Source organism: Pseudomonas sp. NPDC087814 (assembly GCF_044742865.1).
In the GTDB taxonomy this organism is placed as follows: Bacteria; Pseudomonadota; Gammaproteobacteria; order Pseudomonadales; family Pseudomonadaceae; genus Aquipseudomonas.
In genome coordinates, this window is record NZ_JBIUVK010000003.1 from 1 (window position 1) to 57,671 (window position 57,671).

The following is a 57,671-nucleotide window of genomic DNA, read 5'->3' on the forward strand; positions in this document are numbered from 1 at the left end:
ACGATGACGCGGGCATTCTGAATGAACGCGGCGCTCTCAGGTTTTTCGCGAGCAAGCCCGCTCCCACAGAAAAGCAGATCTGCTTTCGCTCTGGTCTTTGCTTTTAACACTCAAGCCGGCCGGGAGGCCGCTGTGCTCTTGCTTTTGATTTTGATCTGACTGCCCCAATAAGCCCGAGGCCGAACGCAGGTATTGCGGAGCGGCGGCCCGCGGAGCAATGCCGTTTGGTGGACTTTGCCGCTTTTGCAAAGTGACTCGCTGTAAGAGCGAAACCATACGCCGCCGTTACCCAAATAACGGATATGTACCCAATCACTGAGCTGGCTTGCAGGCATGGCATCAGGTTTTTGCAGCCAACTCCCGCAGCACCTTGAGCAATGTGGTCTCACCCTTAACCACGTCCGCCTGCTCAAAGCAGATCCAACCTTCGTTAAACCCATCAATCATGCGCATGCGCGGCATTGGATTCTGCGCGCCTTGCTCACGAAACATCGGCTCCCACGCATCGCGAGGCACCACCTGTGCTGTCACACCACGACCAAGCACTTCGGTCAACGTGCGAGCGATGTCGTTCGGGCTGACCCATTGGCCTTCCAGCTCAACTACCCGACGCCCGCTCCAGTGTTGCTGCAACAATTGCGCAGCGAGGCGGCCGACGTCGGCGGTGGCGATCATCGGTACGGTCTTATCCAGCGGTTGCAGGAAGCTGTGGATCACTCCGTGTTCACGGGCCGTGATTACGTCGTAGGCGGTGTTTTCCATGAACCAGCCCGGACGCAAAAAGGTCACCGGCACGTTCAACGCGCTCAGCGCCTGTTCCATCAAGGTGCGTTGGGTCAGCAGGTTCAGGTGTTCGGCCTGGGCGCCAATGGTCGACAGGCAAACAACTTTCTGCGGGGCCGCCGCTTCAATGGCCTGAGCGACGGCGGCAATCACCTTGCGCGCCTCGGGAAAACCCGGCTCCGGGTCGAAATCCGAAGGCGGCAGGATGAACACGCCGGTGGCACCCTTGAATGCTTCAGTGAGGGCCGCAGCGTCGTCCATATTGGCGATGGCGACCTCGCAACCAAGGGCGGCCCATACGGCGCCTTTGCCCGCATCGCGAATGACTGCGCGCACGGGTTGACGATCGTTGAGGAGAAAGCGCGCGAGGGCGCCGCCGACTTTGCCTGTGATTCCGGTGATGACATACATGGTGTTTACGCCTGTTGTTCCAATGTGTGGATCAAGCATAAACACCGCCCTGGATTGACAGAATAGCGATCCCGTCACTGCATCAGTGACTCAGAATCATGAATCACTCAGTGGTGGCAATCGGCGCTTTACCGGGGTTTTCTTGACGATGGCGGTGTTGGTTTCGGCGTAAGCGTTGAGCTTATCCAGCAGTGTGTCGAGTTGGTCCATGGTGCGCACATGCAGGCGTGCGATGAAGCAGTCATCGCCGGTCACCTTGTCGCACTCGGTGAACTCGGGGATCGCCTGGATCTGGCGCTCCACCTCCTGCAGTTTCCCGGGCAAAGGGCGAATGCGCACGATGGCTTGCAGCAGATAGCCAAAATGCTTGGGGTCAATGTCCACGGTGTAGTTCTTCAACACGCCACGCTCTTCCAGGCGCCGCAGCCGCTCGCCGACGCTGGGGGAGGACAGGCCGGTGATACCCGCCAAGGCCTTGAGGGACAGGCGCGAATCGTCCATCAGCGCGGCGATCAGTTGCTGGTCAATGCTGTCAATCATGGTCGCTCCGAAAGCGATTGCTCAGGTTTGCCTAATAAGAATAGGCGAAATGAAAGGTTCGCCTTATTTAGAATATGGAGTCGCTACAGGCCAGATTGCCATAATTGAGCCTCACTTGAGGAGCTCAATCATGGACAAATCCATACGTCGCGGTTCATGGGAAATGGTCGCCGCCATGCTCATATCCGGCACCATCGGCTGGTTCGTGCTGGTGTCGGGAGTGCCAGTGGTCGAAGTGGTGTTCTGGCGCTGCGTGATCGGCGCGCTGACGTTGCTGGTGGTGTGCTGGCTGCTCGGCTATCTGCGCCTGGACTTGCTGGACTACACCAAACTCGGGCTGGCGATGCTCAGCGGCGTGGCGATCGTGGGGAATTGGTTGCTGCTGTTCGAGTCCTACGCCAGGGCATCCATTTCCATCAGTACAGCGGTGTATAACGTGCAGCCGTTCATGCTGGTGTTGCTGGCGGCAGTGTTCCTGGGCGAGAAAATCACCGTGCAGAAGCTCGCCTGGCTGAGCGTGGCGTTCGTGGGAATGCTGGCGATTGTCACTGCCCATGGCGATCAGTCAAATACCGGGGACGACTATCTGGTGGGCGTGGCATTGGCGATGGGCGCGGCGCTTTTGTACGCGATTGCCGCCCTGATCATCAAGCGCTTGAAGGAGGTGCCGCCGCATTTGATGGCGTTGATCCAGGTGACCACGGGCGCCTTGCTGCTGGCACCGCTGATGCAGTGGCACAGCCTGTCTGCATCGATGGATGCCTGGGCGGCATTGCTGACCCTGGGCGTTGTGCATACCGGCTTGATGTACGTGTTGCTGTACGGCGCGATCCAGAAGTTGCCGACGGCAATCACCGGGGCGCTGTCGTTTATCTACCCGATTGCGGCAATCTTTGTCGACTGGATTGCCTTTGGGCATCGCCTGGGCTGGTTGCAATGGCTGGGCGTGGCGGCGATTTTGCTGGCGGCGGCGGGATTGCAGCGGGGTTGGTGGTGGCGTTCGAAAACAGTGATGAGCGTCACGCCGTAGCATGACGCTCACCGGCGACTCAATGTGCGCCGCGCGGGATGGTCTTGAGCAGGTCATCCGGGCTGATATAACCCACCACGCTGCCCGGTTGCGGCAGGCCGAGGATGTGGCCCTTAATCTTGCCGATCACGTGCATCTCGCAAGGCTTGCAGTCGAACTTCAGCGTCAGTACTTCGTCGCCGTGGATCAACTGCATCGGCGCAACCTTGGTCTTCACCCCCGTCACACCCTTGGCCTGTTTGGGGCAGAGGTTGAACGAGAACCGCAGGCAGTGCTTGGTGATCATCACCGGCACTTCGCCGGTTTCTTCGTGGGCTTCGTACGCCGCGTCGATCAGTTGCACACCATGGCGGTGATAGAAGTCGCGGGCCTTCTGGTTGTAGACGTTGGCCAGGAACGACAGGTGCGATTCCGGATACACCGGCGGCGGCGTGGTTTCTGCCTTGCGGCCGCCCCGTGGATGGGCCTGGATACGCGCCTCGGTCAGCGCCTCGATCACTTCACGGCGCAGGGCCTTGAGCTGCGAGTTCGGGATGAAGAACGCCTGCGGCGCATCCAGCTCGATCGCAGTGGCGTGGTACTGGGTGGTGCCCAGTTGGCCCAGCAGGTCGCGCAGGGTTTCGAGCGCCTGTTCCGGCTTGTTGGCCACGCCAAACGGGCCGGGCAGGGCAACGCTGGCGCTGATGCCTTCTTCGCTGGTGACGGTCAGTTCCAGGCGGTCTTCCTGCAGGCGAGCCGCCCAGGACACACCAATACGGCGCTCGGCGGAAGTCTTCAGCAAAGCCTGCTGCCAGTTATGGTCCAGGTTGCGGTTCAACGGATGATTCGGGCGCAGTTGGTGCAAGCCTGCCGGCATTTCATTGGGTTCGACGCGGTAGCGATAGCGCTTCTCGCCGTCTTCTTCGAACTCACCTTTTGGCTCGGCGATGTTCGCGCGGAAACCTACCACTTCACGCTTGATCAGCACATTGAGGCCGTCGCCGTTGGACAGCGGCTCATGGGTGACCACTTGCAAGTCACGCTTGCCGGCTTTTTCCACCACACCCACCGGCAGGCCGGTAAAGGTTGGGGTGTCGAAGGCGCCGATGTCGACCTTGCGGTCGGTGACGAAGTAGTCGGTGCTGCCACGATGGAAGGTCTTTTCCGGGTCCGGCAGGAAGAAATGCGCGGTGCGGCCGCTGGAAGCGCGGGCCAGGTCCGGACGGTCTTCGAGAATCTCGTCCAGGCGCTGACGGTAATAGGCGGTGATGTTCTTCACATAGCCCATGTCCTTGTAGCGGCCTTCGATCTTGAACGAACGCACGCCGGCATCCACCAGGGCGCGCAGGTTGGCGCTCTGGTTGTTGTCTTTCATCGACAACAGGTGCTTTTCAAAGGCAACCACACGGCCCTGGTCATCTTTCAAGGTGTAGGGCAGGCGGCAGGCCTGGGAGCAATCGCCACGGTTGGCGCTGCGGCCATTCTGGGCGTGGGAGATGTTGCACTGGCCGGAGAAGGCCACGCACAACGCACCGTGGATAAAGAACTCGATGGCGGCATCGGTTTCATCGGCAATCGCACGGATTTCCTGCAGGTTCAGCTCACGGGCCAACACCAGCTGCGAAAAACCGGCCTGGTCGAGGAACTTGGCCCGGCCCAGGGTGCGGATGTCGGTCTGGGTGCTGGCATGCAGTTCGATGGGCGGGATATCCAGCTCCATCACCCCCAGGTCCTGGACGATCAGCGCGTCGACGCCGGCATCGTAGAGCTGGTGGATCAGCTTGCGCGCCGGCTCCAGCTCGTTGTCGTGCAGGATCGTGTTGATGGTGGTGAACACCCGCGCGTGGTAGCGCCGGGCGAACTCCACCAACTGCGCGATATCGCTCACGTCGTTGCAGGCGTTATGGCGCGCGCCGAAACTCGGGCCGCCGATGTACACGGCGTCGGCGCCATGCAAGATGGCCTCGCGGGCGATGGCAACATCGCGGGCAGGGCTGAGCAATTCCAGGTGATGCTTGGGCAAGGACATAGTTTTTTTAGTCAGGCTTGTCACGGAGGCGGGCATTGTAGCTGTGAAATGCCCGCCAGGCATCCCATCAACCCTTGGCGGCCATCGCCGTGACTTCAACCCGCATGCCTTCCACCGCCAGGGCGGCCACGCCAACCGCTGCGCGCACTGGCCAGGGCTTGGCGAAATAGCGTTTGTAGACTTCGTTGAAGGCGGCGCGGTCGGCCATGTCCGTCAGATAGATGGTCAGGTGCATGACCCGGTCAATCGAGCTGCCGGCGCGTTCCAGGGCCACTTTCAGGGCTTGCAGGGTGCATTCGCTTTGCAGGGTGATGTCGCCAAGCTCCAGGCTGCCGTCGGCGCGGGTAGGGATTTGCGTGGAGACGAGGATGCCGTTGAAGCCGATGACGTCGGAAGAGATGGAGTCCGGATCGAGGTCGGGGGTGAACGCGAGGTCGTGGTTGGCCATGAAGGTCTCGTTTTGCTGCAGAGTGAGGCCGCGCAGTTTAACGCCTCCCGCAGAACTGCCAACCCAAATAGCTGTTCAGCGTGCCAGCGACCTGTGTCGCTGGCACGTCCCGGGAAGGGCTTACAGGATGTTGAACGGGTAGTTGACGATCAGGCGCGTATCGTTGACGTCGCCGCCACTGCCCGACTCGGAACTGCCGGTGTGGTAGGCCTGGCGCAGGCGGAACGCGAGGTTTTTCGCCGGCCCGCTCTGCACCACGTACTTCACTTCCACGTCGGTTTCGTGCTCCTTGGCGCCGTTGCCGTAGGCGCCGAGGTAGGCACTGTTGGCCGGGGTGTGGCTGCCGTCAATGTCGGAACCGTTGATGTAGCGGCTCATAAAGCTAGGCCCCGGCACACCGTAGGTCGCCATGTTCAAGTTGTACCGCAGGGCCCAGGAGGCTTCGCCAGGGCCGTTGAAGTCGGACCATTGCACCGAGTTGGCCAGCAGGATCGAGTCGCCGGCCGCGGCGGCACCGTTGTCACCCGCGCCGATGTAGTCGAACGGCTCGTTGCCATCGATCTTCTGGAACGACAGCGTCAGCGTGTGGACCTGCAGGAACGAATAGGCCGCCGCCAGCGAGTACGCCGTGGTGTTGATCGTGCCTGCGTTGGCACTCCCGGTATCCAGTGTGCGGTACAGGTTGCCGTCCAGGGTCACGGATTGGCCATTGCTCAGCGGCATCACGTAATTGAGGTTGGTGTAGTACTGGCGTCACACGTCCTGCAACTCGCCGGCATACACCGTGGCGCTCAAGTCCGGGGTGAAGGTGTATTTGCCACCGACAAAACTGGCACTTTTGGTCGCCACGTTGGCGTAGGTGGCAAAGATATCGTGCTCATGGTTGGTGGTATCGCCGCTGTTGGTCGCGGTGAAGTGGCCGGCTTCAAGGTTCAGGCCGGCAATTTCGTTGCTGGTCAGGTCAAAGCCGGTGGCGGTCTGGTCAAGCAGCCCGACACCCCCGACGGCAAACACTGGCGCGGTGGGCTGCATTTCACCGTACTTGAGCTGCGTCTTGGAGATCCGCAGCTTTATCGCTCCCCCCAACGAGCCGTAGGCGTCCTGAGGGTCGCCGTTGCGATCAAGGGGCAGGTTGCCGGTGTTCGCGTATTTGCGCTGGGAGTCGAGTTTCAGCCCGCCGTAGGCATAGGCGTCGACGCCAAACCCGATGGTGCCCTGAGTGAAGCCGGAGATGTAATTGGCCATGACCCCTTGGGTCCAGTCGCGCTGGTCGGCCCGGCCTTCTTCCCGGTTACGGTTCAAGTAATAGTTGCGCGCGACCCCGGTGAGGCTACTGCCATCGACAAACCCCGTGGCGGCGGCCTGATCCGTTACTGTGTCTGCCAAGGCTACTTGGCTCAGGCTGGTAGATATGACCAGCGCTAATAGGTTCCACTGTTTAACCATGGTAATGACTTCCCCGGATTAATTAATCGCTAAAAGTTGCGTGCACAGGTGCACGACCTTATTTTTTATGGCGTATATAACTTTTCGGCAGGCGTTATTAAGGCTGGCGTTGAAGCCGGGTTTCGCGTCTTGTAGTTTTAGCCGGGCACCACCCTGGCGGGCATTGCTGGCCCGTGTGCGACGGGCGATTTTTAACCGAATTGTGTTAAAGAACCAGTGAAGGGATCTTAAACTCGATTAATTAATATTCACTTTTTCAGGCGGCAGGCTGGTGTAACTTTGAGCCTGTCTTAGCCGCTCTGCTTCGACAAAAACCTTTGGTTTGCCGCCGCAGGCTCTGCGGCGGATTTTTTATAAATACCCCATGTAAATTTATTTAGTGTTGGGTTTATAAAAAGTACGGCGAGTACTTTGTTTTCTATTAACTTCCACAACTAATTGCCGGCGCTTTTATTGGCGCGACAGCACGTGAACCGATCAACTCCCTCCGTTTTAATACTTTCTTAAAAAAATCGGTCTATGGTTCTGGCCCTTGCTCATCATCCCGTATGTGTGGATTGTGTTGCCCCATTCCAAGCAGCACACGAGGGCCTGCTGTGTATTTATTGTTGGTGGAAGACGACGCCATGCTGGCCGAAGCCATTTGCGATGGCGCACGGCAAAACAGCTGGAACATTGACCGCAGAACAATGAGCAGCTCCCGGGCAAGGACGCCAGCCCGCAACTACGCAGCGCCGGGCTGGCCGAAGCCGGGTTGTTGACGTACCAGGTGTGGGCGCGCCACGACCGTTTGCTGGCCGGTGCGCCGGGCGCTCCGTCGACGGCGTTGCAGGGGAGTTTCCTGGACGGCTTTTCGAGCCCGATGATCGATGGGCGCAAGTGGCGGGTCTATTCAATTTCCGACAGCAACCGGCAACTGACGGTCCAGGTCGGCTACCTGCACAGTGTGATCAGCGCGGACATGCGTCGAAAAGCCTTCGTGGCGCTATGTATCGCCTCATCGCTGCTGGCGCTGGTAGGGCTGTTGATGTGGCAGGTGTTGCGGCGTGCGCTACGGCCGGTACTGGTGATCGAAAATGCCCTGCGGGGCAGGCATCGTTTTGACCTTACGCCGTTGTGGGTGGGCGCGCTGCCCGTCGAGCTGCGCCCGCTGGTGGAGGGGTTCAATCACTTGCTGCGCCAACTCGACCAGGCACTGGAAGGTGAACGGCGTTTTATCGCCAATGCGGCCCATGAGTTACGCACGCCGCTCTCGGCCTTGCAGGCCCATGCGCAAATTGCCCTGCGGGCCACGACCCTGGCCTGAAAAGGACGCGACCTTGCACAAGCTGCTGGCCGTGGTGGCGCGCAGCTCGCGTTTGTCTGAGCAATTGCTGGACCTGGCGAGCCTGGAGGCGGTGCACAAACCCCATCGCACCCAGGTCGATTTGAGCGAACTCATCGGCTATGTCACCGATGAATTTGAGGTGCAGGCCGCGCAGGCGCAGCGCACGCTGCTGGTGGAGACCCAACCGTGCCTGATCGACTGCGATGTCGACGCCATGGGCATTTTGCTGCGCAACCTGATCGACAATGCCCTGCGCTACACCGCGCCAGGCGACCACGTAAAAATCAGTTGTGGCCCATCGCCCCAGGGGCCTTGCCTGCAAGTCGCCGATGACGGGCCGGGGGTGGCGGCCGCCGAGAGGGAGTCGATCTTCGAGCGCTTTTACCGCGTTCCCGGCAATGGCGGGCAGGGCAGCGGGATCGGCCTGTCGCTGGTGAAAAATATCGTTCAAGGGCACCACGCAAGCCTCATCACCAGCAGCGGCCTGGCCGGCAAGGGATTGTCCATCAGCGTGTATTTTCCTGGGGTTGTGCCGCCTCCAGCACCTGCGCCATAACCTGGGCCTGCCATTCAAAATAAGGGTTGTACGTGAGGCGGGCATGCACCTTGCCTGCTTCCCGATAGCCCCAATCGGAATACCACACAGCGGCCCCCGCCAGGCATTGGCGGTAGCCGTCGGCGTTCTGCCCGTTGGAACACATCGGCTGTTTGCCTTGTCGACCGTACTGGGGGTTGTCCGGCGAGAACAGCACACTCATATGGGAAAACTGGCTGATGTGTTCGGCGGGAAACTGATCACTGCGCACCAGCATCCTAGGGTGGCGCTGCCCGGCAACCAGGTCGCCATACCAGATCATCCGGGATGCCGGGTTCGGAAAGCGCTGACTGAACGTCTCCCGCACAAACCCCACATCCACCACCGAATCATGGGCGGCGCTGACGATCAGCACTGGCCGGTCATAGGTCTGCATCGCCAGCCTGCTGCGCACGACGGTACTGGTGAGGTAGAACTGGGCAAAGCCGTTGGTGGGTACGTTCTGGTAGCGCAACGGCGTCTGCTGGGGGGCAGGGCCGTCGGGCTGGCGCAACCAGGGCTTGACCCTGGACAGCCACGGTAACAACCAATCGAAGGGCAGGCGGGCCTTGAACGCGGGCGAAAACAGCAGCAGGCCAGCGATGGCCGGGTCGTCCATGGCGTATTCCAGCACCAGGTTGGCCCCGGTGGAGAGACCGCCCAGGTACACCTCGTCGGCGTCCTGGCGCAGCAACGCCACTTGCCGCGCCACGCTGTGTTGCCAGTCGGTGATATCGACGCCCAGCATGTCGGCGGGTTGAGTCCCGTGCCCGGGCAGCAACAGCGTGCGCACCCGATAACCCTGGCCGGCGAGTTGTGGTGCGATATCAATGAACGAGCCCGGTGAGTCCCCCAGGCCGTGAACCAGCAGAATCCCCTTGCCGTTGGGGTGTTCAGGCAGCCATTCGCGAGGGGCGTTCCAGGCCAGTTCCAGGGCATGGTCCGTGCCCTGGAAGCGTCGGTCACGTTCAAGCAGCAAGAGGGTTTGCTGGCGGTAGTTGGCAAAACTCGCCGGCACCGGCGATACAGGGCTGGCCGGCAGCTCGGCGCAGCCGGCGATGCAGGACAACAACAGCGTCCCGAGTGATTTCATGGGGCCTCCGTGGGCGTGAGCAAGCACCGTAAAGCCGCCGCAGGCAGGGCCCGCGACGGCCATGTCAGTCAAAAACGGTACATGTACCAAAGCCGTGCCGAACCGAGGGTGGATCGGTCCACGATCGGGCTGTCTTCAATCTCACTGCCCAGGCGTGTGGCGCTCAGGTCCAGATAGACGTGCTGGTTGGCCTCCAGCTGATAACCAACGCGTACCCCTGCCTCGATATTGACGGTGGCGTCACCGGTGTAGGCCCGACGCGTCGCCGTGGCTTCGCGGGCGCGTACACCGTAGTAGTAAGCGACGTAATCTTCATCCAGGTGCACCGCTGCCAGGCGCGGGGTGAAGTCGAAGCTTCCCGCGGTAAAGCGTCGCTCGACGGCCAGCCGGATGATTTGCCCGTCACTGTTGCCTGACGCATCGCCTGCCCATTGCGCGGAAAACTGCGCGACCGGGCTCTGCCAGATGGCCTTGCCCCCCAGCCAGATGCCGGGATCACGGTCACGCATGCCGTCCAGGTCCTCGGAATCGGAGGCGTCATAGCCTTCACCCAGCCCGTACCGGGCCTGCAAACGAAAGGACAGCGCGCTGTCGCTGGGAATCTTGAAGTCGATACCAGGGCCCATCACGCTGATCCAGCGATTTTCATAGGACACCGCCGGCAAGAGTTGGCTGTCGTTGTCATGGCCGCGGTAGGGGGAATTTGTCACGGCGGCCCCCAGGCCCAGTCCCCAGCCAAATGCCTTGTCGCTTTCTGGCGCCGCGAGGGTGATGCCGGGCAGCAGCGACAGGCTGGCCAGGCACAGTGTCCCGACAAACGAGGTCAACGCGTTCACGGGCGGCGATTTAGCTTCGATGGGAGACATAGGTGTGTTCTCAGAGGGAGGGCTGAGGCGGAGTATGTCGGGGAGGAATTAAGAAATTTTTAGGCGGATTAATCGCTTGTTAAGAGGTCACTCAAAAGAACAAATCCTTCGGCGACAGCCTCTCGCTGAACCGTGAACCGGGATTCCTGGCGTGTTGCTTGATGACCTGCTTCAACACACCGATGAAGGCAGTTGCAGCTTTGCTGCGCACGTTACCCCGGCGGCTGACCACGCCGAGGATCCTTGATTTGGAGCCTTTGAACGCACTCAACGGCGCAACCGCATCGGCAAAACACGCGGATTTGAGCAATAAGTCAGGCAATACAGTCAGCGAGTCCGTCTGCAACAGCACCGGCAGCAAAATCCCCGCCGAGTGCACGCTCACCACATGACTGGGCGGGGGTGACAGGCGAAACTCCCGGTTCAGATCGCTGATAAACGTGTTGTGCAGCGAAGGCGGGTAGTTCGCCAGCCACTTCATGGCATTCAGTTCATCAATGGAACTGGAGTGCCGTAGCGGATGGTCTTTACGCCCCACCACATGGGCCTGATAAGAAAACAGCGGTTCGATGGAGAACTCGTTTTCGGTAATGAAATTACTGGCCTGGATCACCGCGAAATCCAGATAGCCGTCCCGAAGCTGCGGCACCGAAATGCCGTGCAGCCCCTCGAACACCTCGAGGAATACGTGGGGGTACTCTTGCTGGTAGAGGCTCAGGCATTCCGGCAGAAAGCTGAAGTTGATAAACGGCGAGACGGCAATACGCAGGCGTTCGGCCTGCCCGCTGCGAATCAGGTTCAGGTCGGCCTTGGCCTTTTCAATCTCGCTGAGTATCAGGCGCGCGTGGTGCAGCAGGCTTTTGCCAGCCTCGGTAAAACGCACGCCGGTGTGGGTGCGCTCCAGCAATTCCACCCCTTGTTGCTGCTCCAGATCACGCAAGGTGCGGGTGATTGCGGCCTGGGTCAGGCCGACGGATTTGGCCGCGCTGCGGATGCTCCCGGTTTCGGCGACCGCCACCAAAGCGGTGAACTGGTTGGTTTTCATGCTGCCCCTGATGACAACTAAATGTTGTCATCGAGCCTAAAGGTTGTCTTTTCATTCTGTCAATACGGGTCAGAATCAAGCCCATATCGGGTCTGAGGAGACAACAAAAATGAAGATTCTGGCAGAGATCGAACAGATTCAGGACGAGATGATAGCCATCAGGCGCGCTATCCACGCTCATCCGGAATTGGGCTTCGAGGAGTTTGCAACCAGTGACCTGGTGGCGCAAAAACTTGAGGAATGGGGCTTCGAGGTGCATCGCGGCCTGGCCGGCACCGGCGTAGTAGGGCAATTGCGCAACGGTGACGGCGCGCGCATAGGCTTGCGGGCCGACATGGACGCGCTGCCGATTGCCGAGGAGACGGGCCTGGAATACGCTAGCACCCAGCCCGGCAAAATGCACGCCTGCGGCCATGATGGTCACACCGCCACACTGCTGGCAGCGGCCAAAGTCTTGGCCAACACCCGACGCTTCAGCGGCACCCTGAACGTGATCTTCCAGCCGGCGGAAGAAGGCTTGGGCGGCGCCCGTGAAATGGTCGAACAGGGTTTGTTTGAGCTGTTTCCGTGCGATGCGATCTTCGCCATGCACAATATGCCGGGCTTCCCCCAGGGCAAGCTGGGCTTTCTCGCCGGGCCGTTCATGGCCTCATCCGACACGGCGACGATCACCCTGAACGGCGTGGGAGGGCATGGAGCAGTGCCCCACAAGACAGTGGATCCGGTAGTGATCGCGGCTACTTTGACCTTGTGCCTGCAAAGTGTGGTATCGCGCAATATCGACCCACTGGACACCGCAATCGTCAGCGTTGGCTCTATTCATGCAGGTTCCGCTGCAAATGTGATCCCGGCATCCGCCAAGCTGCTGGTCAGCGTTCGGTCATTGCGAGCCGACACTCGCGACCTGCTGCAAACCCGCATTACTACCCTGGCGCAGCACATCGCACAGAGTTACGGCGGCAACGCAGACGTGCATTACAACCGGCGTTACCCGGTACTGGTCAATGATGAGGCGGAGACGGAACTGGCCCGCAGTGCAGCTCTGGAATGGTGCGGGGAAGACGGCCTGATCGAGAATATGCGCCCGCTCACAGGCAGCGAAGACTTCGCCTTTATGTTGGCGAAATGCCCGGGCTCCTACCTGATCATCGGCAATGGCGACAGTGCGGAGAACGTCATGTGTCACCATCCCAAATTCGACTTCAACGACCAGTGCCTTTTGGTCGGCGCGTCCTACTGGGTCAAGCTGGTGGAAAAAATGCTCAAGCACACTGCTGCTGTCAATTGAGGCCCGGACCCGATCATGGAAACTACTTCAACTGAAGCGTCCGCCGTGTCTGTGCGCACATCGGCACCGGCCCAGCCCGGCAGGAAAAACAACATCGCCGCCGTCACCATCGGCAATGGCCTGGAGTTCTACGACTTCACGGTCTACAGCTTTTTCGCCACGGTGATCGGCAAGCAGTTCTTTCCCATGGAAGGCTCAAACCAGCTGCTGCTGGCGTTCGCCACCTATGGCATCGGTTTTTTCATGCGCCCGTTGGGCAGCATTTTGCTCGGCCAGTATGCCGACCGGGTAGGGCGCAAGGCCGCGATGATATTGACCCTTTGGCTGATGGCCATCGGTTCGCTGATTTTTGTGCTGACGCCCACTTATGGCCAGATAGGTATCGCCGCGCCCTTGCTGATCGTGTTTGCCCGACTGCTGCAAGGCTTCGCGATTGGCGGCGAGGTCGGCGCGTCGACGACTTACCTGATGGAAAAAGCCGACAGCCACGAACGAGGTTACTTCACCAGTTGGCAATTCTTCAGCCAAGGCCTGAGCGTGTTGCTCGGTGCAGTGGTGGGCCTGAGCGTGAACTACACCCTGACCGAGGAACAAGTCATGGCCTGGGGCTGGCGTCTGCCATTTGTGATCGGGCTGCTGGTGATCCCGGTGGGCTCGTATATGCGCCGGCACCTGCAGGAAAGTGACCAGGTGAAGCACGACGTCAGCCATCGCTTGAGCTGGGGCGAGCATAAACGTGCGTTGGCCGCCGGAATCCTGATCGCCATCGGCGGCACTTCGGGCTCCTATGTAATCCTGCATTACCTCTCGAATTTTGCCGTGGCGCAGTTACACCTGCCGCTGTCTGCCGGGATCTGGACCGGCTGCGCAGCGGGTGCCGTGCAAGTGGCGCTGGCGGTGGCTTCCGGCCGAGCCTGTGATCGCTGGGGGCGCAAGCGCATGATTTTCTGGTCGCGGCTGGCCTTGTTGCTGTTGATCTACCCGGCGTTCGTGCTGTTGCAGCACTCGCCTACTTTGCCCGCGCTGGTGATTGTAGCGAGTACCCTGGCGGCGTTGCTGGTGTGCAATACCGTGCCTTCGCTGGTGTTGCTTGCGGAAATTTTCCCCGCTCAGGTCCGGGCGACAGGCCTCTCGGTGACCTACGCCCTGGCCAGCATCATTTTCGGCGGCTTTGCGCAGTTCTTCTGCACGCTGCTGATCTCACTTACCGGCAACCCCAGCGCCCCGGCGTTCTACCTGATTGTGTGCGGGCTGGTTTCCCTGCTGGGCCTGGCGCTTGTCAAAGAACCCACTCAACGTTAACCCAGAAGTAACGGAGCTTTTCATGACTACCTCAATAACGCGGTACGGGCGCGTATGCCCTGGTTTTTTCCGACTGTCGACGCTGGCAGCGGCGGTGTTGTGTTCAACCCTGGCGGGGCCGTCCATGGCCAGGGAAACCGATGAGGCCCGGGTGGATGCCCTGCTGAAAAAGATGACCCTTGACGACAAGTTCAACCTGATCCGCGGCATGACCGAAGCGGATGCTACCAACCAGGGTCAGGCCGGCTACCTGCCGGGCGTACCGCGCCTCGGCGTGCCGGCCCTGCGCATGGCAGACGGGCCACCCGGTATCCTGACCCGCAAGGCCTCGATCATTCCCACCTCGACCATGGGCCTTGCCGCCACCTTCAGCAAACAGGATGCCTTTGATAACGGCACGGTGATTGGCGAGGAAGCAAAGCGCCTGGGCATCGACGTGGCGCTGGAGCCCTTCATCAACATGTTCCGCGACTCGGGCTTTCGGCGCGGCTGGAACACCTATGGCGAAGACCCGCTCCTGACCGGCAGCATGGGCGCTGAATTGATCAAGGGCATCCAGGGCCAGGGCGTGATGGCGCAAGCCAAGCACCTGGTCGGCTACGACATGACCGGCTTTGACGTGAGCATCCCCGAGCAAGCCCTGCACGAGGTGTACCTGGCTCCGTTCCAGGACGCCGTTGACGCCGGCGTAGCGTCAATCATGTGCTCCTACAACAAGCTCAACGGCGAATTCGCCTGCGGCAACGAACAATTGCTGGAACAGGTGCTGCGCAAGCAGATGGGCTTCAAGGGCTTTGTCACCTCTGACTGGGGCGGCGTGCACAGTGCGCAATACATCAAGCGGGGCATGGACATGGAGATGCCCGGGCGCATCGATGAACAGCACCCATTCTGGGACATCATGCGTTCCTACTACGACGACACCGAGCAGCAACAGCCTGCGCTGCACACGTCCATGGGCAGCATGAAAAAGGTCTTCGCTCGGCCCATGCCGGAGGAGTGGATGGTCGGCCAGCGGCCAAACGTGCTGCTGGGGCAATTCCCCAACGACGAGAAGCCGAGCAACCTGTTTGAAGCCCTGCGGGATAAAACCGTCAGGGAACAGGACATCGACACGGCCGCCAGGCGCGTGCTCGGGCAGATGGAGCGTTTCGGCCTGTTGGACAAGGGCAGCCACCAGCCACAGTCGACCCCGATGGTTGCCGGGTTGTCCGCCATCGTGCGCCGCACCAGTGAGCATTCGGCGGTGCTGCTGAAAAACCAGGACAACGTACTGCCGCTATCGAAGGACGACCTCACGGGCATAGCGATGATCGGCCCGGGCGCTGTCCAGCCCGTTGCGCTGGGAGTTTCAGCCGAGCACGCGATCGGCATGCCGCAGCTACAAGTCGGGCCGGCCACTGCACTAAAGGCAATCGAACCGAATGCCGCGATTAGCGTGACGGTGGCCAATGACATGACCGGCGTCGTGATTCCGGCAGACCGGGTTTCGTTCGATGGCAAGCCAGGTTGGGTTAGAGTCGAGGAGGGGCAGAACCAGCGTGACCAACAACTGCAGTTCACTGGCGCGAATGCCCTGGCGGCAAACACCTTGCCAAGCTGGAAAACCCACCTGACCATCGATCAGGAAGGCGACTACAACCTCAACCTGCACATGCTTGGCGCCGGTGCCGTGCTGAAGGTCGACGGGAAAATCATCGGTGAAAGCAGCTCGTTGAAAAACGCCCTGCACGGTGATGTGGTGCATCCGGGGCAGGATGCCCTGATGCCAACCACCGATGGCCTCAACAACGTGCGGCGGATGGTCAAGCTCAGCCGTGGCGAACATCTGATTGAAGTCAGCACCTATAACGACACGTCTGGTGAACCGGTTCAAGTACGCCTGGCGTGGGTCACGCCTGCCATGCGCGAAGCCAACCGGGCGCAGGCGCTGGCTGCTGCCCGCAGCGCGAAGAAGGTCGTATTTTTTGCCTGGGCGCGTACCGACCCACAGTTTGGTTTGCCGGGCGACCAGGACAAACTGATCGAAGAAATCGCCGCGATCAATCCCAATCTCGTAGTGGTGCTCAACACCAGCAGCCCGGTCGCGATGCCATGGCTGGACAAGGTCAAGGGCCTGGTGCAGATGTGGTGGACAGGTGATGAAGGCGGCCCTGCGACTGCGAACATCCTCACCGGCCGCAGCAACCCTGCAGGCCGCCTGCCGTTTACCTGGGCCCGCAGCCTGCAGGACTATCCCGCCACCGATCCCAAGTACCCCGAGCGTGGCCAGCAACTGGATGGCGTGGTCAGTTACACCGAGGGCGTCAATATCGGCTACCGCTGGTTTGAGTCGCAGCATAAGGCACCGCTGTTCCCATTCGGTTATGGGTTGTCCTATAGCCGCTTCGATTACAGCGCGCTGCAAACCTATCGCCTGGGCAATGGCGACCTCAAGGTTGATTTCAAACTGACCAACAGTGGTGGCGTTGCGGGGGATGAAGTACCGCAGCTGTACCTGAGTGCACCGCAACACAAGGTCGAAGGTGCCGAGTTCGCGCCGCAGACCCTGGTCGGGTTTGATCGGGTCAGCCTCAAGGCCGGGGAGACTCGGGCGGTGTCCATCACCGTGCCGCTGCGCAAGCTCCAGTATTGGGCGGTGAAGACCCAATCCTGGGAGCTGCCGCGAGGCCAGCGCACCTTGAAACTCGCCAGTGCGTCGGACAACGTGAGGGCCAGCCACGTCGTCTCGTTCTGACCGTTACACCCCATAAAAATAAAAATATCCAGGCTTTAGCGTCACCTACCTCTTGAACGTCTGCGCCATTGCCTGGTGGCGCAGCGGGAGCTTTCACCGATGAATTTCTCTGTTCGTCCAACTGGACAAGGCTTTTGCGTGCGTCATCGTTTTATCCTGGCGTGCTTCCTGGCGCTGTGCAGCGTGCAGCCAGCCATGGCCATCGATCTGATCAAGACCGACAGCGATCGGTTGGAGCTGCACGCCCAGGGCATTTTCGCGTCAAACGACAAGGTCTACATCCAGGGCCGTCACACCGGCAGCATCGGCCACCGCATCAACATGATCTACACCCACCAGCTCGACTCGCAGTGGGCCGTGGGCATGCGTCAGGAATGGGCCTACGACCCGTTCTACTACGACGGCACCGCCGCCCAGACCAAGCGTTTCCAGTATGTGTTCGTGCGCAATGCGCGCTGGGGGCAACTGAGCTACGGTCAGCAAAAGTCCCTGACCTTCGACATGGTGGGTTCGATCACCGACTGGTATTTGGGCTACGGCACTAAAGGGCAGGGCACGTTCAATGGGTATGGCGGCAACCAGTTGCTGGGCTTCTCCCGGCCGAACAAAACCCTGTATTACCGGGTAAGAAGCGACGATTTCGAATTTGGCGTGATGTATGGCCTGGGCACCGGCCCGGTACACAACTCCGTCAACCCCAGCAGCGTGGGCGCCGGCAAATTCGTCGACAGCTCCCGCAATGCGCTGTACCAGGTGGGTACTGTCTGGCGCCCGGCGGATCATTGGTCATTGCGCCTGGCCTACGGCTACACCGAAATGAGCGAGCGTTCACTGGACGGCCACGCTCAACTCAACACTCGGCACCCGAATGTCGAAGGCTGGTTGTCGGGGGTGACCTACACCAATGCGCCCTGGTATCACGCGGTGGTTTACGGCGAGTACCGCAACCTGAATGCATCAGCGCCCACCGCCAGTGGTTATCGCGAGGCTAAGGCACTGGAGTCTTACAGCAGCTATTCGTTTCCGGAAATGGGCGAGCTGGGATTCTTCAAGGCGTATGGCGGGATCAACCTGTTCTCGGACAAGAACAGCTCAGGGCGCAGCGGCTACTCGGTGGCCGGTTTTGCCCTGATCACCTTGCATGACACTTTGGCGATTGGCCTGGAGAGGAAGTTCGATATGGCCAGGAACAAGCAAGGCGACTATACGGGGCAGGATGAGTATGAGTTGGTCGCCAAGTACTACTTTTAACAATTTACCTGCCCCTGGTCGCACAACTGCTGTGCGACTTGGGGGGTTAATCCACTGCCGTACAGTGCCTATAGTTCTGTCACCGTCGCAACGCCCCACGGGGCATGCGAAATCCAGTCGTAGATTGAGGTGATCATAATGAATAGCGAATTCAAGCCTGACGTGGCCGATACCCAACTGCAGCACCTGCTCGATGCCGAATACTTTGAATACAGCAAGGCTGCCAATCCCATCAGCGCCAACCTGATCACGCGCATTCCCTATCACAGCTTCCCGGCCTCGCTGTACGACAGTGGGCCCTCTCGGGTAGTGCCGCTGGACCTCAGCGATGCCTTGGGTTGCGAAGGTCCGGCCACCGGTCCGGGGCTGTGTGCGAACTTCATTCGCCTGAACGCCGGCGATACGCTGGAACTGCACCCCAACGCCACCTCACAGGTGTTTTATGTCATCGCCGGGCAGGGCAGTGTGGTTCAGGGCGCGCACCGCATCGACTGGACCAAAGGCTGCTTCATTGCGCTGCCAGGTCTGCAGCAAGCGCAGTTCAGCGCATCAGAGGATGCGCGCCTGTATTACGTCCACGATGAGCCGCTGTTGCGTTACCTGGGCGTGACCCGCAGTGCCGATCGCTTCGTGCCGACGCTGTATCCCGCGGAGCTGGCCAACGCAAAACTGCGGGAAGCGGCCGATGATCCCCGCGCCCAGGACCGTAGCCGTATCAGCATCCTGCTGGGCAATCGCAACTTCCCGCAGACCCGTACCGTGACGCATGTGCTGTGGGCGATGTATGGGATTCTGCCCGCCGGCTCGATTCAGAAGCCCCACCGACACCAGTCGATTGCGCTGGATTTCATCATTGATTGCCCCAAGGGCTGCTATTCGCTCGTGGGCACCGAACTGGACGCCGATGGGCAGATCCGCAACCCGGTGCGGGTCGACTGGTCGCCGGGCCTGGCGTTCGTGACGCCGCCAGGTTACTGGCATGCCCACTTCAATGAGTCCGACACGGAAGCCTTCCTGATTCCGATCCAGGACGCCGGGCTGCAAACCTATCTGCGGTCGCTGGATATCCGCTTCAGTTGAAACGTTTCCAGTGCGGTGATTCGCCCATCTGCTCGACGATAAAGTCGATGAAGCACCGCACTTTGGAAGACACGATGCGCTTGGGTGGATACACGAACCACACCGCCGATTCACGGCCTGCGATGCGGATATCCCACTCAGGCAACCACACCAGCAACTCGCCGGTTTGAATGGGTTTGGCTACCAGCCAGTCGGGCAGCAAGGCAAATCCCAGGCCCTGTTGTGCGGCGATCAATTGTGCGTCCAGGTCGTTGATCCGGATGCTGTCTTTATGCACCAGCGGTGACACCTCACGCCCGTTGGCAAATGCGCTGTCAGCCGCTCCCAGGATCGCCGGCATGGCAGCCAGGTCGGCAGGGTTGACCGGCGCCGGATACTCCCGGCAAAACGCCGGGCTGGCCACCAGCCGGTAGCGCTCATCGCAGATCTTGCGTGCCTTCAACGTGGAATCCGCCAGGGTGCCAATGCGGATCGCCAGGTCCGCGCCGGCATGAATCAGGTTGACGTGGCTGTCGTCCAGCACCAGTTCCAGCTTGATCTGCGGGTAGCGGGCCAGGAAGGCATTCAAGGTGGGAAGGATATGGTGGCGGGCAAAGGCGGGCGGCAGGTTGAGCTTGAGCACGCCCCGTGGCTGTTCGTTCAGCGCGGAGGTGGCCGCCTTGGCTTGTTCCAGCTCGTCCAGCACCCGGCGGGCGTGCGTCAGGAATGTCTGGCCACCCTCGGTCAGGTGCAGCGTACGGGTAGATCGGTTGAACAAGGCGATGCCGAGGTCCTGCTCAAGGTCCTTCACGTAGCGTGAAACCGTGGAAGCCTTGATGCCAAGCCGGTCGGCGGCACGGGAGAAGTTATTGCCCTCGGCGGCTTCGACAAAGGCGGTTAACGCAGCGAAGTAATCCAAGGGCGGCCTCGACTTGACGGTGGGTTGCCTGGCGCTACAGCGGCGTCAGCACGTTCATCACGGTGTCCAGCGCCACCCGGGTATCGTCCAGTTGCACCAGGGAGGCATGCCGCGCGCCGAGGGCGTCACGGTTCTTGATCGCGGTGAGGATCGCTTTGTGCCGGGGCAGGCTGAGGCCCTGGATGTCGGGGCGACGGTTGGTGATGTTGATGGACTCGCGAAGTGGCAGCGACAGCATGTTGCACATGTAGGCCAGCAAGTCGTTGCGGGTCGCATCGGCAATTGCGCGGTGGAAGTCCAGGTCGGCCTGTAACAGCGCGTCGTGGGTATTGGCGGTTTCCATGCCGAGGTAGGCTTTTTCGATGGTGGCGATGTCGGCGTCGGTGGCGGTGGTCGCGGCCATCGCGGCGATTTCCGGCTCGAGGATCCGGCGTACACCGGCCAGGGTGTTGAAAAACTCGCTGTGGGGTGTCGACTGCATCAGCCAGGTCAGCACGTCCGGGTCCAGCAAGTGCCACTGCACCCGAGGGCGCACCACAGCGCCGACCTTGGGCTTGGAAATCACCAGGCCCTTGGCGCTCAGCACCCGAGTCGCCTCACGCAATACCGAGCGGCTGACCTTGTACTCCTCGCACAAGGTGGCCTCCATGGGCAACCGTTCTTCCGGCTTGAAGCGCCCGGAAACGATGTGCATGCCCAAGTCCTGGACGATTTGGGCGTGCATGCTCTTGCGCGGCTTGGTCGGCTGCTGATCCATAACAGGGAGGCTACTCTGGCGAAATACGCGGCATCATAGCATTGCTCCCGTCCCAATTAGTGGGAATGACGCGGCACTTCGGCGCCACGGCAGCCCACCAGGAAGTCGAAGTCGCAGCCCTGGTCTGCCTGTAATACGTGGTCGATGTACAGCTGCCGGTAACCCCCGACAATCAGCTGCTCGGGCGGCGCAAGGTCGGCCATGCGGGCCGCCAGTTCGGCGTCCGGAATGTCCAGGTGCAGGCGGCCATTGGCGCAATCGAGTTCGATCCAGTCGCCTTCCTTGACCGTGGCCAACGGGCCGCCGGCCGCCGCTTCCGGTGCCACGTGCAACACCACGGTGCCGTAGGCCGTGCCGCTCATGCGCGCATCGGAAATGCGCACCATGTCGGTCACGCCCTGGGCCAGCAGTTTGGCCGGCAAGCCCATGTTGCCGACTTCCGCCATGCCCGGATAACCCTTGGGCCCGCAGTTTTTCATCACCAGGATCGAGTTGGCATCCACGTCCAGTTCCGGGTCGTTGATCCGTGCCTTGTACATGTCGAAGTTCTCGAACACCACGGCACGCCCGCGATGCTGCATCAGTTCGGCACTGGCAGCCGAGGGCTTGAGGACTGCACCCAGTGGTGCGAGGTTGCCCCGCAGCACACAAATGCCGCCGTCGGCGCGGATCGGGTTGTCGAGGGTGCGGATCACTTCGTCCTGGCCGTAGATCGGTGCTTCGCGGGTGTTTTCGCCGAGGGACTTGCCGTTGACGGTCAAGGCATTCGGGTGCGGGATCAGGTTGGCCTCACCGAGGCGGCGCAGCACCGCCGGCAGGCCGCCAGCGTAGTAGAACTCCTCCATCAGGAAGCGCCCGGACGGCTGCAGGTCGACGATGGTCGGCATGCCACGGCCCATGCGGGTCCAGTCGTCCAGGTCGAGCTCGACGCCGATACGCCCGGCGATGGCTTTCAGGTGAATCACCGCGTTGGTCGAGCCGCCGATGGCTGCGTTGACGCGAATCGCGTTTTCGAAAGCCTCCTTGGTCAGGATCTTCGACAGCTTCAGGTCTTCACGCACCATCTCCACCGCACGCATGCCGGACATGTGCGCCAGTACATAACGCCGCGCATCCACCGCGGGAATCGCCGCGTTGTGGGGCAGGGAAGTGCCGAGTGCTTCGGCCATGCAGGCCATGGTCGAGGCGGTGCCCATGGTGTTGCAGGTGCCCGCCGAGCGGGACATGCCGCCTTCGGCCGCGAGGAAATCGTCGAGGGTAATGGTGCCCGCCTTGACCTGTTCGCTGAGCTGCCACACCACGGTGCCCGAGCCGATGTCCTGGCCCTTGTGCTTGCCGTTGAGCATCGGCCCGCCGGTGACGACGATCGCCGGCACGTCGCAACTGGCGGCGCCCATCAGCAGCGCCGGGGTGGTCTTGTCACAGCCGGTCAGCAGCACCACGCCGTCGATGGGGTTGCCGCGAATGGCTTCCTCCACGTCCATGCTGGCCAGGTTACGGGTGAGCATCGCGGTGGGGCGCAGGTTCGATTCGCCGTTGGAGAACACCGGGAATTCCACCGGAAAGCCACCGGCTTCGATCACGCCGCGTTTCACATGCTCGGCAATCTGGCGGAAGTGCGCATTGCAGGGCGTCAGCTCCGACCAGGTATTGCAGATCCCGATGATCGGTTTGCCGTGAAACTGATGATCGGCAATCCCCTGGTTTTTCATCCAGCTGCGGTACATGAAGCCGTTTTTATCGGCGGTACCAAACCAGCTGGCGGAGCGCAGGACGGGCTTTTTCTCGGACATGGCTGACTCTCTTATTGTAAGACTATATTGATCCATTCTCGGCTTAACATAGGCGTAAATTCGGGTGTTTGGAAGTGTTGTTGATTAAATAGTATTACTATATAGTCCGATTCAACGAGGCCTGGCCCTGGCGGTTTTCCGCGAGAGGCGACCCGAAACGCTCTATAAAAATAACAATCGGAGACCGCTCACATGAGCCAGGAACAGCGGCTGATACGTCGCATCACGCTGAAACTGATTCCCTTCCTGATCTTGCTGTACCTGATTGCCTACGTGGATCGCTCGGCCGTGGGCTTCGCCAAATTGCACATGGGCGCGGATGTCGGCATCGGCGATGCGGCGTATGGGCTGGGAGCAGGGCTGTTCTTTATTGGCTACTTCCTGCTGGAAATCCCCAGCAACCTGATGCTCGACCGTTTCGGCGCGCGGCGCTGGTTCGCACGAATCATGGTGACCTGGGGCGCGATTACCATCGGCATGGCATTCGTCCAGGGCCCCCACAGTTTCTATGTGATGCGCTTTCTGCTGGGCGCCGCCGAAGCCGGGTTCTTCCCGGGTGTCCTCTACTACATCACCCAATGGTTCCCGGTGAGGCACCGCGGCAAGATCCTCGGGCTGTTCATCCTGTCCCAACCCATCGCGATGATGATCACCGGCCCCGTGGCGGGCGGCTTGCTCGGCATGGACGGGATACTCGGCCTGCACGGCTGGCAGTGGTTGTTCATCGTCATCGGCACCCCAGCGATCCTGCTGACCTGGCCGGTGCTGCGCTACCTGCCGGATGGGCCGCAACAGGTGAAATGGATGGACCAGGCGGAGAAGGCCTGGCTCACCGGCGAGCTGGCCAAAGACCTGCAAGCCTACGGCCAGACCCGGCACGGCAACCCGCTGCATGCGCTGAAGGACAAACGCGTGTTGCTGCTGGCGCTGTTCTACCTGCCGGTGACCTTGAGCATTTATGGGCTGGGCCTGTGGCTGCCGACCTTGATCAAGCAGTTTGGCGGCAGCGACCTGACCACCGGATTCGTGTCGGCAGTGCCCTACATCTTCGGGATCATCGGTTTGCTGATCGTCCCGCGCAGTTCCGATCGCCTGAATGATCGCTACGGTCATCTTGCCGTGCTCTACGTGTTGGGCGCCATCGGCCTGTTCCTCAGCGCCTGGCTGACAGTGCCGCTGTGGCAACTGGCAGCGCTGTGCCTGGTGGCGTTTGCGCTGTTCTCTTGCACGGCGGTGTTCTGGACCTTGCCGGGACGTTTCTTTGCCGGCGCGAGTGCAGCGGCGGGCATCGCCTTGATCAACTCGGTGGGCAACCTCGGCGGCTACATCGGGCCGTTCGTGATCGGCGCCCTCAAGGAGTACACCGGCAACCTTGCGTCGGGCTTGTACTTCCTGGCGTGCGTGATGCTGTTCGGGGTGGTGTTGACCGGGGTGGTCTATCGGTTGCTGGAGCGCAGGCACGTGCTGCCGCCCGATCAGTTCGCCGCCAGCGCCCGTGGCGCCACGCGTACTTAATTGGCAATCAGGAGAACACTCATGGGGTTAGTGCAGTTTGAATTGAACAACGGCGAACGCCGAGTGGGCGTGGTCGACGGCGATCAGGTACGCGAGGTGCGGGCCGCCCGCACGGTACGCGACCTGGCACTCGCCGCCATCGAGGCTGGCGTCACCCTGCAACAGCACATAGACCACCTCGGCCTGGCCGAGAGCCACGACTACGCCAGACTGCTGGCCGCGCAGAAGATCTTGCCACCGCTGGATCACCCGGACCCGGCCCACACGCTGGTCAGCGGTACCGGCCTGACCCACCTGGGCAGTGCGTCGGCGCGGGACAAGATGCACCAGAACGCCAGTGACGAAAGCGCGATGACCGACAGCATGCGCATCTTCAAATGGGGCGTGGAGGGCGGCAAACCGGCTGCTGGCCAGGCCGGTGTGCAGCCGGAATGGTTCTACAAGGGCGACGGCAGCATCGTGGTGCGTCCGGGCCAGCCATTCCCGTGGCCGGCGTTTGCCGAAGACGCCGGCGAAGAGCCGGAAATCGCCGGGCTGTATGTGATTGGTCACGACGGCAAGCCGTATCGCCTGGGCTACGCGGTGGGCAACGAGTTTTCCGACCACGTGATGGAGCGCAAGAATTACCTGTACCTGGCCCACTCCAAGCTGCGCAGTTGCAGCTATGGTCCCGAGTTGCGCCTGGGTGAACTGCCCCGGCACCTGGCGGGCACCAGCCGTATCGTGCGCAATGGCGAGGTGTTGTGGCAGCACGAATTCCTCAGTGGCGAAGCCAACATGTGCCACAGCCTCGAAAACCTTGAATACCACCATTTCAAATACACCCAGTTCCTGCGCCCAGGTGACGTGCATATCCATTTCTTCGGCACCGCCACCTTGTCGTTTGCCGACGGCATTCGTACCCAGCCAGGCGATGTGTTTGAAATCAGCCAGGCCGAATTCGGCGCGCCATTGATCAACGGAATTGCCGTGGCCAACAGCGGCGTGGCACCTGGCGGCATAGGCACCCTTTGAAGGAGACAGGCATGACCCGGATTTGTGGCCACAACTACATCGGCGGCCAGCGCAGCGCTGCCGGCAGCATCACCCTGCAGAGCATCGACGCCACCAGTGGCGAGGCATTGCCCTTTGATTTCTACCAGGCCACCGCGCAGGAGGTCGACGCCGCGGCCAACGCCGCCGCTCAGGCTTACCCGGCTTATCGCAGCCTGAGCGCGCAGCATCGTGCGTCGTTCCTGGAGGCGATAGCCGATGAACTGGACGCCCTGGGCGATGACTTTGTCGCCCTGGTCTGCCGCGAAACGGCGTTGCCCGCCGGGCGTATCCAGGGTGAGCGCGGTCGTACCAGCGGCCAGATGCGGTTGTTCGCCAAGGTACTGCGGCGCGGTGATTTCTACGGCGCGCGGATCGACCAGGCGCTGCCGGATCGTCAGCCCTTGCCGCGCCCGGATCTGCGCCAATACCGCATCGGCCTGGGGCCGGTCGCGGTGTTTGGGGCGAGCAATTTCCCCCTGGCCTTTTCCACTGCCGGTGGCGACACCGCCGCCGCGCTGGCGGCCGGTTGCCCGGTGGTGTTCAAGGCCCACAGCGGCCACATGGCCACCGCCGAGCGGGTCGCCGATGCGATCATGCGGGCGGCCGAGCGCACAGGTATGCCCGGCGGCGTGTTCAACATGATCTTCGGCGGCGGTGTGGGGGAAGCGCTGGTCAAGCACCCGGCGATCCAGGCCGTGGGTTTCACCGGCTCGCTCAAAGGCGGCCGGGCGTTGTGCGATATGGCGGCGGCACGCCCGCAACCGATCCCGGTGTTCGCCGAGATGTCCAGCATCAACCCGGTGATCGTCTTGCCCCAGGCCCTGCAAACCCGGGCAGACACCATCGCCCGCGACCTGGTCGCCTCGGTGGTGCAGGGGTGCGGCCAGTTCTGCACGAACCCGGGGCTGGTGATCGGGATTGCCTCGCCAGCGTTCACAGGCTTCACCCAACAGGTCGCCCAACTGATCGGCGGCCAGCCCGCGCAAACCATGCTCAATGCCGGCACCTTGAACAGCTACGGCAAAGGCCTGCACACGCTGCTGGCCCATCCTGGCATCGAGCACCTGGCGGGCCAGACGCAAACCGGCAATCAGGCGCAGCCACAGCTATTCAAAGCGGACGCCAGCCTGCTGATCAACGGCGATGAAGTGCTGCAGGAGGAAGTGTTCGGCCCCACCACGGTGTTCGTGGAAGTCGCCGACCAGGCCCAACTCGCTGCGGCGTTGCACGGCCTGCACGGCCAATTGACCGCGACGATCATCGGCGAGCCGGCGGATTTCACCCAGTTCGGCGAGTTGACGCCGCTGCTGGAGCAAAAGGTTGGCCGCATCATGCTCAACGGCTACCCCACGGGCGTCGAGGTGTGTGACGCGATGGTCCATGGCGGGCCGTATCCGGCGACTTCGGATGCCCGTGGCACTTCCGTGGGCACCCTGGCGATCGAGCGTTTCCTGCGACCTGTGTGCTTTCAGAATTACCCTGATAGCCTGCTCCCCGACGCGCTGAAGAATGCCAACCCGTTGCGCATTCAGCGTCTGGTAGATGGGCAGCCGTCGCGCAACGCGCTGTAACCGGTACCACCTGAAAACAACAAGAAAGCAGGAGGTTTCATGTCGTGGACCGCAGTCACACCGCACCGGGCTCGGCTGGGCGAAGGGCCGTTCTGGGATGTACCGGGCCAGGCCTTGTATTGGGTGGACATCATCGGCCAGCAGGCCTTGCGCCTGCAGGGCGGGCAATTGCACACCTGGCAATTGCCTGAGCCGGTCTCGGCGTTTATTCCGTGCGCCAGCGGCGATGCACTGGTGACCCTGAGCAGCGGCGTGTATCGTCTCGACCTCGATTCGACGCCGAGCGATCCGCGCCTGACCTTGCTTTGCGTCGCCGATCCGCAAGCGGGCAACCGTGCCAACGAAGCCCGCTGCGACGCCCAGGGCCGGCTGTGGCTGGGCACCATGCAGAACAACATCGGCGAGCACGGTGAAGACTTGCCGGTGCTGCGACGTTCCGGCGGCCTGTTCCGGGTCGATACCGACGGGCAGGTCACGCCGTTGCTGCAAGGCTTGGGCATTCCCAACACCTTGCTCTGGAACGACGCCGCCACCCACGTGCATTTCGGCGACAGCCTGGACGGCACGCTCTATCAATATCCGATTAATGAACAGGGCCAGCTCGCACCTGCGCAAGTCTGGTTCGGGCCTCACTCCCGGGGTGGCCCGGACGGCTCGGCCATGGACGCCGAAGGCTATATCTGGAACGCCCGCTGGGACGGCAGCTGCCTGCTGCGGCTGACGCCGGACGGTGAAGTTGACCGGGTCATCGAATTGCCGGTCAGCCGTCCCACCAGTTGCGTGTTCGCAGGCCCCGACCTCAAGACCTTGTACATCACCAGTGCCGCCAGCCCGCTGGATCACCCGCTGGACGGTGCGGTGCTGGCCATTGAGGTCGATGTGCCGGGGAAAACCTGCCACCGCTTTGCAGGATAACCAACAGGCTGTTTAACGCACTCAAAAACAACAACAAGGAGTCACCCTATGAATCGTCGTCGTGGTATCCGTTCCCTGTGCTGCGCCGCTGTGGCGGTGTCCGCCGTCGGCCTGAGCAGCCTGTTGCTGGCGGCCGAGCCGGTGAAGATCGGCTTTCTGGTCAAGCAGGCGGAAGAGCCCTGGTTCCAGACCGAATGGGCCTTCGCCGAAAAGGCCGGCAAGGACAAGGGCTTCGAGGTGATCAAGATCGCCGTGCCCGACGGCGAGAAAACCCTCTCGGCCATCGACAGCCTGGCGGCCAACGGTGCCAAGGGTTTTGTGATTTGCCCGCCGGACGTGTCCCTCGGCCCGGCGATCATGGCCAAGGCCAAAGCCAACGGCTTGAAAGTGATCGCCGTGGATGACCGTTTTGTGGACGCCAAGGGCAACTTCATGGAAGACGTGCCTTACCTGGGCATGGCCGCGTTTGAAGTGGGCGAGAAGCAGGGCAGTGCCATGGCCACTGAAGCGAAAAAACGTGGCTGGGACTGGAAGGACACCTATGCGGTGATCAACACCTACAACGAACTCGATACCGGTAAAAAGCGCACTGATGGCTCGGTCAAATCCCTGAAGGCTGCGGGTATTCCGGATGACCACATCCTGTACGCAGCCCTCAAGACCCTCGACGTCCCCGGCAGCATGGACGCCACCAACTCGGCGCTGGTCAAGCTGCCCGGCGGCGCGAAAAACCTGATCATCGGCGGCATGAATGACAACACCGTGCTTGGCGGCGTGCGCGCCACCGAAAGCGCCGGGTTTGCGGCGGCGAATGTCATCGGCATCGGCATCAACGGCACCGATGCCATTGGCGAATTGAAGAAAGCCAACAGCGGCTTCTTCGGCTCGATGCTGCCCAGCCCGCACATCGAGGGCTACAACACCGCGAGCATGATGTTCGAGTGGGTCACTACGGGTAAGGAGCCGCCGAAGTACACGGCCATGGATGAGGTGACGCTGATCACCCGCGAGAACTTCAAGCAGGAGCTGGAAAAGATCGGTTTGTGGAACTGATGGCCGCTGACGTTTCCCGGCAGCCCTGCTAACGCCGGTACTGTGGGAGCTGTCGAGCTTTGGCGAGGCTGCGATAGCGGTGGGTCAGGCACCTTGGATATTGATAGTGCCGCCGTCATCGCAGCCTCGCCAAAGCTCGACAGCTCCCACAGGTTTAGTCAGCAGAGAATTTCAGCACGGTATTCTGCGTGTAGGTCTGGCCAGGATCGAGACGGGTAGAGGGGAAGCTCGGCTGGTTGGGGCCGTCGGGAAAATGCTGGGTTTCCAGGGTGAACGCACTCCAGTGGGCGTAAGGCTTGCCACCCTTGCCCTTGATCGTCCCGTCGAGGAAGTTGCCGGTATAGAACTGCACGCCAGGCTCGCTGGTATACAGCTGCAAGCGGCGACCGGACTGCGGGTCACGAACGTCGGCGGCCAGTTTGCCGATATCACCTTTGGCATCCAGCACCCAGTTGAAGTCAAAGCCGCCTTGTTTAGGTTCGGCGAATTTCAGCTGGGGATGATCGTCCTTGATGTGCTGGCCGATGGCAGTGGGCTTGAGAAAGTCCATCGGCGTGCCGGCGACCGGGGCCAGTTCGCCGGTGGGAATCAGGGTGCTGTTGACCGGGGTGTAATGGCTGGCATGCAGGGTGGCGACCTGCTTGAGCACATCACCGCTGCCGGCGCCGGCGAGGTTGAAGTAACTGTGGTTGGTGAGGTTGAGCACCGTGGGTTTGTCGGTGGTGGCCTTGTAGTCGATGTGCAGTTCGTTCTTGTCGTTGAGGCTATAGGTGACATCGACTTTCAGGTTGCCGGGGAAACCCATCTCGCCGTCCTTTGACAGGTAGCTCAGGGTCACGCCCACCGAATCGTCCTGCTTGACCGGCTGGGCTTTCCACACATGCTTGTCGAAACCTTGCGGGCCGCCGTGCAGCGAGTTCGGCCCGTCGTTGAGGGGCACTTGATAGCGTTTGCCGTCCAGTTCAAAGCTGCCCTTGTCCAGGCGATTGCCAAAACGGCCGATGGTCGCGCCGAAGAACGCAGTACCGGCCTGGTAGCCCTGGACGTCATCGAAGCCCAGCACCACGTCGGCGAACTGGCCGTGTTTGTCGGGTACTTTCAGCGACTGCAAAACCGCGCCATAGGTGATGACCGTGGCTTGTACGCCATGACTGTTACGCAATACATACTGCTCGACGGCGGTGCCGTCATTGGTTTTGCCGAAGGGTTTGTGTTCGCTGGACAAGCCAGCCGCCTGAGCGCCCAGGCTGGCCACCGCCAGGGAGAGGCCAAGGCCGGTAAGCAGGAATCGGGATTGCCGCATGACTGAGCTACCTTTATTGTTGTTGATTAAATAGTTCTACTATTTATTCGGCTGCAGGGCTGATTTATAGCCAATATCGCAAAACATGCAATATAAAATAAGACTAAATACAGCGGAGTGACTGCCCCATGAACACTGAAAAACAGCCCGGCGCGCAGGCGATGTACCCGGACCTGCGGGATAAAACCGTGCTGATCTCCGGCGGTGCTTCCGGGATAGGCGAGGCCATGGTGCGTGCCTTCGCACGCCAGGGGGCCAAGGTAGCCTTCGTGGACCGGGCGCAAGGGCAGGGCGACCGATTGGCGGCGATATTGTCGGCCGAGGGCCATGCCGTCGAATTCGCCCATTGCGATATCACCGACGAGATCGCGTACAAGGCCGCGATAGCGTGCCTGGCGCAGAGCCTCGGGCCGATCGACGTGCTGGTGAATAATGCCGCCAATGACGTTCGGCACACCCTGGATGAAATCGACTCGGAGCGGTTCGACCAACTGATTTCGGTCAACCTGAAGCACGGGTTTTTCGCGGCCCGGGCCGTGGTGCCGATGATGAAGGCCGCAGGCGGCGGGTCGATCATCAACCTGGGTTCCATCGGCTGGATGATGGCTTCCAGCGGCTACCCGGTATATGCCGCCAGCAAAGCCGCCGCCCACGGCATGACCCGGGCCCTGGCGCGGGAGCTTGGGCCCAGCCGTATCAGGGTCAATACGCTGGTGCCGGGCTGGGTGATGACCGAGAAACAACTGGCGATGTGGGTGGATGACGCGGCCCGGGAGTTGATCGCCCGCAGCCAGTGCCTGCCGGGCAGTGTGGAGCCGGAACATATCGCCAATATGGCGCTGTTCCTGGCCTCTGATGTATCGGCGATGTGTACCGCACAGAACTTCATTGTGGACGGTGGATGGGTCTAGGCCGGGGAAGGGTCGCCATCCCGGATGCAACGAATCGCCGCCCGGGGCCTCATACAGTAACGAACGGTGGTTCATATGCAGCCACCGCAACCGACTACTTCATGGGTGCAGGTGATTGATTTATGACGGACGCCGATAAGAAACATGTGGCCTGGCTGGTGGAACAATCGATGCTGCATGCCGCCAAGCAGCGCGCCAGGCTTTATTCGGGGCAAGGCCGGTTGTGGCAACAGCCATATGCCCATACCCGGCCCCGTGATGCTTCAGCCCTGGCATCGGTGTGGTTCACGGCCTATCCGGCGTCCATCGTCACCCGTGAGAACGGCAGCGTACTGGAGGCCCTGGGCGATGAAACCTTGTGGCACGCGCTGTCGAAAATCGGCATCCAGGGCATCCATAACGGCCCGTTGAAACGCTCGGGCGGTCTATCCGGTACCGAGCACACTCCCACCATTGACGGCAATTTTGACCGCATCAGCTTCGACATCGACCCGCAACTGGGCACCGAAGCCCAGCTTCAGGCGCTGGCCCGCATCGCCGCGGCGCACAACGCGGTGATCATTGACGATGTGATCCCGTCCCACACCGGCAAGGGCGCGGACTTCCGCCTGGCCGAGATGGCCTACGAAGACTATCCCGGGCTCTACCACATGGTGGAGATCCGCGAAGAAGACTGGCCGCTGCTGCCCGACATCAGCGAGGGCCGCGATGCGCAGAACCTCAGCCCACAGCAGGTCGACGTACTCAGGGACAAGCACTACATCGTCGGCCAGTTGCAACGGGTGATCTTCTTCGAGCCCGGGGTCAAGGAAACCGACTGGAGCGCGACCGATGTGGTCATCGGCGTGGACGGCAAGCCCCGGCGCTGGGTGTACCTGCATTACTTCAAGGAAGGGCAGCCGTCGCTGAACTGGCTGGACCCGACCTTCGCCGCGCAGCAGATGATCATCGGCGACGCCCTGCACGCCATCGACGTGATGGGGGCGAAGATCCTGCGCCTGGACGCCAACGGTTTCCTTGGCGTGGAACGAAAACTGGAAGGTAACGCCTGGTCTGAAAGCCATCCGCTGTCCATCACCGGCAACCAGATCCTGGGCGGCGCGATTCGCAAGGCGGGCGGTTTCAGCTTCCAGGAATTGAACCTGACGGTGGACGACATCGCCGCCATGTCCCACGGCGGCGCAGACCTGTCCTACGACTTCATCACGCGCCCGGCTTACCAGCACGCGTTATTGATGGGCGACACCGAATTCCTGCGCCTGATGCTGCGGGAGATGCACACCCTGGGCATCGACCCCGGCTCGCTGATCCACGCCTTGCAGAACCATGACGAGCTGACCCTGGAACTGGTGCACTTCTGGACGTTGCACGCCCATGACACCTACCTCTATCAGGGGCAGACCTTTCCCGGCGGCATCCTGCGCGAGCATATCCGCGAGCAGATGTACGAACGCCTGGCTGGCGAACACGCGCCGTATAACCTGAAGTTCGTGACCAACGGCGTGTCCTGCACCACCGCCAGCATCATTACGGCGGCGCTGGGCATTCGCGACCTTGAGGCGATTACCCCGGCGGATATCCAGCAGATCCGCCAGATTCACCTGCTGCTGGTGATGTACAACGCGATGCAACCGGGGGTGTTTGCACTGTCCGGCTGGGACCTGGTGGGCGCATTGCCGTTACCGGCGCAGGAGGTGGCCCACTTGATGCTGGATGGCGACACACGCTGGATCCATCGAGGCGCCTATGACCTGGTGGACCTGAATCCGGATGCGGAGCAATCCGCCGGGCAGATGCCGCGCCCGAAAACCTTGTATGGCAGCCTGATCAGCCAGTTGGCCGACCCGGATTCGTTTGCCTCGCAACTGCAAAGAATCCTCGCGGTGCGCCGAGCCTACGACATCGCCGCCAGCCGCCAGATCCTGGTGCCGGATGTGCAGCACCCGGGGCTGTTGATCATGGTGCACGAGCTGCCGGCGGGCAAAGGTACTCAGATCACGGCGCTGAACTTCGGCTCGACGCCGATTACTGAAACCCTGCACCTGCCCGATATTGCGCCCGGGCCGGTGGTGGACATCATCAATGAGCGGGTGGAGGGCGATCTGACACCCGAGGGTGATTTCACCATCACGCTGGATGCGTATGAAGGCTTGGCGCTGCGGGTAGTGATCTGACCCACTGATCCACTGCAGGAGCGAGCCAGCTCGCTCCTACACGGGGACCGGCTGTTCCGCCTCCTGATGGTGCGTGGAGCCAATGAACATATACATCGCCGGCACCATGAACAGCGTCAGCACGGTACCGATCGACAACCCGGCGAAGATCACCAGGCCCATGTCATGCCGTCCCGCAGCCCCGGCACCGGAGGCCCACACCAGCGGCACCACGCCCAGCACCATGGCGGCGGTGGTCATCAGGATCGGCCGCAGACGCACGCCGGCGGCTTCTTCTATGGCCTCGCGCTTGCTGTGACCGGCGCGCTGCAACTCGTTGGCAAACTGCACGATCAGGATCCCGTGCTTGGTGATCAACCCCAGCAACGTCACCAGCCCCACCTGGGTGTACACGTTGATCGAGGCAAACCCCATGGTGATAAACGCCAACGCGCCGAAGAGTGCAGGGGGCACCGAGAACAGGATCACCACCGGGTCGCGGAAACTCTCGAACTGAAACGCCAGGGCCAGGTACACGATCAGGATCGAAAACATCAGCAGGCCGAAGAACCCGCCGGATTCCTGCATGAACTGGCGTGATTCGCCGGAGAAGTCCGAGGTGTAACCCGACGGCGCAATATTGGTCAGAATGGTGTTCAGTTTCGCCAGCAGTTCGCCCTGGGCCACGCCGCTGACGCCCGACAGGGTCGCCGAGTTGAGTTGCTGGAAGTGGTTGATGGATTCCGGCTGGGTCGAGGTTTCGATATGCGCCACGGTGCGCGCCTGGATCATGCTGCCGGATGGCGTGCGAATGTAGTAATCGAGAATCTGGTCCGGGTTGAGGCGATCAACCTGCAACACCTGGGGAATGACTTTGTACGAGCGCCCGGCAGTGGAGAAGTAGTTCACGTAGTTGCCGCCCAGTGCCGCGGACAGCGCCGCACCGACGTCGGCCTGGGTCATGCCCAGTGCGGCGATTTTTTCCCGGTCCACCACCAGCTTGGCTTGTGGCTTGTCGAGTTTCAGGTCCATGTCGGAGAAATAGAACAGCTGTTGTTTTTGGGCCTCGGCCACCACGGCCTGGGCGACTTCGTTGAGGTTTTCCACCGAGTCGGTGGTGGTGATCACGAACTGCACCGGCAAGCCCTGGGCGCCCGGCAGCGACGGCAGGGGGAAGGCGGCGATGGTGGCGCTCGGCACCTGGTTCCATTTCTGCTGGAGTTCCAATATCAGTTGGGCCTGGGAGCGCGAGCGGTCGCCCCAGTTTTTCAGCAGCACACCGCCCAGGCCCTGGTTGAGGATAGGCAACCCGGTCAGCTGGAACATCTGCGCGTATTCCGGCTCTTTGTTGGCGATCTGGAAGGCCTGGTCGGCGATGCGCTCCATCTGCTGCGGCGAGGCAGTGGGCGGGCCCTTGATCTGCATGAACACCAGCCCCTGGTCCTCGGTGGGCGACAGTTCGCTTTTGGCGGTCATGCCGCTGGCGGCCACCAGCAGGAACAGCACAAAACCAAACGTCACCAGCACCGGCCATACGTTCAGGCCGCCCGAGAGTACGCGGTGGTAACGGCCCCGCAACCAGTCAAAGTACTGATCGAGCTTGCGGGCGAAACGACCTTCTTCCTGCCCGGTCTTGAACAGCCGGGAGGTCATCATCGGCGAAAGCGTCAACGCCACCACGGCCGACACAGTCACGGCACCCGCCAGCGAGAAACAGAACTCCTTGAACAGCGCACCGGTAAGGCCGCTGCGCAGCCCGATGGGCACGTAGGCCGCGATCAGCACCACGGTCATCGCGATGATCGGCCCACCCAGTTCCCGCGCGGCAACCAGCGCAGCCTCCAGCACGCCTTTGCCTTCTTCCTTGATATGCCGGTCGACGTTTTCCACCACGATAATCGCGTCGTCCACCACCAGGCCGATCGCCAATACCAGGGCAAGCAGGGTCAGCAGGTTTATCGAGTACCCCAGCAGGTACATGATGAAGAAGGTCCCGACCAGCGACAGCGGGATCGCCACCAGCGGCACGATCACCGCGCGGAACGAGCCGAGGAACAGGTAGATCACCACCGACACAATGATCATCGCCTCGACCAAGGTCTTCACCACCTCATAGATCGAGGTGTTGATGAACTCCGTGGAGTCATACACGATCTCGCCGCGTACCCCGGTGGGCAACTGGGATTGCAGCTCGGGGAAGGCCTCGCGCACGCTGTCGGCCACCGTCAGGATATTGGCAGTCGGCGCCGTCTTGATGCCGATGAACACCGAGCGCTTGCCGGAAAACGCCACGCTGCTGTCGTAGCTTTCGGCGCCGAGGGTGACGGTGGCCACGTCCTCCAGGTACACCAGTGCATCGCCTTTCTGCTTGACCACCAGCCGCTTGAATTCATCCACCGTGTGCAAGTCGGTCCCGGCCGTCAGGTCGACCGTCACCGTTTGCCCACGGGTGGAACCGACGGCAGACAGGTAGTTGTTGTTGGCCAGGGCGGTGGACACGTCCTGGGCTGTCACGTTATGCGCCGCCAGTTTGTTCGGGTCCATCCAGGCGCGCAGGGCGAACTGGCGCCCGCCGAGGATTTCTGCGGTTTGCACGCCCTGGATTGAGTCCAGCTTGGGCTTGACCACCCGCACCAGGTAGTCGGTGATGTTGTTGGTGGGCAGGGTGTCGCTGTAGAAACCCAGGTACATGGCGTCTGTGGTCTGCCCGACCGCCACCGTCAGCACCGGTTCCTGGGACTGCGCCGGCAGTTGGTTCTTGACCGAGTTGACCTGGGTGTTGATCTCGGTGAGGGCCTTGCTCGCGTCGTAATTCAGCCGCAGCGTGGCGGTAATCGTCGAGACACCGGTGATGCTGGTTGAAGACAGGTAGTCAATGCCCTGGGCCTGGGCGATGGCCGATTCAAGCGGCTGGGTGATAAAGCCGGCAACGGTGGAGGCGTCCGCGCCGTAGTAGGCGGTGGTGATGGTGACCACGGTATTTTCGGTGCGTGGCCATTGGTTCACCGGCAATTCGAAGATCGAGCGCAGCCCCAGGATCAGGATGAACAGCGAGACGACAATCGCCCAAACCGGCCGCTGGATAAAGGTATCGGTAAGCTTCATGGGACACCTTTAGTGTTCTTGGGGAGTCGGCGCAGGATCGTTCAGCGGCGCGGCGCTGTTATCGACCTTCACCGGCGAGCCATTCTTGAGCTTCATCTGGCCGCTGGTGATCAGCAGATCGCCTTCCTTCACACCCGACAGGATCGCCACCTGATCGCCCCGGGTCGGCCCGGTCTTGATGAAAGTCTGTTGCGCGGTGAGGACTTCCTCACCCTTGTCGTTCTTGCTCGATGTGGCAATGAATACTGTGGTGCCGTAAGGGTTGTAGGTCACCGATGTCTGCGGAACGGTGAGGTAGCGCTGCGTCGCACCGGAGTTGACCACGGCGCGGGCAAACATCCCGGGCACCAGGTTCTGCTTGGGGTTGTCGACGGTGGCTTCCACGGTGACATTGCGCGTGGTGGCGTCGAACTGGGTGTCGATGGTGCTGATCTTGCCGGTGAAGGTTTGATTCGACAGTCCGTCGGCCGTTACCGAAACCCCTTGGCCGATGGCGATGGCCTCCATTTGAGTCTGGGGCACCGTGAAGTCGATGTAGATCGGATCGAAGGTTTGCAGCGTGGCGATCTTGTCGCCGGGGTTGAGGTATTGGCCAGGGTTGACGCTGGTGATGCCGATGCGCCCGGCAAACGGTGCGCGGATGGTTTTTTTCGCCACCAGCGCGCGCTGTTGTTCGGCGGCGGCGAGCTTGGCTTTGAGGTCGGCGGTGTCAGTGTCCACTTGTGCCTGGGAGATGGCGTTAACCGCCAGTTGCGCCTTGTCACGCTTGAGGACGATCACCGCCAGGTCGGCCGTGGCCTCAAGGGAATGCAATTGCGCGATGTCCGAGTCGGCATTCAGCTGGACGAGCAGCGCCTGGGCCGCCACTTCTTGCCCGGGCGTGAAGCCGATGGTGCGCACGATGCCGCCCACTTCAGTGGTCACATCCACCCCCCTGACCGCTTTCATTGAGCCCACGGCGCTGACATTCGGTTGCCAGTCGCTGAACGGCACCTTCATGGCCGTGACCACGGAGGCGGGCAGGGGCATTTTCGACTGGGCGATCAGCGCCGAAATCTGCACGAACTTCACCCCGGCAATGATCGCCACAATCACCAGCACCACCACGATCATGATGATCATCGGCCGCCACAGTCGGCGCTTGCGCGGTGCGCCGGGCTCGGTGGGCAGGGGAGAGGCGGTTATGACGTCAGCCATGGATGTTCTCGCTGTTTCAAGAGTTCAGTTCAGTTGAACCGTGCCGAATCGGCAGGCGCTGCCTCGTTCCTGGCCGGCATGATCTCGTTCCACGAAGGCAGGCCGAACCGATCAGGCCGGCCCTTGGTGGCAGGGTCCACATCGGCACGGTTCCACCATCCGCCACCCAATGCCTGGAAGAGCGCGGTGGTGTCGCTGTAGCGGGAGGCCTGCGCCCTGACCCGGGCCAGCACGGTGTTCTGGTAGGTTTGCTGGGCCGTGAGCAGGTTGATGTACGCCACGGCACCGAGTTTGAACTGCGCCTGCACCAGGTCCAGGTTGGCTTGGGCAGAGCGCTCGGCCACCACCTGCTGGTTGAGCGCATCGGCATCCGCCTCCAGCGCCCGCAGTGCGTTGGCCACGTCCTGGAACGCGCCGATCACCGTGCCACGGTAGCGGGCTGCCGATTCGTCATAGGCGGCCACGGCAGCGCGTTTGCGATGTTCGAGTGCGCCGGCATCAAAGATCGGTTGGGTGATCGACCCGGCTAGGCTCCAGACCCCACTGCCCGCCGAAAACAATTTGGTCCCGCTGGCCACCGTGGAGCCCACCGACCCGGTAATGCTGAACTGGGGCAACTGATTGGCGACGGCCACGCCGATATTGGCACTGGCCTGATGCAGTTGCGCCTGCGCGGAACGCACATCGGGCCGCTGGCCAACGATGGCCGAAGGCAGGCTGAGCGGCAGTTCTTCGGGCAGGTGCAGGGAGGCGAGGTTGAAGCGCTCGTCCCGGTCCTGGTTGGGAAACCGGCCGAGGTAGGCCATCAACTGGTTGCGGGTCTGGGCGAACTGCTTTTGCAGGGGCGGCAAGGTGGCACGGGTTTGCGCCAGCGCGGTCTGCTGTGTGAGCACGTCGGTGTCACCGATCGCACCCAGCCGGCGCTGCGCCTGCAGGACGTCGAGCTGATCACTCTGTAGCCGAATGATGGTTTCGGTGGCGGCGATCTGGTCGCGTATAGAGGCCAGGCTGACTGCGGTGTTCACCACATTGGAGGTCAACGTGAGGTAGGTCGCCTCCAACTGGAAGCGCTCGTACTCGGCCTGGGCCGAGGTGGATTCAATTTGCCGGCGCGTGCCGCCGAATACATCCGGGGCATAGGACACGCTCAGCGACGCCGAGCTCACCGTGAGAATCGGCGACTCCGGCAGGCCCGAGGTGACGCCCGATACTTTCTCGCGGGCCTTCTGCACGTTGCCGCTCACCGAGGGAAACAGCGACGCCTGGTCGGCATAGACCAGCTCGTTGGCCTGGCGCAATGCCGCCTGCGCGGCGGTGACATCCGGGTTGGCGCGCAAGGCTTCTTCCACCAGCGCGTTCAATTCCGGCGAGCGGAACAGCGTCCACCATTGCCCGGGAATATCCATCCCGGCGATCAGCCGCTGTGCCGCACCGCCGGTGTCGATATCGGCCTTGGCGGTGGAGGTGAGTTTTTCTCGTGAATAATCGGCGTTCGCCGGCACCTCAGGACGCGCGAAATCGGGCCCGACGGTGCATCCGGCGAGGGCGATGCACAGCAGGCTCAAGGGAGCCAGAAGGTGGGGTGGTCGAAAAAGGGCGCGGCTGTGCGCCACTGGTTGCGGTGCCGATGCAAGCTGCCGAGGCTGCTCTTTCATATTTACTCTGATTAATCAGTTGGTTAACTGCTTTATTTGTTGAGCAATGAGTGCGCGGGCATCGGGCCATACGGCTGAAAAAATGGCGCGAGAGTCGCCGAATTCAAATCAGTGTAGGTGGTGCAGGCGGGTACGCAATGTCCGTGCGCGCCGACCCCCCCAAAAAATGCATTTAACGCATTAATATCGAATTAGGTTATGCGTTATAAGTATTTTACATGCGGCCGTCAGCCCCTCATCGTAGCCCTCCCTACGAACACTGCCGAGACCGCACGCGCGGATCGACTTTCAATGCTTGAGAAGGCATCTGGAGACGAACGTGCGTTACCTGACAAAACTGGCGGCCGGGTTGGCCGCCACGCTGCTGTGCCTGACCGCGAACGCGCAAACGCTGGTGGTCGGAGACCAAAGCTACAACGCCCAGGCCGTGATGGAAGCGGCGGGGGTGCTGGATGATCTGCCCTACACCCTTGAATGGAAGCAATTCACTGCCGGGTCTCCGGTGGCGGAAGCCCTCAATACCAACAGCCTCGACATCGGCCTGCTCGGCGATGCGCCCGTGCTGTTCCTCGGTGCACTCGGCGCACCGATCAAGGTGATTGCCATCAGCCGGCAAAACCTCGAGGGCGTGGCCATCCTGGTGAAAAAGGATTCCTCGATCCACAGCCTTGCGGACCTCAAAGGCAAGCGCGCCGCCATCTGGAAAGGCTCCTGGAGCCAGCAACTGCTGCTGACCGCACTGGATAAGGCCGGCGTGCCGAAAGACGCCCTGGAGTTGCGTTACCTCAGTGCACTGGATGCTTCCCACGCACTGGAAGGCGGTTCGGTCGACGTCATCGCCACCTGGGAACCCTACGTCACCCAACAGGAACGCCAGGGCGCACGGGTATTGGCGACCGCAGACGGGCTGATCCCGGCCCAGAGTTTCGTCGCCGCCAGCACCAGGGCCGTCGATAACAAGCGTGCGCAAATCAGCGATTTTCTCCAACGCCTGAAGAAAGCCCGTGACTGGACGCGCCAAAGCCCGGCCAACGCCGACGCGTATGCAGATGCCTGGGCCAAGCGCACCCGCGCAGATGCCGACATTGCCCGCGCCTGGTTTGCCCGGGCACGCACGACGGTCGAACCGGTGACAGCCCAGTCGCCTGTAGAAGCACAAAAGACCGTGGACTTTTTCGCAAGCCAGGGACTGGTCAAGTCTTACCCGGCAGCCAAGCTGTTCGACGACTCCTTCGCGGCGTCCTTGCAACCAGCCGTCGCCAGAACCCAGCCCTGAACGTTTCCAGGAATACGTAGGACATGACTAAAAGACAGCTCAAACTCGGCGCCCTGACCATGGGCTGCGGCGGGCCCGGCCGCCACAATCTGTGGCTCGACCCGCAATTGCCGGCCGATGCCAGCGTCAACGTCGACTGGTACATCGACATTGCACGCCAGGCCGAGGCGGCATTGTTCGACTTGATGTTCATCGTCGACAGCCAATTCATCACACCGGGTTCGCCATCCCACTACCTGAACCGGCTGGAGCCGCTGACGCTGTTATCGGCACTTGCCGTAAGCACCCGGCACCTGGGCCTGGTCGGTACGCTGACGACCTCTTACAACTCGCCCTATAACGTCGCGCGGCGCCTGGCCTCACTCGACCTGATCAGCAAAGGCCGCGCCGGCTGGAACGTGGTCACCAGCGGCGACGCCGGTACCGCCGGCAACTACAGCCGCGACGAACATTATGACTACGACACCCGCTATGGCCGGGCGGCCGAACACGTCCAGGTCGTGCAGGGCCTGTGGAACTCCTATGAGGAAGAGGCCTTCGTGCGTGACCGCGCCACCGGTCGGTTTCTCGACCCCGCCAAACTCCACAGCCTGAATCACAAGGGCGAGCACTTTTCCGTGGTCGGGCCGCTGAATATCCAGCGCTCACCCCAGGGCCAACCGGTGATCTTCCAGGCTGGCGATTCGGACAAGGCCGCGACCTCGGCGCAGCCACGGCCGATGTGATCTTTACCCATGCGGCCAGCATCGAGCAGGGCCAGGCTTTTTATCGGGATATCAAGGGCAGGGCGCTGCAACATGGCCGTGACCCGAAGCAATTGCTGGTGATGCCCGGCGCCGAGATTTATGTAGGCGATACCGATGAACAGGCGCGTGAAATCGAGCGGCACTACCATCAGGCCGACCACAGTTTCGAGCTGGCGCTGAAGGAGTTCGGACGCAATTTCGGCTGGCATGATTTCAGCCAGTACGACCTTGATGCGCCGTTCCCGCAGGAGAGCCTGGAGGCGGCACGCAGCAGCTTTTTTACCGCGGCCAAACGCATTGCCGATCAGGCACGGGAGAAAGGTTTTACATTGCGCCAGGCGGTGGAGTTCGGGCGGCAACTGCGCCCGGGAGCGTTTGTCGGATCGGCGGATACCGTCGCTCGGAAAATGGCTGACTGGCTTGAAGCCCGCGCGGTGGATGGTTTCAATATCTACATCGGCCATCCGGAGCAGTTCAAGCGCTTCACGCACGAGGTCATCCCGTTGTTGCAGGAGCGCGGCGTCTATCGCACGGCTTATGAAGGTACGACCTTGCGGGAAAGCCTGGGATTGAAGATTCCACGGTTTGCGCGCAACGGCGGCGGTTGACTCAAAAAAACTGTCCAGATGAATAAATTGGTGGGCCGGGGATTTTTTTAGACATACTGAGGGCTCAAGCCACTCATTTGTCCCGAGACTTTCCTGATGCCATCCCATCCTGCACAAGGGCCTTTCAATCAGGACGACCGGTATCGACTGCTCGTCGACGCAGTGGTCGACTATGCCATCTATATGCTTGATACGAACGGCTTGATTCGCAGTTGGAACTCCGGGGCGAGGAAGATCAAGCAGTACGAACAGAGTGAAGTGCTGGGCAGGCATTTTTCGCTGTTCTACACCCCGGAAGACCTGGCCTCGGACTTGCCGGGCCGGGCACTCAAGAGCGCCGAGCAGTCAGGGCGCTTCGAGGGCGAAGGTTGGCGCATCCGCAAGGATGGAACTCGTCTCTGGGCACTGGTGATCATCGACCCGATACGCGCCGACGACGGCACGTTGATTGGCTTCGCCAAGGTCACACGGGACCTGACCGAGCGTAAGGCCGCGGAACAGGCGCTGCGCCAGAGCGAGCAGCAATTCAGCCTGCTGGTGCAAGGCGTCACCGACTACGCGCTGTATATGCTGGACCCCAATGGCGTGATCACCACCTGGAACGCCGGCGCCCAGCGCATCAAGGGTTATCAGCCGGCAGAAGTCATCGGCAGGCATTACTCCATGTTCTTCCAGCGTGAGGACGTAGACCACAACGTCCCGCAGCGCGCCCTTGAAACGGTGCTCAGGGAAGGTCGTTACGAAGGGCAGGGCTGGCGCCTGCGCAAGGACGGCACGGGATTCCTCGCCCATGTGGTTATCGACCCGATCAAGAATGAACTGGGTGAGCTGGTGGGGTTTGCGAAGATCACCCGGGACGTTACCGAAAGCGTGCAGGCTCAACAGGAGATCAAGGAAACCCGAGAGGCGTTATTCCAATCCCAGAAAATGGAGTCCCTGGGCCAGCTCACCGGCGGCATCGCCCATGACTTCAACAACCTCCTGATGGTGATTCTGGGGAGTCTTGAACTCGCCAAGAAGCGTGTCCCGCAGGACTCGAGAACCTGCGCCTTACTGAATAATGCCATCGCGGGCGCCCAGCGGGGCGCAACGCTGACTCAGCGGATGCTGGCCTTTGCCCGTCGCCAGGAGCTTGATCCTCAGCCTGTGGATGTGGGCGATCTGATCCGCAACATGTCAGACCTGCTGTCCCGCATGTTGGGCGCAGGCATCAACGTCGACACACAGTTCCCCTTGATCCTGCGGCCGGTATTGGTCGACATGAGCCAACTGGAAATGGCTGTGATGAACCTGGTGATCAACGCTCGGGACGCAATGGAAGGTCGGGGCAGGATCCTGATTTCAGCGCGGGAGGATGCGTTTCCCGACGGGGCGAATGACTCGCAAAGGCTGATTTGCATCTCTGTCATCGACACCGGCCCCGGGATGAATGACGCGACCTTGCAACGGGCCATGGAGCCGTTCTTCACCACCAAGGGAGCGGGAAAAGGCACCGGGCTTGGGCTTTCGATGGTGCATGGCCTGGCGGCACAGTCACAGGGCCACTTTGTGCTGAAGAGCCAGGTAGGAGAGGGCACAACCGCAGAGCTCTGGTTACCGGTGGCGGTGACCGACACCACACAGTCTGCGGCGCTGGCATCAACTGCAGATACACCCGATGCAGCCCATCAGCAAAGCCTCGAGATTCTGCTGGTAGATGACGACCCGCTGGTGCTGATCAGCACCGGGGCGATGCTTGAAGACCTGGGCCATCATGTTGTGTCGGCAGGAGATGGGCATGCTGCGTTGGCGTTCCTGGCGCAAGGCGCGTGCTTTGACCTGGTCGTGACAGACATGGCAATGCCGGACATGACCGGGATCGAGCTTGCCGGCAACATCGAGTCGTTGTATCCCAACCTTCCCATCATTCTTTCCTCAGGCTTTGCGGAAATCTCCCTGGACCTCAAGACCACATTGACGCGATTACCCAAGCCATTCGATCAATCTGCACTGGCCAGGGTGATCGCCGAAACCATGCGCAGCCGGATCGACAAGCCGTGTTGAGCGAGGCGGCTGGCCGTCCGTTGTTTGTTTCCATGGATGGGCCCAAGGGCACCGGCAAAACCACATTGCTGGAAGCCGTTACAAAAGCACTGAGGGCTGACAACAGAATGGTGATCCGGCTTTGCGAGAGAAAAAGCGATCCCTTCAGAAGTGAAACAATGACCCTCGTTAACAGACTCGCCAGGCATCCCGGCCTGGATCTGGAGTGGGAGGTTTGTGAACGCTTCGCTGATAGCCGCGCGTGGATTTCCCGGCACGTGCTGGCTAGACAGCCTCCAGGCAGCATCGTCCTGATCGACCGCTGGTACCCGTCTGATGCCGCGTTTCGCCGGGAAGTCCCGCTGGCAGAAATCCTGCAGTTGAACATTGATCGAAACGTGCAAGTGCCGGACCTGCATATCGGGGTCGTCACCGACCCTGATATCTCATGGGCACGGGCCGCGGCACGCCGGCGTGGGCTGAGCAGTACCGTGATCCACACGCTGGCAGAACATGTCGCCTGTACCCGGGCGTTCGAGCGAGCGGTTGCGGATCACGGCTGGGTGTTATGCCGGAATGAAGGAACCATCGAGGGCGCGACACGGCAGGTGGTTGCCGAAATTTATAACGTCCTTGAGTCCTTCCAGTGTGAATGACCCCACCAATACGGTCGGCTATCGAGCCCTGTTCAGGCACTTGCCCCGTTGAACATGCTGACCAGGCTATAGGGTGCATCGTCACCAAACAGCAACTCATGCAGTTCATTCCCCTCGGCAGCCATTTGCGCGCTGCGCGGGAACATAGCCTGTTCGTATTCGCCCAGGGCGGCTTCGACGTCATCAGGGTATGAGGCGATGGCCTTGCCGAGTTCGGCACCATCGTACATGGCCAGGTTGGCACCTTCGCCATTCGGGGCCGCAAGGTGTGCGGCATCACCGATCAGCGTTACGCCCGGCGCCCGCTCCCAGCGGTGCTCAACCGGCAGCATAAAGAGCGGGCGCCATACCAGTTCGGTGTCACTGTCGGTGATCAGCGCCGTGAGGGCAGGGGACCAGCCTGCGAATTCCTGCGCGATCCGTGCCGCCGCCGTTGGCGTGTCGGTGAAATCGATGGCGGCAAACCAGCTTTGGGATTCGGTGAGCACTACGTAGGTGTGCAGCGTGGCGCTCGTCTCACGGTGCGCCTGGATCCCTTTTCCCGGTTGAAGTGCGAACATCGCACCGCCACCTACCGCCCTGGAGGTGGCCGGGTGCCGGGCGTCGCTGTCATACAGGTAGGTTTCGATCAACGAGCGGCCCATGTACTCGGGGGCAGCGTCGCTGAGCAGCGGCCGGACCTTTGACCAGGCTCCGTCCGCGCCAACCAGCAGGTGGGTGGCAACGCAAGTACCGTCGGCGAAGGTCACTTCGTGGCGACCCTCGCCGAGGGCGCGCACGCTCTTGACCTTGTGGCCCCAGCGCACAGTACCGGCGGGCAGTGAATCGAGGAGCATCTTGCGCAGCTCGCCACGCATGACCTCGGGACGGCCGCCTGTGCCGTCGTCGGGTTGATCCAACAGAGTGGCACCCTGCCAATCAAGCACCCGAGTCGCCTCGCGACCTTTCAGGATAAGCGCGCGGAACTCGTCCGTCAGGCCCGCGGCCTGCAAGGCCAGTTGGCCGTTGTAGTCGTGGATATCGAGCATCCCGCCTTGGGCGCGTGCGGTTGCCGACGGCTCTGCTTCATAGACGGTGGCGGCAATACCGTGGACGTACAGCACGCGGGCCAGGATGAGACCGCCCAGGCCAGCACCGATGATTGTGACGGGGGTGTGCATAGGGTACCTGTTGAATGTGAGAAATCTTCCGGACTGTTTTTACGCTATTTTGTGGAAAAAATGGCCTGGTTCAAGGGCTTTACTTTCCGCAGGCGATTGAATATAAAGTTTGCTTCGGCGCACAACCGTTGTTGCGCCCCATGATGTTGACAGGAGGAAGCTATGTCACCGTTAAACGTGATGAAGTTCTAAACGATCAAACCGTCACCCCCTCGCTTGAAAACCTCGAAACACGCTGGTCTCAGCATTGGCAGCTCGAAGGCACGTATGCCTTTGACCACAGCGCCCAACGCGACGCTGTATTCTCCATCGACACGCCGCCACCGACAGCCTCAGGTTCGTTGCATGTTGGCCATGTCTTCAGCTACACCCACACCGATATCATCGCCCGGTTCCAGCGGATGCGCGGCAAGGCTGTGTTCTACCCCATGGGTTGGGACGACAATGGCTTGCCGACCGAACGCAGGGTCGAGAATTTCTACGGCGTACGTTGCGACGCGTTGGCCGCTTACCAGCCTGGCTTCAAACCCTCCGAGTCAATTCCATTAAAACGGGCTGACTTTGCCGTCATCAGTCGGCGCAACTTTATCGAGTTGTGCCATGAGCTGACGGCCATCGATGAGCAAGCGTTCCGTGCACTGTTCGTGCAACTGGGCTTGTCCGTTGATTGGAGTCTTTCATACGCCACCATTGATGAACGCTCCCAACGAGCCAGTCAGCGCGCGTTACTGCGTAACTACCAGCGTGGCGAACTGTATAGCCAGGAGGCTCCGTGCCTCTGGGATGTGACGTTCCAGACGGCCGTAGCCCAGGCAGAGCTTGAGGAGCGCGAGGTTGCGGGTGCGTATCACGAACTCGGCTTCGACGCGGCTGAAGGTGCCGAACTGAAGATTGCTACGACTCGACCTGAGTTGCTGATGGCATGCGTGGCGCTGGTGGCTCACCCGGACGACGCTCGTTATCAGGCGAGGTTCGGGCAGACCGTGCGTGCGCCGATTTTTGACCTGGACGTTCCGCTGCTGGCCCACCCTTTGGGTGACCCCGGCAAGGGCACCGGGTTGGCGATGGTCTGCACCTTTGGCGATCTAACCGATGTGATTTGGTGGCGGGAGTTGCAGCTGCCCACACGGTCAGTCCTGGGAAAGGACGGGCGCCTGTTACTTGAGACGCCCTCCTGGTTGACGACTCCGCGCAGCCAACAGGTCTACGCAGGCCTGGCCGGCCGTACCCTGTCCCAGGTTCGTACGCAGCTCGTTTCGATGTTGCGTGACTGCGGCGCCATGCGAGATGAACCACGACCGATTAAACACGCGGTAAAGTTCTTCGAGAAAGGCGACCGGCCTTTGGAAATTCTCGCGACGCGGCAATGGTACTTGCGCAATGGCGGACGCGACGCGAACCTGAGGGACGTGTTGCTCGACGCTGGCCAGGCGTTGGACTGGCATCCGCCGCACATGCTCAGGCGTTACGAGCATTGGGTAGGGGGGTTGAATGGAGACTGGCTAATCAGTCGCCAACGTACGTTCGGCGTGCCGATTCCGTTCTGGTATCGCCTGGACGCACAAGGCGAAGCCGAGCATGGCGCTCCGATTATCGCCAGTGAGGCAAGCCTGCCTGTTGATCCGGGCCTGGATACGCCACCGGGCTATCGATCCGAACAACGTGGTCAACCCAACGGGTTTATCGGTGAACAAGACATCATGGACACCTGGGCCACCAGTTCCCTGACGCCTCAGATTGCCGGCGGCTGGGGAGAGGACGATGGGTTGTTTGCCAAAATATACCCGATGGACCTCAGGCCCCAAGGTCACGACATAATCCGAACCTGGCTGTTCTCGACACTGGTACGCAGCCATTTTGAACACGGTTGCGCGCCATGGCGCAACGTCGCGCTTTCCGGGTGGATCCTTGATCCTGATCGCAAGAAAATGTCCAAGTCCAAGGGGAATGTGGTCACCCCTCAAGCCTTGCTCGACCAGTATGGAAGTGACGGCGTGCGCTATTGGGCGGCCTCGGCGCGGCTCGGCAGTGACACAGCCTTTGAAGAGCAGCAGATGAAAATCGGCCGCCGCCTGGCCGTCAAGCTGTTCAATCTTTCGAGGTTGGTTCAAGGCTTTGCGAAGGATGACACCGGGGATATCGACCAACCGCTGGATCAAGCCATGCTTGAACGCTTGGGTGGCGTAGTCCAGGACGCTACCGTTGCGCTGGAGGCATACGACTACAGCGGGGCGTTGTCGCGTATCGAAGGATTCTTCTGGTGGTTTTGCGATGACTACGTCGAATTGGTCAAGCGTCGTGCCTATCGACCCGACGGCTACTCGGCGCGTAATGCATTGGCACATGCGCTGAGCGTGCAGCAGCGACTGTTTGCGCCATTTCTACCCTTTGTGTGTGAGGAGGTCTGGCAATCCTGGAATTGCGGCTCAGTGCACAAGGCGCCCTGGCCGCAAGGGGACGCTTGCCCTGACGCGGCTGTTGAACAGTTATTGATGAGCCTGAGCAGCGTGCTGTCTGCGATTCGCAAAGCAAAGTCTGACGCCAGCCAATCCATGAAGGCTCCGGTAGCACGTGTTGAGCTGGTCGACAGCGCCGCGCAGCTTGAACTGATAAAAGGCGTCAGCCAAGACCTGATAGAGGCGGGGCAGGTCGAGGCCTTGGTGTTTATAGAGGGCGCGGAGCGGCAGGTCGATGTCTGGCTGACGTAACGTGGAGTGGTGCCGACCGCCTCAGTGACACCCACTGGGGCGGGCCGGACCACGCATCAGCCTGCGTCAATCGAGCCACATCGGGACAATTGAGAGTACGAGTAGAAGCGAATAGGAATAGGCAAGCCTCATAGATGATCCGGCATAGGTCGCCAGCGGTGGCTTGGCTACCATTAGCACTCAGTAACCGAGAGGAATTTCCATGAGCACTCGCAAAACCCTGTTCATCACCGGCATCAGCAGCGGCTTTGGCAAAGCCCTCGCGACCGAGGCACTGGCTGCAGGCCACCGTGTCATTGGTACCGTTCGCAACGAAGCCGCGCTGCAAACGTTCGAGGCATTATCAGCGGAGCGTGCTCATGGCGTGATCCTGGATGTCACCGACTTTGAGCGGATCGACAGCGTCGTTGCCGAGATCGAGACCCGCTACGGCCCGGTGGATGTCCTGGTGAACAACGCAGGTTACGGCCATGAGGGCATTTTCGAAGAGTCGCCGCTGGAAGAAATGCGTCGTCAGTTCGACGTCAACGTGTTCGGCGCCGTTGCCGTGACCAAGGCGTTTGTGCCGTACTTCCGCCAGCGCCGCAGCGGGCACATCATCAACATCACGTCCATGGGCGGCACCATCACGATGCCGGGTATCGCCTACTACTGCGCCAGCAAGTTCGCGCTGGAAGGCATCTCCGACACCCTGAGCAAAGAACTCAAGCCATTCAACATTTTTGTCACCGCTGTGGCGCCAGGCTCATTTCGCACCGATTGGGCCGGCCGCTCGATGCAGCGTACGCCCCGCAGCATCGCCGACTACGATGCCAGCTTTGATCCGGTACGCCAGGCGCGCGAAGCGAAAAGCGGCCACCAGTTGGGGGACCCGCAAAAAGCTGCGCAAGCCATGCTGCAGTTGATCGCCAGCGACAACCCACCGGCCCACCTGCTGCTCGGCAGCGATGCGATAGGCTTTGTGCGCGAAAAGCTGACGCAATCCCTGCGTGACATCGACCAATGGGAAGCACTGACACGCTCTACGGATGGTCACGCTTCGTGAAACCGCAAGAGGGGCCTATGAATCATTTTGCAGCGCGAACCCGGCGCATGGTCCAACTGATGGAGCAGTTGGCCCCCCTGGAGGGCTACAACCTGAGCGCACTGGAAGACATACGCTTCCTGCGCTCCAATCGCCCGCTGACCCGCACGCCAGTGCTCTACGAGCCTGGCATCGTCATCCTGTGCCAGGGGCGCAAGCTCGGCTATCTGGGCGATGAGGTCTACCTTTACGACGCCCAGCACTACCTGGTGGTGTCTGTGCCAGTGCCTTTCACCATGGAGACCGACGCCAGCGAAGAGGAACCGATGCTGGCGGTATACATGCGCCTGGATTTCAAACTCGCTGGCGAACTGATCCTGGAAATTGACGAAAAATCCGGTCCGACCCACGAACGTCCCAAAGGCATGTATTCCTCGCCGATGGACGAGATGTTGCGCGAGTCCACACTGCGCTTTCTCGAAGCGATGAGCCATCCGGTCGACGGCCCGATCCTCGGCCCCTCGCTGGTGCGCGAGATTTACTACCGGATCATCGCAGGTGAACAAGGAGGGTCCATGCGGGCGGCCCTTGGCAAGCAAGGCCATTTCGCAAAGGTGACCCGCGCCATTCGCAAGATACACAGCTGTTACCAGGAGCGGCTGGACGTCGAGTGCCTGGCCCAGGAGGCGAGTATGAGCGTACCCAGCTTTCATCTGCACTTTCGAACAGTCACCGACTCCTCACCCATGCAGTACCTGAAATCGACTCGTCTGCACCAGGCAAGGTTGTTGATGCTCCGCGACGACATGTCGGCCTCATCTGCGGCTTTTAACGTGGGCTATGAAAGCGCATCGCAGTTCAGCCGAGAGTTCAAGCGCTACTTCGGCCGCACACCCCATGCTGAAGTCGAATGGATGAAAGCAACCTATTCGCTGCCAGCGCCGGCGCAGCCTTCTGTCTATGTGTCTTCGCACTGACCTGACAGCCAGGGCGCTGCCCCGTATCTGATTTTTCTGCATATGCCAATTTGACAGGCTATTGTTATTTTTTATTCTTTCCTAACCTATGCTCCCCTCATGCAAAGTCCGCCTCCAGCGATGGCTTTCCATTGCTCATCAACCGCCAGGCTGAATGGCCTTTATTCGCATGGAGCATGCAATGGGTGTGAATCAGAACCCACATTTCGGTCTGATTGGGCAGATGTTCAAAAGTGACTACAGTTGGCTTTGCACGCGGGTAAGCCGGGCGATGGGTTGCGCCCATGGGGCTCAGGACATTGCATCGGAGACCTTCCTGCGGGTACTGGCATTGCCCGACCCTTCGCAAATCCGCGAGCCGCGGGCGTTGCTGACCACCATCGCGCGGCGCCTGATGTATGAGGGCTGGCGTCGCCAGGACCTGGAACGTGCCTACCTGGAAGCATTGGCCCAGGCGCCGATGATGGTGCACCCGTCGCCCGAGGAGCGTTTGCTGTTGATCGAGACGCTGCTGGAAGTCGACCGCTTGCTCGACGGTTTGTCGGCCAAGGCCAAGGCGGCGTTTTTGTATCACCAGCTGGACGGTTTGACCTATGCGCAGATCGCCGAGCGCCTGCAGGTCTCGGTCAGCCGGGTTCAGCAGTACATGGCCGATGCGTTCAAGCGCTGCTACCTGGCGATGACACAGCCATGAGCCACAGCGCGCCGGATGAGGCGATCATCGACGAGGCAGCACAGTGGATGGCGTTGCTGCAATCCGGGCACGCCAGCGCTCAGGAGCACCAGGCGTTCCGTCGCTGGAGTGAGGGCGACCCACGGCGTGCCGAAATCTTCAACATGATGGGCGGCGTTCCGGCCGTGCTGAACAATGACGAACTGCGCCGCATGCCCCGCGACAGCCTGTTGCACACCCTCAACGCACCGTCGGGCCGCCGGCGCTTCTTGCGCAATACCCTGGCGCTGGTTGGCGTTGTGTCGTTTGGAAGTCTGATCACGCGGCTGTCCGACACCTGGTTGCCGTTGGGCGCTTTGCGCACCGGTACGGGCGAGCGCCTGAACCTCACGCTGGAGGATGGCAGTGCATTGACCCTGGATGCGCGCAGCAAGGTGCTGACGCATTTCGATGCTCGGCAACGGCTGTTGCAGTTGCTCGACGGCAAGTTGCTGGTGGACGTTTTCAAGGACAGTCTCAGACCGTTTATCGTCGAGACCGAACACGGCCGCATGCGCGCGTTGGGTACGCGGTTTCTGGTACAGCAGGGCGAGGATCGAACCCAAATCACGATGCTGCATTCCCAAGTGGAAATCACCACGCGCGACGGCGCTGTGCAGGTGATCAGTGCCGGCCAGAAAGCCACGTTCAATGCCCACGGCATCCTCGACCTGGAAACCGCCAGCGGCGGCGAGGCCTCGTGGACCCAAGGCTTGCTGGAAGTGCGTGACCGCTCATTGGGTGAAGTGGTGCAAGCCCTGCGTGACTACCGGCGCGGCATCATCCGCGTCAGCCCCGAGGCGGCGAGCCTGAGGCTGAGCGGGATTTTCCCGCTGGACGACAGCCAGGGCGCCCTGCAATTGCTGGCCAAATCCCTGCCGGTGCAGATCGATTATCACAGCCCTTATTGGGTCAGTATCGAGCGCCGATAAAAATAATTTTCCCAGCCCTATAAAACCCCCGCCACTGTTGCACAACCCAATACAGGCCAGGGTGTATCTGCCTGGGAGTGTTGTTTCGGGCCGTTATAAACCCATGCTTTTTTAGCCTAACGGCCGCCTATAAAAAACCCCGATCTGTTGTTCAACCCATCAACGGCATATCAATGATGGGAACCTCAACCATGCAACTCAAACCTCTCAGTCGCGCATCTCTGGCGGCACTGTCTCTGACGATTGGCCTGACCTTGGCGGGACATGGCACGGCGGTGCTGGCACAGCCGCTGTCTGCGATATCGACCACCCAGACTTTTGATTTTGATATCGCCAGCGGCCCCCTCGACCAAGCGCTGTTGACCCTGTCACGCAGCAGCGGGCAGATCATTTCCTTCCAGCAAGACCTTGTGCAAGGCCTGACCAGCGCGCCGGTGCGGGGCACCTTCACCACCGAGCAAGCGCTGCGACAGGCACTGCGCGGTGCAGCCCTTGACGCCGTGCCCAGTGGCGACGGCGGTTGGACCCTGCGCCGGGCGGCCAAGCCACCTGCAGCGGCGGTCAAGGCTGCGCCCACGGCGGCGAAAGTCCCGGGTGATGTGGCGTTGGAAAAGGTCGTGGTCACGGGGTCACGCATTGCCCGTGCCCAGGTTGAAGGGCCGTCGCCGGTCACGGTCATCACCGCTGACGAAGTCACCCGCAGGGGCTACAAAAACGTCTACGACGCCATCGCTTCGCAAACCCAGAACACCGGCATGACCCAGGGCGAAGACTACGGCAACACCTTCCAGCCGGCCGCCAGTGCCCTCAACCTGCGAGGGCTGGGGCCGAACCACACGCTGGTGCTGATCAACGGCAGGCGCGTGGCCGACTACCCCACGGCGTACGATGGCGCGGTCAACTTCACCAACCTTGCGAACATCCCGGCGGTGATGATCGAGCGTATCGAGATCCTCAGCAGCGGCGCCTCGGCGGTGTATGGCTCCGACGCGATTGCCGGGGTGGTGAACATCATCCTCAAAGACAAAATCAGCGGCGTGGACGTCAATCTGCGTGGTGGCGCCGCCGAGCGTGGCGGCGGAGACAACCAGCGCCTGCAGATCAGCGGCGGCGACACCTGGGGCGATTTTGACGGGGTATTCGGCCTGGAGCTGACCCAGCGCCAACCGATCTGGGCCAACCAGCGCGGCTTTATGAGCGACGGCCCGGCCAAGGATGTGGGCTACCGCCGTAACCTCGACAGCGGCGCCTACCTCGGCCCCGGCTGCGGCGCCTATGGCGGTATCTACAACGGCAAGCTCGGTGGTGGCAGCACCCGCTGCACCACCAACCAGTACTACAACGACTACTGGACCTTGCAGGCGCAAAAGGAAAACTATGACGGCTACACGCGCGGCACCTGGCATTTCAGCGACACCGGCAAAGTGTTTGCCGACTTGATGTTTGGCTTTGATCACACGCAGAACAACACGCGCGGCCCAAGCTTCACCTCGCCGGACTTTATCAACCGCAACACCGGTAACCTGGAGCGCTGGTCACGCAACTTTTCCAGCGAGGAAATCGGTGGCAAGACCAGCAACAACAGCAAATGGCGCGAAGTGTCCTGGACCGGCACCCTGGGCCTGGAAGACAAGTTCACCAACAGTGATTGGGGTTATCAGATTGCGGCGAACCGCTCCGAGTACACCAGCGACCGCACCACCCGCTACACGCCTTTGAGCGGCATCCGCGATTACTACCTCGGGCCGCAACTGGGCACACAGGACGGGCACCCGGTCTTCGCGCCAGACCCTTCGCGGCTGGACCAGCCGCTGACTCCGGAGCAGTGGGATCAGTTTCGCGGCAACCTGGTGCAGAAGAGTAAATCGGTTTCCCAAACCTTCAGCGCCAACATCAACGGCGACCTGTTCGAGCTGCCCGCCGGGCCGGTGGGCTTTGCCGGTGTGACCGAAGTGGGGCGGCAATCCTACAGCGTCGATGTCGACGACCAACTCAATGACGGCACGTTTTACAACACCACGCCGGCCTCCAATTCAGGCGGTTCGCGTGACCGCTACGCCGCGGGTGGCGAGCTGAGCATTCCCGTTACCGACACCTTGCTCGCCTCGGCGGCCGGGCGCTGGGACCAATACAAATTCAGTGGCCGCACCGAGCAACAAAAAACCTACAATCTGGGCCTGGAATGGCGCCCGGTGACCAGCCTGCTGTTTCGTGGTAGCTACGGCACCAGCTTTCGCGCACCCGACCTCAACTACCTCTACCAGGCCGCGACCAATGGCTACACGCCTGACCAGATCGACTATTACGGTTGCAGCAAGGGCGTAGAGGGGGCGTGTGACCGAGGCCGCGTGGATTACACCCAGACCGGTAATTCGGACCTCGCCTCCGAGCGTGGCAAGTCCTGGACGTACGGCTTTGTCTGGTCGCCTTCGCATCAGTTTGATTTCTCCGCCGACTTCTGGCGCGTTGAAATCAAGGACCTGTTGACCACCGTCGACATCAACCGCTTGCTGCAACAGGAAAACCAGTGCCGCAACGGCCAGCTTGATGCGACCACTTGCGCCGACGTCCTGGCACGCATCCAGCGCAATGCCAGCACGGCGGCAGTGGACCCGAACGTGCTGCAACGGGTGCAGGTCAATGCGATCAACGCCGCCAGCGAGCGGGTCAGCGGCCTGGACCTCAAGAGTAATATTCGCTGGGGCGCAGGCCAGTACGGCGCGTTCAGTTCGGCGATTGGCTACAGCCTGGTGCTGTCCCACTACCTCAAGGAATCGGACGATGCGCAAACCCAGAACCTGCGCTCCAGCACCGACAACCACGACTGGCGCAGCAAGGTCAACGCGAGCCTGACCTGGGACTACCAGCACCTCACCACCACGCTGACCGGCATTCGCTACGGCAGCGTGACCAATGGCGCCGGCGATGGGCGCCTGTCGCCGTGGACCACCTTCAACGCCAGCGCCCGTTACCAGGTGAACGAGCAGGCGAGTGTCGGCCTGACCGTCAACAACCTGCTCAATCAGGTCAAGCACGATGACTCCGCCGGCTGGCCGTATTACCCCAGCGGCAACTACGACCCCTATGGCCGCCAGGTCTGGCTGGACGTGAGTTACCACTTCGGCAAGTAGCGCATAAGCCCATGCGCTAACGGTCTAACCGGTGCTCTATAAAAACCCTGGCGTCGACGCACAACCCTGCATAAGTGAGCCTTCAGTGTTTTTGGAAAAGGAGTTGAGTTTGTGAGCCTGTTTCGCTTCATGGTGTGGGCACTGCTGACGGGCCTTTGGGCGCCGTCACTGCTCGCTCAACCGACGCACGCTTTGACGGTATACGGCGAAGCGCCCAAGTACCCGGCCAACTTCAAACACCTGGATTACGTCAACCCGAACGCGCCCAAGGGCGGCAGTTTTCGTCGCTCGTCCATGGAAGGCGGGGCGTTTGATCACCTGATCCCGTATGTCGACAAAGGCACCGGCATCACCCAGATCCAGGGTTGGCTCTACAGCCCGTTGGCGTACCGTTCGCAGGATGAGCCGTACACCGTGTACGGGTTGGTCGCGCAAGGCATGGAGCTGGCAGATGACCATTCATGGCTGCGTTTCTACCTCAATCCCAAGGCGCGTTTTGCCGATGGCACGCCCATCACCGCGCAGGACGTGGCCTACACCTTCAAGCTGTTCACCACCGAAGGCAGCCTGGCGTATCGCCAAAGCTTTGCCGATGTGGACCAGGTGCTGGTGGAATCGCCGACCCAAGTGCGGTTCACCTTCAAAAGCGCCGACAATCGCACCTTGCCTCTGGACCTCGCTTCACTGCCGGTGCTGCCGGAACATTGGTGGCAGGGGCGCAATTTCGCCAACGGCGGCGGCTTTGAACCGCCGGTGGGCAGCGGCCCGTACCGTATCAGCAGCGTGGACAACGGCCGCAGTGTCACCTTCGAACGGGTCAAGGATTGGTGGGGGCGAGACCTGCCGGTGACGCAGGGGCAGTACAACTTCGACACCCTGCGGCTTGAGTTTTTTGCCGACGGCGACGTGTCGCGCCAGATCCTGCAAGCCCAGGGTTACGACTTCAATCGCGAATTTTCCGCCACCAGTTATTCGGTGGGCTACGACGGCGAGGCTTTGCGCGACGGTCGTCTGCAACGTGAACAACTGGCACCGAATGCCGTGCAGGGCACCCAGGGTTTTGTGTTCAACCTGCAAAAACCGCAGTTCCAGGACCGCCGCGTGCGCGAGGCGCTGAGCCTGTTGTGGGATTTCGACTGGAGCAACCGGCAGATGATGCACAGCCTGTACCTGCGCCAGCGCAGCTTCTTTTCCCGCAGCGCATTGGCGGCCACCCAGCTGCCGGATGCCCAGGAGCTGGCCATTCTGGAACCCTGGCGCGGGCAAGTGCCGGAGGAGGTGTTCACCCAGGTCTACCAGCCGCCGCGCACCGATGGCAGCGGGCGCATTCGGCCGCAGCAGGCGCAAGCGCTGAAGTTACTGGCCGAGGCGGGCTGGACCCCGCGCGGCGACCAGTTGGTTAACGCCGAGGGCACGCCGTTGCAGTTCACCTTCCTGAATGCCCAGAAAGGCTTCGAGCGTTTGCTGCTGCCCTACAAACGCAACCTGGCGCAGATCGGCATCGGCTTCACGATCCGCATGATCGACTCGGCCCAATACGCCAACCGCGTGCGCGCACGGGACTACGACATGATCGTCAACGGCTACCCGGTCAGCCCATCGCCGGGCCGCGAGCTGACCAACTACTTCGGTTCCGAGAGTGCCGATGACCCTGGCTCCAACAATTACATGGCACTGCGCAACCCGGCGGTGGACGCCTTGATCGATGGCCTTGTCCGCGCCAACGACCGCCCGACCATGGTGCGCTACGCCCATGCCCTCGACCGCGTGTTGCAGTGGGGCTTCTACTGGATTCCCAACTATTACCCGCCGGGCTCGTCCTCGCTGTGGTGGAACCGTTTTGGTCGGCCCCGCACAGCGCCGCTCAATGACGTGGGCATCGACACCTGGTGGGAAGTGAGCCCGACACCGCTGACCACCGCACAGATGCGTCAACTGACTGAGGCTTCCCAACATGCTGGCCTATAGCGCGCGCCGTTTATTGCTGATCGTACCAACGTTGGTGTGCATCCTGCTGGTCAACTTTTTTATCGTGCAAGCCGCCCCGGGTGGCCCGGTTGAGCAAGCCATCGCGCGCTTGCAAGGCATCGGCACCCAAGCGTCGGTGGCCGGCACACGGGTGGAAACCGGCAGCACTGAATCGCGCACAACTCGTGGCCTGGACCCCGCGCTGGTGGCCGATATCGAGCGCCAATACGGCTTCGACAAGCCCCTTGGCGCGCGCCTTTGGTTGATGCTCAGCAGCTACGCGCGGCTGGATTTTGGCGATAGCTTCTTTCGCGGCGCCAAGGTCACCGACCTGATCCTGCAAAAACTGCCGGTGACTTTGTCCCTGGGCTTCTGGGCCACGCTGATCAGTTACCTGGTGTCGATCCCGCTGGGCATCCGCAAGGCCGTGCGCCATGGCAGCCGCTTCGATGTGTGGAGCAGTGCGGCGGTCATTATCGGCCACGCCATGCCGGCGTTCCTGTTCGCCTTGCTGCTGATCGTGGTATTCGGCGGCGGTAGCCTGTTGAACTGGTTTCCGGTGCGCGGCCTGGTCTCGGAGAATTTTGCCAGCCTGTCATGGGCGGGCAAGGTCGTGGACTACTTCTGGCACCTTGTCTTGCCGGTATCGGCGCTGGTGATT

The 57,671-nt window shown here is 61.3% G+C and carries 41 protein-coding genes and 2 pseudogenes (1 of these 43 running past the window's edge); 27 read left to right on the forward strand and 16 right to left on the reverse strand.

Translation table 11 applies throughout. The features are described from left to right. Positions 1 to 339 precede the first annotated feature (339 nt). Positions 340 to 1,194, reverse strand: a complete 855-nt coding sequence (locus ACIOMR_RS03490) for an NmrA family NAD(P)-binding protein (RefSeq protein ID WP_003217807.1) — start codon at positions 1,192 to 1,194, stop codon at positions 340 to 342. A gap of 96 nt (positions 1,195 to 1,290) precedes the next feature. Beyond that, a complete protein-coding gene (locus ACIOMR_RS03495) occupies positions 1,291 to 1,734 on the reverse strand; it encodes an Lrp/AsnC family transcriptional regulator (RefSeq protein WP_003217805.1) in 444 nt (147 codons plus the stop codon). 130 nt (positions 1,735 to 1,864) lie between these two features. Between ACIOMR_RS03495 and ACIOMR_RS03500 the strand changes: the two genes are divergently transcribed. Further along, a complete protein-coding gene (locus ACIOMR_RS03500) occupies positions 1,865 to 2,764 on the forward strand; it encodes a DMT family transporter (protein WP_401192227.1) in 900 nt (299 codons plus the stop codon). A gap of 19 nt (positions 2,765 to 2,783) precedes the next feature. Here the strand turns inward: ACIOMR_RS03500 and ACIOMR_RS03505 are convergent, their stop codons facing one another. The 3 genes and pseudogenes from ACIOMR_RS03505 to ACIOMR_RS03515 form a co-directional block, all read right to left on the reverse strand. After that, the gene (locus ACIOMR_RS03505; RefSeq protein WP_102369094.1) at positions 2,784 to 4,772 is read right to left on the reverse strand and encodes a U32 family peptidase; all 1,989 of its coding nucleotides are present in this window, start codon (positions 4,770 to 4,772) and stop codon (positions 2,784 to 2,786) included. 67 nt (positions 4,773 to 4,839) lie between these two features. Beyond that, the gene (locus ACIOMR_RS03510; protein ID WP_003217799.1) at positions 4,840 to 5,220 is read right to left on the reverse strand and encodes a RidA family protein; all 381 of its coding nucleotides are present in this window, start codon (positions 5,218 to 5,220) and stop codon (positions 4,840 to 4,842) included. A 120-nt stretch (positions 5,221 to 5,340) separates the two neighbouring features. Continuing rightward, positions 5,341 to 6,666 (reverse strand): annotated as a pseudogene (locus ACIOMR_RS03515) (OprD family porin). 754 nt (positions 6,667 to 7,420) lie between these two features. On the opposite strand from ACIOMR_RS03515, the gene ACIOMR_RS03520 reads away from it, so the two are divergent. After that, positions 7,421 to 7,972 (forward strand): histidine kinase dimerization/phospho-acceptor domain-containing protein, encoded by a 552-nt coding sequence (locus ACIOMR_RS03520; protein WP_401192232.1) that lies wholly within the window; start codon positions 7,421 to 7,423, stop codon positions 7,970 to 7,972. Positions 7,973 to 7,985: 13 nt separating this feature from the next. Then, positions 7,986 to 8,549 (forward strand): sensor histidine kinase, encoded by a 564-nt coding sequence (locus ACIOMR_RS03525; RefSeq protein ID WP_401192235.1) that lies wholly within the window; start codon positions 7,986 to 7,988, stop codon positions 8,547 to 8,549. On the opposite strand, the gene ACIOMR_RS03530 is transcribed toward ACIOMR_RS03525, so the two are convergent. From ACIOMR_RS03530 to ACIOMR_RS03540, 3 genes are all read right to left on the reverse strand, one after another. Continuing rightward, positions 8,500 to 9,660 (reverse strand): alpha/beta hydrolase, encoded by a 1,161-nt coding sequence (locus tag ACIOMR_RS03530; protein WP_401192238.1) that lies wholly within the window; start codon positions 9,658 to 9,660, stop codon positions 8,500 to 8,502. The genes ACIOMR_RS03525 and ACIOMR_RS03530 overlap by 50 nt on opposite strands. Positions 9,661 to 9,728: 68 nt before the next feature. Next, the gene (locus tag ACIOMR_RS03535; RefSeq protein ID WP_003217787.1) at positions 9,729 to 10,526 is read right to left on the reverse strand and encodes a MipA/OmpV family protein; all 798 of its coding nucleotides are present in this window, start codon (positions 10,524 to 10,526) and stop codon (positions 9,729 to 9,731) included. Between the two features lie 91 nt (positions 10,527 to 10,617). Further along, positions 10,618 to 11,571: a LysR family transcriptional regulator gene (locus ACIOMR_RS03540; protein WP_003217786.1), complete on the reverse strand. Its 954-nt coding sequence runs from the start codon at positions 11,569 to 11,571 to the stop codon at positions 10,618 to 10,620. 109 nt (positions 11,572 to 11,680) lie between these two features. Between ACIOMR_RS03540 and ACIOMR_RS03545 the strand changes: the two genes are divergently transcribed. The 5 genes from ACIOMR_RS03545 to ACIOMR_RS03565 all read left to right on the forward strand — a co-directional run bounded on the left by ACIOMR_RS03545 (position 11,681) and on the right by ACIOMR_RS03565 (position 19,229). Then, on the forward strand, positions 11,681 to 12,859 hold the full coding sequence (locus tag ACIOMR_RS03545) for a M20 aminoacylase family protein (RefSeq protein WP_003217783.1): 1,179 nt from the start codon (positions 11,681 to 11,683) through the stop codon (positions 12,857 to 12,859). A gap of 15 nt (positions 12,860 to 12,874) precedes the next feature. After that, positions 12,875 to 14,161, forward strand: a complete 1,287-nt coding sequence (locus tag ACIOMR_RS03550; RefSeq protein WP_023658845.1) for an MFS transporter — start codon at positions 12,875 to 12,877, stop codon at positions 14,159 to 14,161. 22 nt (positions 14,162 to 14,183) lie between these two features. Then, positions 14,184 to 16,898 (forward strand): beta-glucosidase, encoded by a 2,715-nt coding sequence (locus ACIOMR_RS03555; protein WP_023658844.1) that lies wholly within the window; start codon positions 14,184 to 14,186, stop codon positions 16,896 to 16,898. Positions 16,899 to 17,036: 138 nt separating this feature from the next. Continuing rightward, a complete protein-coding gene (locus ACIOMR_RS03560) occupies positions 17,037 to 18,149 on the forward strand; it encodes a porin (RefSeq protein WP_102369092.1) in 1,113 nt (370 codons plus the stop codon). 138 nt (positions 18,150 to 18,287) lie between these two features. Beyond that, a complete protein-coding gene (locus tag ACIOMR_RS03565) occupies positions 18,288 to 19,229 on the forward strand; it encodes a cupin (protein WP_401192244.1) in 942 nt (313 codons plus the stop codon). On the opposite strand, the gene ACIOMR_RS03570 is transcribed toward ACIOMR_RS03565, so the two are convergent. From ACIOMR_RS03570 to ACIOMR_RS03580, 3 genes are read right to left on the reverse strand one after another with little or no spacing between them, the layout of a single operon-like run. Then, entirely contained in the window at positions 19,222 to 20,127 is a 906-nt protein-coding gene (locus tag ACIOMR_RS03570; protein ID WP_401192247.1) for a LysR substrate-binding domain-containing protein, read from the reverse strand. The two genes, ACIOMR_RS03565 and ACIOMR_RS03570, sit on opposite strands and share 8 nt — an antisense overlap. A gap of 34 nt (positions 20,128 to 20,161) precedes the next feature. Further along, positions 20,162 to 20,884, reverse strand: a complete 723-nt coding sequence (locus ACIOMR_RS03575; protein ID WP_008433336.1) for a FadR/GntR family transcriptional regulator — start codon at positions 20,882 to 20,884, stop codon at positions 20,162 to 20,164. A gap of 56 nt (positions 20,885 to 20,940) precedes the next feature. Continuing rightward, on the reverse strand, positions 20,941 to 22,677 hold the full coding sequence (locus ACIOMR_RS03580; protein WP_008433338.1) for an IlvD/Edd family dehydratase: 1,737 nt from the start codon (positions 22,675 to 22,677) through the stop codon (positions 20,941 to 20,943). A gap of 192 nt (positions 22,678 to 22,869) precedes the next feature. Between ACIOMR_RS03580 and ACIOMR_RS03585 the strand changes: the two genes are divergently transcribed. Genes ACIOMR_RS03585 through ACIOMR_RS03605 form a run of 5 tightly spaced genes read left to right on the forward strand, consistent with a single transcriptional unit; the run spans position 22,870 to position 28,766 of the window. Continuing rightward, positions 22,870 to 24,192: an MFS transporter gene (locus ACIOMR_RS03585; protein ID WP_087693837.1), complete on the forward strand. Its 1,323-nt coding sequence runs from the start codon at positions 22,870 to 22,872 to the stop codon at positions 24,190 to 24,192. A 21-nt stretch (positions 24,193 to 24,213) separates the two neighbouring features. Further along, positions 24,214 to 25,206, forward strand: a complete 993-nt coding sequence (gene araD1 / locus ACIOMR_RS03590) for an AraD1 family protein (protein ID WP_134326635.1) — start codon at positions 24,214 to 24,216, stop codon at positions 25,204 to 25,206. A gap of 11 nt (positions 25,207 to 25,217) precedes the next feature. Next, a complete protein-coding gene (locus tag ACIOMR_RS03595) occupies positions 25,218 to 26,798 on the forward strand; it encodes an aldehyde dehydrogenase (NADP(+)) (RefSeq protein ID WP_401192252.1) in 1,581 nt (526 codons plus the stop codon). A 39-nt stretch (positions 26,799 to 26,837) separates the two neighbouring features. After that, entirely contained in the window at positions 26,838 to 27,713 is an 876-nt protein-coding gene (locus ACIOMR_RS03600; RefSeq protein WP_102369086.1) for an SMP-30/gluconolactonase/LRE family protein, read from the forward strand. 48 nt (positions 27,714 to 27,761) lie between these two features. Then, the gene (locus tag ACIOMR_RS03605) at positions 27,762 to 28,766 is read left to right on the forward strand and encodes a substrate-binding domain-containing protein (protein WP_003217769.1); all 1,005 of its coding nucleotides are present in this window, start codon (positions 27,762 to 27,764) and stop codon (positions 28,764 to 28,766) included. A 154-nt stretch (positions 28,767 to 28,920) separates the two neighbouring features. Here ACIOMR_RS03605 and ACIOMR_RS03610 read toward each other — a convergent pair whose 3' ends face one another. After that, a complete protein-coding gene (locus ACIOMR_RS03610) occupies positions 28,921 to 30,069 on the reverse strand; it encodes an aldose epimerase family protein (protein WP_102369085.1) in 1,149 nt (382 codons plus the stop codon). Between the two features lie 128 nt (positions 30,070 to 30,197). On the opposite strand from ACIOMR_RS03610, the gene ACIOMR_RS03615 reads away from it, so the two are divergent. Both ACIOMR_RS03615 and treS read left to right on the forward strand, forming a co-directional pair. After that, a complete protein-coding gene (locus tag ACIOMR_RS03615; protein WP_003217767.1) occupies positions 30,198 to 30,980 on the forward strand; it encodes an SDR family NAD(P)-dependent oxidoreductase in 783 nt (260 codons plus the stop codon). Positions 30,981 to 31,102: 122 nt separating this feature from the next. Continuing rightward, positions 31,103 to 33,154 (forward strand): maltose alpha-D-glucosyltransferase, encoded by a 2,052-nt coding sequence (gene treS / locus ACIOMR_RS03620; RefSeq protein WP_401192257.1) that lies wholly within the window; start codon positions 31,103 to 31,105, stop codon positions 33,152 to 33,154. 36 nt (positions 33,155 to 33,190) lie between these two features. Here the strand turns inward: treS and ACIOMR_RS03625 are convergent, their stop codons facing one another. The 3 genes from ACIOMR_RS03625 to ACIOMR_RS03635 all read right to left on the reverse strand — a co-directional run bounded on the left by ACIOMR_RS03625 (position 33,191) and on the right by ACIOMR_RS03635 (position 39,000). Continuing rightward, a complete protein-coding gene (locus ACIOMR_RS03625) occupies positions 33,191 to 36,238 on the reverse strand; it encodes an efflux RND transporter permease subunit (protein ID WP_401192260.1) in 3,048 nt (1,015 codons plus the stop codon). A 9-nt stretch (positions 36,239 to 36,247) separates the two neighbouring features. Then, positions 36,248 to 37,360 carry an efflux RND transporter periplasmic adaptor subunit gene (locus tag ACIOMR_RS03630; protein ID WP_008433355.1) on the reverse strand — a complete coding sequence of 371 codons (1,113 nt, stop codon included), beginning with the start codon at positions 37,358 to 37,360 and terminating at the stop codon, positions 36,248 to 36,250. Between the two features lie 104 nt (positions 37,361 to 37,464). Further along, positions 37,465 to 39,000, reverse strand: coding sequence for an efflux transporter outer membrane subunit (locus ACIOMR_RS03635; protein ID WP_401192263.1), 1,536 nt, complete (start codon positions 38,998 to 39,000; stop codon positions 37,465 to 37,467). 409 nt (positions 39,001 to 39,409) lie between these two features. On the opposite strand from ACIOMR_RS03635, the gene ACIOMR_RS03640 reads away from it, so the two are divergent. From ACIOMR_RS03640 to ACIOMR_RS03655, 4 genes and pseudogenes are all read left to right on the forward strand, one after another. Further along, positions 39,410 to 40,366 (forward strand): ABC transporter substrate-binding protein, encoded by a 957-nt coding sequence (locus tag ACIOMR_RS03640; protein ID WP_008433361.1) that lies wholly within the window; start codon positions 39,410 to 39,412, stop codon positions 40,364 to 40,366. 23 nt (positions 40,367 to 40,389) lie between these two features. Further along, positions 40,390 to 41,720, forward strand: a pseudogene (locus ACIOMR_RS03645) (LLM class flavin-dependent oxidoreductase). A gap of 96 nt (positions 41,721 to 41,816) precedes the next feature. Continuing rightward, positions 41,817 to 43,763 carry a PAS domain S-box protein gene (locus ACIOMR_RS03650; protein ID WP_401192266.1) on the forward strand — a complete coding sequence of 649 codons (1,947 nt, stop codon included), beginning with the start codon at positions 41,817 to 41,819 and terminating at the stop codon, positions 43,761 to 43,763. A 32-nt stretch (positions 43,764 to 43,795) separates the two neighbouring features. Further along, positions 43,796 to 44,398 carry a dTMP kinase gene (locus tag ACIOMR_RS03655; RefSeq protein ID WP_401192501.1) on the forward strand — a complete coding sequence of 201 codons (603 nt, stop codon included), beginning with the start codon at positions 43,796 to 43,798 and terminating at the stop codon, positions 44,396 to 44,398. A gap of 32 nt (positions 44,399 to 44,430) precedes the next feature. Here ACIOMR_RS03655 and ACIOMR_RS03660 read toward each other — a convergent pair whose 3' ends face one another. Then, entirely contained in the window at positions 44,431 to 45,558 is a 1,128-nt protein-coding gene (locus ACIOMR_RS03660) for an NAD(P)/FAD-dependent oxidoreductase (protein ID WP_178903471.1), read from the reverse strand. Positions 45,559 to 45,698: 140 nt separating this feature from the next. On the opposite strand from ACIOMR_RS03660, the gene valS reads away from it, so the two are divergent. The 8 genes from valS to ACIOMR_RS03700 all read left to right on the forward strand — a co-directional run. Further along, on the forward strand, positions 45,699 to 48,266 hold the full coding sequence (gene valS, locus ACIOMR_RS03665; RefSeq protein WP_401192270.1) for a valine--tRNA ligase: 2,568 nt from the start codon (positions 45,699 to 45,701) through the stop codon (positions 48,264 to 48,266). Between the two features lie 202 nt (positions 48,267 to 48,468). Continuing rightward, positions 48,469 to 49,311 (forward strand): oxidoreductase, encoded by an 843-nt coding sequence (locus tag ACIOMR_RS03670; RefSeq protein WP_003217687.1) that lies wholly within the window; start codon positions 48,469 to 48,471, stop codon positions 49,309 to 49,311. Between the two features lie 17 nt (positions 49,312 to 49,328). Next, positions 49,329 to 50,267, forward strand: a complete 939-nt coding sequence (locus ACIOMR_RS03675) for an AraC family transcriptional regulator (RefSeq protein ID WP_003217685.1) — start codon at positions 49,329 to 49,331, stop codon at positions 50,265 to 50,267. Between the two features lie 181 nt (positions 50,268 to 50,448). Then, on the forward strand, positions 50,449 to 50,961 hold the full coding sequence (locus ACIOMR_RS03680) for a sigma-70 family RNA polymerase sigma factor (protein ID WP_003217684.1): 513 nt from the start codon (positions 50,449 to 50,451) through the stop codon (positions 50,959 to 50,961). Beyond that, positions 50,958 to 51,911, forward strand: coding sequence for a FecR domain-containing protein (locus tag ACIOMR_RS03685; protein WP_401192275.1), 954 nt, complete (start codon positions 50,958 to 50,960; stop codon positions 51,909 to 51,911). The genes ACIOMR_RS03680 and ACIOMR_RS03685 overlap by 4 nt, the downstream gene beginning before the upstream one ends. Before the next feature lie 191 nt (positions 51,912 to 52,102). Beyond that, positions 52,103 to 55,042 carry a TonB-dependent receptor gene (locus ACIOMR_RS03690; protein WP_401192278.1) on the forward strand — a complete coding sequence of 980 codons (2,940 nt, stop codon included), beginning with the start codon at positions 52,103 to 52,105 and terminating at the stop codon, positions 55,040 to 55,042. Between the two features lie 129 nt (positions 55,043 to 55,171). After that, complete coding sequence (locus ACIOMR_RS03695) at positions 55,172 to 57,010, forward strand: extracellular solute-binding protein (protein ID WP_177052054.1); 1,839 nt, start codon at positions 55,172 to 55,174, stop codon at positions 57,008 to 57,010. Continuing rightward, positions 56,997 to 57,671, forward strand: the 5' portion of a protein-coding gene (locus ACIOMR_RS03700) for a microcin C ABC transporter permease YejB (protein ID WP_401192281.1). It continues 390 nt past the right edge of the window; only the first 675 of its 1,065 coding nucleotides appear in the window; its start codon is at positions 56,997 to 56,999; its stop codon lies beyond the right edge, outside the window. Before ACIOMR_RS03695 ends, ACIOMR_RS03700 begins: the two co-directional genes overlap by 14 nt.

Bases quoted from the DNA above. Each gene is read 5' to 3' on its own strand.
- ACIOMR_RS03490 (WP_003217807.1), bottom strand. From the start codon at position 1,194: ATGTATGTCATCACCGGAATCACAGGCAAAGTCGGCGGCGCCCTCGCG.
- ACIOMR_RS03495 (WP_003217805.1), bottom strand. From the start codon at position 1,734: ATGATTGACAGCATTGACCAGCAACTGATCGCCGCGCTGATGGACGAT.
- ACIOMR_RS03500 (WP_401192227.1), top strand. From the start codon at position 1,865: ATGGACAAATCCATACGTCGCGGTTCATGGGAAATGGTCGCCGCCATG.
- ACIOMR_RS03505 (WP_102369094.1), bottom strand. From the start codon at position 4,772: ATGTCCTTGCCCAAGCATCACCTGGAATTGCTCAGCCCTGCCCGCGAT.
- ACIOMR_RS03510 (WP_003217799.1), bottom strand. From the start codon at position 5,220: ATGGCCAACCACGACCTCGCGTTCACCCCCGACCTCGATCCGGACTCC.
- ACIOMR_RS03530 (WP_401192238.1), bottom strand. From the start codon at position 9,660: ATGAAATCACTCGGGACGCTGTTGTTGTCCTGCATCGCCGGCTGCGCC.
- ACIOMR_RS03535 (WP_003217787.1), bottom strand. From the start codon at position 10,526: ATGTCTCCCATCGAAGCTAAATCGCCGCCCGTGAACGCGTTGACCTCG.
- ACIOMR_RS03540 (WP_003217786.1), bottom strand. From the start codon at position 11,571: ATGAAAACCAACCAGTTCACCGCTTTGGTGGCGGTCGCCGAAACCGGG.
- ACIOMR_RS03545 (WP_003217783.1), top strand. From the start codon at position 11,681: ATGAAGATTCTGGCAGAGATCGAACAGATTCAGGACGAGATGATAGCC.
- ACIOMR_RS03550 (WP_023658845.1), top strand. From the start codon at position 12,875: ATGGAAACTACTTCAACTGAAGCGTCCGCCGTGTCTGTGCGCACATCG.
- ACIOMR_RS03555 (WP_023658844.1), top strand. From the start codon at position 14,184: ATGACTACCTCAATAACGCGGTACGGGCGCGTATGCCCTGGTTTTTTC.
- ACIOMR_RS03565 (WP_401192244.1), top strand. From the start codon at position 18,288: ATGAATAGCGAATTCAAGCCTGACGTGGCCGATACCCAACTGCAGCAC.
- ACIOMR_RS03575 (WP_008433336.1), bottom strand. From the start codon at position 20,884: ATGGATCAGCAGCCGACCAAGCCGCGCAAGAGCATGCACGCCCAAATC.
- ACIOMR_RS03580 (WP_008433338.1), bottom strand. From the start codon at position 22,677: ATGTCCGAGAAAAAGCCCGTCCTGCGCTCCGCCAGCTGGTTTGGTACC.
- ACIOMR_RS03585 (WP_087693837.1), top strand. From the start codon at position 22,870: ATGAGCCAGGAACAGCGGCTGATACGTCGCATCACGCTGAAACTGATT.
- araD1 (WP_134326635.1), top strand. From the start codon at position 24,214: ATGGGGTTAGTGCAGTTTGAATTGAACAACGGCGAACGCCGAGTGGGC.
- ACIOMR_RS03595 (WP_401192252.1), top strand. From the start codon at position 25,218: ATGACCCGGATTTGTGGCCACAACTACATCGGCGGCCAGCGCAGCGCT.
- ACIOMR_RS03600 (WP_102369086.1), top strand. From the start codon at position 26,838: ATGTCGTGGACCGCAGTCACACCGCACCGGGCTCGGCTGGGCGAAGGG.
- ACIOMR_RS03605 (WP_003217769.1), top strand. From the start codon at position 27,762: ATGAATCGTCGTCGTGGTATCCGTTCCCTGTGCTGCGCCGCTGTGGCG.
- ACIOMR_RS03610 (WP_102369085.1), bottom strand. From the start codon at position 30,069: ATGCGGCAATCCCGATTCCTGCTTACCGGCCTTGGCCTCTCCCTGGCG.
- ACIOMR_RS03615 (WP_003217767.1), top strand. From the start codon at position 30,198: ATGAACACTGAAAAACAGCCCGGCGCGCAGGCGATGTACCCGGACCTG.
- treS (WP_401192257.1), top strand. From the start codon at position 31,103: ATGACGGACGCCGATAAGAAACATGTGGCCTGGCTGGTGGAACAATCG.
- ACIOMR_RS03625 (WP_401192260.1), bottom strand. From the start codon at position 36,238: ATGAAGCTTACCGATACCTTTATCCAGCGGCCGGTTTGGGCGATTGTC.
- ACIOMR_RS03630 (WP_008433355.1), bottom strand. From the start codon at position 37,360: ATGATCATCATGATCGTGGTGGTGCTGGTGATTGTGGCGATCATTGCC.
- ACIOMR_RS03650 (WP_401192266.1), top strand. From the start codon at position 41,817: ATGCCATCCCATCCTGCACAAGGGCCTTTCAATCAGGACGACCGGTAT.
- ACIOMR_RS03655 (WP_401192501.1), top strand. From the start codon at position 43,796: ATGGATGGGCCCAAGGGCACCGGCAAAACCACATTGCTGGAAGCCGTT.
- ACIOMR_RS03660 (WP_178903471.1), bottom strand. From the start codon at position 45,558: ATGCACACCCCCGTCACAATCATCGGTGCTGGCCTGGGCGGTCTCATC.
- valS (WP_401192270.1), top strand. From the start codon at position 45,699: ATGATGTTGACAGGAGGAAGCTATGTCACCGTTAAACGTGATGAAGTT.
- ACIOMR_RS03670 (WP_003217687.1), top strand. From the start codon at position 48,469: ATGAGCACTCGCAAAACCCTGTTCATCACCGGCATCAGCAGCGGCTTT.
- ACIOMR_RS03675 (WP_003217685.1), top strand. From the start codon at position 49,329: ATGAATCATTTTGCAGCGCGAACCCGGCGCATGGTCCAACTGATGGAG.
- ACIOMR_RS03680 (WP_003217684.1), top strand. From the start codon at position 50,449: ATGGGTGTGAATCAGAACCCACATTTCGGTCTGATTGGGCAGATGTTC.
- ACIOMR_RS03685 (WP_401192275.1), top strand. From the start codon at position 50,958: ATGAGCCACAGCGCGCCGGATGAGGCGATCATCGACGAGGCAGCACAG.
- ACIOMR_RS03690 (WP_401192278.1), top strand. From the start codon at position 52,103: ATGCAACTCAAACCTCTCAGTCGCGCATCTCTGGCGGCACTGTCTCTG.
- ACIOMR_RS03695 (WP_177052054.1), top strand. From the start codon at position 55,172: ATGGTGTGGGCACTGCTGACGGGCCTTTGGGCGCCGTCACTGCTCGCT.